The 57671-nt window shown below is 72.0% G+C and carries 40 protein-coding genes and 1 pseudogene (1 of these 41 running past the window's edge); 14 read left to right on the top strand and 27 right to left on the bottom strand.

From position 1 onward, the window contains the following. On the bottom strand, nt 1-72 hold a 72-nt coding region (locus ABZ570_RS16575), incomplete at its 3' end, for a helix-turn-helix domain-containing protein (RefSeq protein WP_358063596.1). Between the two features lie 65 nt (nt 73-137). Here ABZ570_RS16575 and ABZ570_RS16580 point away from each other — a divergent pair. The 4 genes from ABZ570_RS16580 to ABZ570_RS16595 all read left to right on the top strand — a co-directional run bounded on the left by ABZ570_RS16580 (nt 138) and on the right by ABZ570_RS16595 (nt 5146). Further along, nucleotides 138-1514 (top strand): nitric oxide synthase oxygenase, encoded by a 1377-nt coding sequence (locus ABZ570_RS16580; protein WP_358063478.1) that lies wholly within the window; start codon nt 138-140, stop codon nt 1512-1514. A gap of 101 nt (nt 1515-1615) precedes the next feature. After that, nucleotides 1616-3091, top strand: a complete 1476-nt coding sequence (locus ABZ570_RS16585; RefSeq protein ID WP_358063481.1) for an FAD-dependent oxidoreductase — start codon at nt 1616-1618, stop codon at nt 3089-3091. A 5-nt stretch (nt 3092-3096) separates the two neighbouring features. Then, complete coding sequence (locus tag ABZ570_RS16590; RefSeq protein WP_358063484.1) at nt 3097-3468, top strand: VOC family protein; 372 nt, start codon at nt 3097-3099, stop codon at nt 3466-3468. A 25-nt stretch (nt 3469-3493) separates the two neighbouring features. Next, nucleotides 3494-5146 (top strand): alpha/beta fold hydrolase, encoded by a 1653-nt coding sequence (locus ABZ570_RS16595; protein ID WP_358063487.1) that lies wholly within the window; start codon nt 3494-3496, stop codon nt 5144-5146. Between the two features lie 48 nt (nt 5147-5194). Here the strand turns inward: ABZ570_RS16595 and ABZ570_RS16600 are convergent. The 8 genes and pseudogenes from ABZ570_RS16600 to ABZ570_RS16635 form a co-directional block, all read right to left on the bottom strand. Then, a pseudogene (locus ABZ570_RS16600) lies at nt 5195-5504 on the bottom strand (transposase); the annotation flags it as partial. Between the two features lie 92 nt (nt 5505-5596). After that, entirely contained in the window at nt 5597-7102 is a 1506-nt protein-coding gene (locus ABZ570_RS16605; protein WP_358063490.1) for an APC family permease, read from the bottom strand. After that, a complete protein-coding gene (locus ABZ570_RS16610; protein WP_358063493.1) occupies nt 7092-12590 on the bottom strand; it encodes an SDR family NAD(P)-dependent oxidoreductase in 5499 nt (1832 codons plus the stop codon). Before ABZ570_RS16610 ends, ABZ570_RS16605 begins: the two co-directional genes overlap by 11 nt. Continuing rightward, nucleotides 12568-14250, bottom strand: coding sequence for a fatty acyl-AMP ligase (locus tag ABZ570_RS16615; RefSeq protein WP_358063496.1), 1683 nt, complete (start codon nt 14248-14250; stop codon nt 12568-12570). The genes ABZ570_RS16610 and ABZ570_RS16615 overlap by 23 nt, the downstream gene beginning before the upstream one ends. After that, entirely contained in the window at nt 14243-15526 is a 1284-nt protein-coding gene (locus tag ABZ570_RS16620; RefSeq protein ID WP_358063499.1) for an LLM class flavin-dependent oxidoreductase, read from the bottom strand. Before ABZ570_RS16620 ends, ABZ570_RS16615 begins: the two co-directional genes overlap by 8 nt. Nucleotides 15527-15536: 10 nt before the next feature. After that, on the bottom strand, nt 15537-18923 hold the full coding sequence (locus ABZ570_RS16625) for an amino acid adenylation domain-containing protein (protein ID WP_358063502.1): 3387 nt from the start codon (nt 18921-18923) through the stop codon (nt 15537-15539). A gap of 47 nt (nt 18924-18970) precedes the next feature. Then, nucleotides 18971-19183, bottom strand: a complete 213-nt coding sequence (locus tag ABZ570_RS16630; RefSeq protein WP_358063505.1) for an MbtH family NRPS accessory protein — start codon at nt 19181-19183, stop codon at nt 18971-18973. A gap of 102 nt (nt 19184-19285) precedes the next feature. Further along, entirely contained in the window at nt 19286-23764 is a 4479-nt protein-coding gene (locus ABZ570_RS16635; protein ID WP_358063508.1) for an amino acid adenylation domain-containing protein, read from the bottom strand. A gap of 456 nt (nt 23765-24220) precedes the next feature. Here ABZ570_RS16635 and ABZ570_RS16640 point away from each other — a divergent pair, with 456 nt between their 5' ends. The 3 genes from ABZ570_RS16640 (at nt 24221) to ABZ570_RS16650 (ending at nt 27138) form a co-directional block, all read left to right on the top strand. Then, nucleotides 24221-25393: a cytochrome P450 gene (locus tag ABZ570_RS16640; protein WP_358063511.1), complete on the top strand. Its 1173-nt coding sequence runs from the start codon at nt 24221-24223 to the stop codon at nt 25391-25393. After that, a complete protein-coding gene (locus tag ABZ570_RS16645; protein ID WP_358063514.1) occupies nt 25393-26454 on the top strand; it encodes a hypothetical protein in 1062 nt (353 codons plus the stop codon). The genes ABZ570_RS16640 and ABZ570_RS16645 overlap by 1 nt, the downstream gene beginning before the upstream one ends. A 126-nt stretch (nt 26455-26580) precedes the next feature. Further along, a complete protein-coding gene (locus tag ABZ570_RS16650; RefSeq protein ID WP_358063517.1) occupies nt 26581-27138 on the top strand; it encodes a flavin reductase family protein in 558 nt (185 codons plus the stop codon). A 94-nt stretch (nt 27139-27232) separates the two neighbouring features. Here the strand turns inward: ABZ570_RS16650 and ABZ570_RS16655 are convergent, their stop codons facing one another. From ABZ570_RS16655 to ABZ570_RS16725, 15 genes are all read right to left on the bottom strand, one after another. Further along, entirely contained in the window at nt 27233-28759 is a 1527-nt protein-coding gene (locus ABZ570_RS16655; RefSeq protein WP_358063520.1) for an MFS transporter, read from the bottom strand. Beyond that, nucleotides 28756-29661 (bottom strand): SDR family oxidoreductase, encoded by a 906-nt coding sequence (locus ABZ570_RS16660; RefSeq protein WP_358063523.1) that lies wholly within the window; start codon nt 29659-29661, stop codon nt 28756-28758. The genes ABZ570_RS16655 and ABZ570_RS16660 overlap by 4 nt, the downstream gene beginning before the upstream one ends. 208 nt (nt 29662-29869) lie before the next feature. Next, nucleotides 29870-30526, bottom strand: coding sequence for a winged helix-turn-helix transcriptional regulator (locus ABZ570_RS16665; RefSeq protein ID WP_358063526.1), 657 nt, complete (start codon nt 30524-30526; stop codon nt 29870-29872). Nucleotides 30527-30597: 71 nt separating this feature from the next. Beyond that, nucleotides 30598-31050: an acyl-CoA thioesterase gene (locus tag ABZ570_RS16670; RefSeq protein WP_358063529.1), complete on the bottom strand. Its 453-nt coding sequence runs from the start codon at nt 31048-31050 to the stop codon at nt 30598-30600. Nucleotide 31051: 1 nt separating this feature from the next. After that, nucleotides 31052-36613 (bottom strand): SDR family NAD(P)-dependent oxidoreductase, encoded by a 5562-nt coding sequence (locus ABZ570_RS16675; protein WP_358063532.1) that lies wholly within the window; start codon nt 36611-36613, stop codon nt 31052-31054. Further along, complete coding sequence (locus tag ABZ570_RS16680; RefSeq protein ID WP_358063535.1) at nt 36610-37578, bottom strand: enediyne biosynthesis protein UnbU; 969 nt, start codon at nt 37576-37578, stop codon at nt 36610-36612. Before ABZ570_RS16680 ends, ABZ570_RS16675 begins: the two co-directional genes overlap by 4 nt. Then, nucleotides 37575-39458, bottom strand: a complete 1884-nt coding sequence (locus tag ABZ570_RS16685; RefSeq protein WP_358063538.1) for a VCBS repeat-containing protein — start codon at nt 39456-39458, stop codon at nt 37575-37577. Before ABZ570_RS16685 ends, ABZ570_RS16680 begins: the two co-directional genes overlap by 4 nt. A gap of 37 nt (nt 39459-39495) precedes the next feature. After that, nucleotides 39496-40383, bottom strand: a complete 888-nt coding sequence (locus tag ABZ570_RS16690) for a DUF1702 family protein (protein ID WP_358063541.1) — start codon at nt 40381-40383, stop codon at nt 39496-39498. A gap of 251 nt (nt 40384-40634) precedes the next feature. Next, nucleotides 40635-41990 carry an aminotransferase class V-fold PLP-dependent enzyme gene (locus ABZ570_RS16695; protein ID WP_358063544.1) on the bottom strand — a complete coding sequence of 452 codons (1356 nt, stop codon included), beginning with the start codon at nt 41988-41990 and terminating at the stop codon, nt 40635-40637. Continuing rightward, nucleotides 41968-42945 (bottom strand): homocysteine S-methyltransferase family protein, encoded by a 978-nt coding sequence (locus ABZ570_RS16700; RefSeq protein WP_358063547.1) that lies wholly within the window; start codon nt 42943-42945, stop codon nt 41968-41970. Before ABZ570_RS16700 ends, ABZ570_RS16695 begins: the two co-directional genes overlap by 23 nt. A 15-nt stretch (nt 42946-42960) precedes the next feature. Further along, nucleotides 42961-44094, bottom strand: a complete 1134-nt coding sequence (locus tag ABZ570_RS16705; protein WP_358063550.1) for a PLP-dependent aspartate aminotransferase family protein — start codon at nt 44092-44094, stop codon at nt 42961-42963. Further along, on the bottom strand, nt 44091-44957 hold the full coding sequence (locus ABZ570_RS16710; RefSeq protein WP_358063553.1) for a methyltransferase domain-containing protein: 867 nt from the start codon (nt 44955-44957) through the stop codon (nt 44091-44093). Before ABZ570_RS16710 ends, ABZ570_RS16705 begins: the two co-directional genes overlap by 4 nt. Before the next feature lie 25 nt (nt 44958-44982). Next, nucleotides 44983-46269 carry a cysteine desulfurase gene (locus ABZ570_RS16715; protein ID WP_358063556.1) on the bottom strand — a complete coding sequence of 429 codons (1287 nt, stop codon included), beginning with the start codon at nt 46267-46269 and terminating at the stop codon, nt 44983-44985. Further along, complete coding sequence (locus ABZ570_RS16720) at nt 46266-47036, bottom strand: hypothetical protein (protein WP_358063559.1); 771 nt, start codon at nt 47034-47036, stop codon at nt 46266-46268. Before ABZ570_RS16720 ends, ABZ570_RS16715 begins: the two co-directional genes overlap by 4 nt. A gap of 44 nt (nt 47037-47080) precedes the next feature. Further along, nucleotides 47081-47617 (bottom strand): DoxX family protein, encoded by a 537-nt coding sequence (locus ABZ570_RS16725; RefSeq protein WP_358063562.1) that lies wholly within the window; start codon nt 47615-47617, stop codon nt 47081-47083. Between the two features lie 199 nt (nt 47618-47816). Between ABZ570_RS16725 and ABZ570_RS16730 the strand changes: the two genes are divergently transcribed. Next, complete coding sequence (locus tag ABZ570_RS16730; RefSeq protein ID WP_358063565.1) at nt 47817-48617, top strand: alpha/beta fold hydrolase; 801 nt, start codon at nt 47817-47819, stop codon at nt 48615-48617. A 26-nt stretch (nt 48618-48643) separates the two neighbouring features. Continuing rightward, entirely contained in the window at nt 48644-49162 is a 519-nt protein-coding gene (locus ABZ570_RS16735) for a class I SAM-dependent methyltransferase (RefSeq protein WP_358063567.1), read from the top strand. Nucleotides 49163-49198: 36 nt separating this feature from the next. Here ABZ570_RS16735 and ABZ570_RS16740 read toward each other — a convergent pair whose 3' ends face one another. Both ABZ570_RS16740 and ABZ570_RS16745 read right to left on the bottom strand, forming a co-directional pair. Beyond that, nucleotides 49199-50695 carry an MFS transporter gene (locus tag ABZ570_RS16740; protein WP_358063569.1) on the bottom strand — a complete coding sequence of 499 codons (1497 nt, stop codon included), beginning with the start codon at nt 50693-50695 and terminating at the stop codon, nt 49199-49201. 71 nt (nt 50696-50766) lie between these two features. Beyond that, nucleotides 50767-52041: a cytochrome P450 gene (locus tag ABZ570_RS16745; RefSeq protein WP_358063572.1), complete on the bottom strand. Its 1275-nt coding sequence runs from the start codon at nt 52039-52041 to the stop codon at nt 50767-50769. A gap of 233 nt (nt 52042-52274) precedes the next feature. Here ABZ570_RS16745 and ABZ570_RS16750 point away from each other — a divergent pair, with 233 nt between their 5' ends. Further along, nucleotides 52275-53384 (top strand): serine hydrolase domain-containing protein, encoded by a 1110-nt coding sequence (locus ABZ570_RS16750; RefSeq protein ID WP_358063575.1) that lies wholly within the window; start codon nt 52275-52277, stop codon nt 53382-53384. A gap of 89 nt (nt 53385-53473) precedes the next feature. On the opposite strand, the gene ABZ570_RS16755 is transcribed toward ABZ570_RS16750, so the two are convergent. Then, nucleotides 53474-54169, bottom strand: a complete 696-nt coding sequence (locus ABZ570_RS16755) for a class I SAM-dependent methyltransferase (RefSeq protein WP_358063578.1) — start codon at nt 54167-54169, stop codon at nt 53474-53476. A 183-nt stretch (nt 54170-54352) separates the two neighbouring features. On the opposite strand from ABZ570_RS16755, the gene ABZ570_RS16760 reads away from it, so the two are divergent. The 4 genes in view from ABZ570_RS16760 to ABZ570_RS16775 are tightly spaced (at most 30 nt apart) and all read left to right on the top strand, a layout consistent with a single transcriptional unit that may run on beyond the window. After that, entirely contained in the window at nt 54353-56224 is a 1872-nt protein-coding gene (locus tag ABZ570_RS16760) for a hypothetical protein (protein ID WP_358063581.1), read from the top strand. Nucleotides 56225-56245: 21 nt separating this feature from the next. Further along, on the top strand, nt 56246-56797 hold the full coding sequence (locus tag ABZ570_RS16765; protein WP_358063584.1) for a hypothetical protein: 552 nt from the start codon (nt 56246-56248) through the stop codon (nt 56795-56797). After that, nucleotides 56797-57411 (top strand): DUF6239 family natural product biosynthesis protein, encoded by a 615-nt coding sequence (locus ABZ570_RS16770; RefSeq protein WP_358063587.1) that lies wholly within the window; start codon nt 56797-56799, stop codon nt 57409-57411. The genes ABZ570_RS16765 and ABZ570_RS16770 overlap by 1 nt, the downstream gene beginning before the upstream one ends. A 30-nt stretch (nt 57412-57441) precedes the next feature. After that, nucleotides 57442-57671: the beginning of a multicopper oxidase family protein gene (locus ABZ570_RS16775; protein ID WP_358063590.1), read on the top strand. 1249 nt of this gene lie beyond the right edge of the window; only the first 230 of its 1479 coding nucleotides appear in the window; its start codon is at nt 57442-57444; its stop codon lies beyond the right edge, outside the window.

Consider the following 57671-nt stretch of genomic DNA (forward strand, 5'->3'; position numbering starts at 1 on the left):
GGCAAGCTCGGCTGCCTGCTCCCGGCTCGGGTAGAAGCGGTACTTGAACCCCCGCTTCACAGCCCTGGACACGCCTCACATGATAGCGGCGTAACAAGTGAACCTTGCGGTGGGGTACGGGTAGACGCCAATCCGCCTTGGCAGCGGATCGGCTTTACCTGCCCTGCTCCGCAGGGATTCCGTTTCCTCCCCGGCCTGAAGGCCGGAGTATCCACGGAAGGAATCTGATGACCGCTGCACGCCACTCGATCTGGGTGGTGCCGTCACCGGCACGTCAGGCCCGGCTCGCCGCCGTGCCCGTCACCGCTGAGCCGGGCCTGGACCTGGCCGAGGTGGAGGACTTCATCCGCCAGCACCACCGGGAGCAGCCTCAGCCGATGTCCGTGCAGCAGCGCCTTATGGAGGTACGGGCGCAGATCGGGGCTACCGGCACATACGTGCACACTGCCGCGGAACTGGCCTTCGGCGCCCGCGTCGCCTGGCGCAACAGCGCGGCCTGCATCGGCCGGCTGTACTGGCGCAGTCTCACCGTGATCGACGCCCGCCACCTCGAGGACGCGGACGAGGTGGCCGCCGCCTGCGTCGCGCACGTGCGGGCTGCCACCAACGGTGGCCGGATCCGCCCGACGATCACCATTTTCGCCCCCGACCGTCCCGGTCGCCGCGGCCCGCGCATCCACAACAGCCAGCTGATCCGGTACGCCGGCTACCGGCTGGGCGACGGACGGGTACTGGGCGATCCGCAGAACACGGAGCTGACCGATGCCGCTCTGGCACGCGGTTGGCAGCCGCCGCGGCCGCGCGGCCGCTTCGACGTGCTGCCGCTCATCGTGACCGGAGGCGGCGGCGACACGCTGGTGGAGCTGCCACCGGACGCCGTCCTGGAGGTGCCGCTGCGCCACCCCGACATCCCCGGGCTGGTCGATCTCGGCCTGCGCTGGCACGCGTTGCCGGTGATCAGCAACATGCGCCTGCGCATCGGCGGGATAGAGTACGGCGCGGCGCCGTTCAACGGCTGGTACATGGGCACCGAGATCGGCGCCCGCAACCTCGCCGACCGCGACCGCTATGACATGCTGCCGCAGATCGCGCGCCTGCTCGACCTGGACATGTCCGACGAGGCGACGCTCTGGCGGGACCGGGCCCTGGTCGAGCTCAACCGGGCGGTGCTGTGGTCCTTCCGCCGTGATGGGGTCACCATCACCGACCACCACACCGAGTCCCAACGTTTCCTGACCCACCTCAAGCGGGAGGAAAAGGCTGGTCGCAGCTGCCCGGCGGATTGGAGCTGGATAGTCCCGCCGATGTCCGGCGCATTAACGCCGGTCTTTCACCGCTATTACGACACCGCCAATCAGCTGCCCAACTTCCTACCGCCGCAGGGCCCGATGCGCTGCCCGTTCACGACCACTAAGGACAGCTTTTCGGCCCGCCCCGAGCAGGCGACGTTGGCGCCCGCGGTCAGCCTTTCGGCGCACCGGCGAGCCAGCCGGAACGCCCCGAAAGATGGCTGACAGAAACCGACCATCGGTACGCCGGACACCGTAGTTTCTCCTCCATCGGATCGGGGCCGTCTCCGACAGCCGCGGCCCATTTCCTGTCGAGGAGACGAATCATGGGCGTTGGACAAGAATTCGACGTGGTCATCGTCGGCAATGGCGTCATCGGCTTGTCGATCGCGTATCAACTGGCCAAACGGGCGCCGGATCAGCGGATCGCGGTGATCGGTCCGCAGCAGCGCGCCGGAGCCGCGTCCATGGCCGCCGGAGCCATGCTGAACACGTTCGGTGAGATCACCAAGTACACCCTGCTCTCGCCAGCGAGCCAGGCCAAGTTCCAGCTGTGCCGGGAGGCGCTCGACGCCTGGCCCGCCTGGCTGGCGGAGCTCAAGGACGATTCCGGGCACCAGCGGGTCGACGCGTCGCTCAGCTCCGGGACCACCGTGCTGCTCAACGCCAAGTCGGGCCACCTCGACGACGAGAACTTCGCGGCCCTGGTCGCCGCGGTGGACAAGTTCGGCGAACCGCACGAGGAGATCGGCGCCGAGGACGTACCCGGCCTCGACCCGCTCGCCGAGGCCCGGCCACTGCGCGCCCTGCACCTGCCCCGCGAGGGCGCCATCGACTCGCGCGCCGTGGTGGCGGCGCTGGCGGACGCCGCCGCCCGGTTCGGGGTGCGGTTCATCGACGCCGAGATCGACGGCGTGCAGGTCACGGCGGGCCGGGTGACCGGGGTCCGGCTGGGCGACGGCGGCAGCCTCACGGGCGGGACGATCCTGCTGGCCGCCGGCGCGTTCACCGGCCGCCTCCTCGACTGCCTGGAGCCGGGCAGCGTACCGGCCATGTTCGCCGGCAAGGGCATCGCGGTGCAGACAGTCCGCCGCGCGGGGCCGGGCTTCCAGCACGTCGTACGCACGCCGAACCGCTCCGGCTCGTGCGGCCTGCACCTGATCCCCCTCGGCGACGGCGTCGAGTACCTGGGGGCCACGAACCTGCTGTTCGACGACCCCGCGACGGTTCCGGACGTCGGCATGAGCGAGTTCCTGGTGCAGGTGGCGCGCGAGCAACTCGACCACAAGATCTTCTACGCGGACGTCCAGCAGTGGCTAGTCGGCAACCGGCCGGTGGCGCTGGACGGCTTCCCCCTGATCGGCCGTACCTCCGTCGACGGGCTCCTGGTGGTCACCGGCACCTACCGCGACGGCTTCCACTGCTCACCGGTCATCGCCCGGCTGGTCGTCGACGACCTGCTGGGAGCCGGGTCGCTGGCCGAGGCGCTGCCGCACTTCGCGCCGGAGCGTGCGCCGATCGAGTCGATGACCCCGGAAGAGGCGATCAAGGAATTCGCCTTCCACGGCGTCTCCGCCTCGATCGAGGCCGGCCTGCGGCTACCGTCGCACACCGACACCTCCGTGCTGGAGGTGTTCTACCGCCAGGCCGCGCAGCGCTTCTACGACATCGTCCCGCACCCGATCGGGCTCAGCCCCGAGGTCCTGCTCGGCACGGTGTTCAGTGAGAACCTGCCCGAGCACCGCATCGTCCGTTACCTGGACGCCGCGTACCGGCACCACGCCGGCGCCGGCCGGAGGTGAGCGGGATGCCAGCACACGGCAGCGTCAACTGGTTCAACATCCGCACGCCCGACCGGGCCGCCACCCTGGCCTTCTGCGGCGCCCTGTTCGGCTGGCGCTTCGAGGAGTTCACACCGTCCGAGGCGGTGGCCGGGGCGACGGTGTGGCGGGACGGCGAGGAGATCGGCCTGATCACCGATGCGCCCGAGCCGGGCGGCTCCCCCACCACCGTGCTCTACGTACAGGTCGACGACCTGCGGGGCACCGTGGAGCGGGCCCGGGACCTGGGCGCCAAGGTCCTCGTCGAACCGGTCTTCGTGGACGACGAGACCGGCGCATTCGCCGACCTGGCGGATCCGGCCGGCGTGACCATCGGGGTCTGGAGCATCGGCCTCTGAGCCAGGAACAGGACTGGAGGTTCTGGTGCAGACCCTGACGAGCGACGAACCGGTCCTGACCAATCCGGCGTCGGTACCCCGATGCCGGCGGTGGCGGGTCATCGCCGCCGCGGCGGCCGCGCTGGCCCTGGCCGGCGCGGCCGTTCTCGCGACGGCACTCGGCGCGCAGCAGCGTGGCGGTGTCCCGCACCGCGAGGTGGTGCTGGACGGGCGGATCCCGGCCACCGTCTACGTGCCCGGCCGGGTACCGGGCCTGACCGCCAGCGCGGTCGACCTGCCGCCACCGGTTGCCGACCGCCTACCGCCGGCGGTCGTGCTGGCGCACGGACATTCCGCCGACCGCTCGACGATGAGCTGGCTGGCGCGGCGGATCGCACGGGCCGGGTACGTCGTTGTCACGTTCGACTTCCGCGGCCACGGCGGCAACCGTACGCCACACGAGCCGCACGGCTTCGACGGCCGGCGCGACGACCTGCGCACCGTGTACGACTGGACGGCGGCCCTGCCGTACGTCGACTCCCAGCGGATCGTCGTGGCCGGGCACTCGATGGGCGCGGCGGCCGTCGTCGACTTCGCCACCCAGGACGCACGGCCGGCGGCTACGGTGGCGCTGGGTGGCTCGGTCGCCACGGTGGTCGGTTCGGTGCGTCCTCGCAATCCTCTCTTCCTGGTGGCGGCCTGGGACGGGCAGGTGGTGCGGGACGAGGCGGCCGCGACAGCCGGCGAGTTCCTCGGCCGCACGGTCCCGTTCGGCGGCCGGTACGGCAACCACGCCGACGGCTCAGCGGTGGGACTGCTCGAGGTGGCCGGTGCCGACCACGTGACCATGCTGTACGCCGACGACAGCGCCCGGTTGATCGTCGACTGGCTGCGCGCCTCGGTCGGGCCAGGCACCACCGTGGCCACCCCCACCGATCACCGGCTGGCGCTGGCGGGGGGCTATCTGCTGTGCGTGGCCGTGCTGCTGGTGCTGCTGGGCGCCTGGGCCGGCCGGCTCGCCGGACCGGCCGAAGCGCCCGAACCCGCCGGCCGGTGGGCGTTCGCACTGGTCGCGGCCGCCACGGTGGCGCCGCTGCCGCTGCTGAGCTGGGGTGATCCCGGGCAGTTGCTGGGGCTGGAGGCCGGCGGCGCCCTGGTGGTCCTGCTGGCGGCGGCGGGGCTGCTGCTCCTCGCGCTGCGCCGCAGTCCGGCCGCACGCCGTCGGCTCCGGCTGCCGCAACCGCGCCCGGTCGGGCCGGCCGGCGTGGCCCGCCTGCTCGTGCCGGGCGCGGTCGCGGTGGGCGGTGTCCTGCTGCTGCTCGGCCCGCTCGGGCCGGTGGCACACACCTTCGTGCCGACGCCGCCGCGGATCGTGGCCGCCCTCGCCTCGGCCCTGCTGCTGCTGCCCTTCTTCGCGGGGTTGGAGGAGCTGCTGCGGCACGGTTCCCCGGCGGCCGCCGCGGCGCGTTCCCTGGCGGCCCGGCTGGTGGTCCTCGCGGTGGTGATGGCCGGCGTCGTCCTCGGTGTCCTCCCCGGCATGCTGGGCATCTACCTGCTCGTGCTGGTACCGCTGTTCGTGCTGCTGGAACTGGTGGCGGCGGGCGTCTACGCGACCAGCCGGGACCACCGGTTGTCCGCGCTCGCGCAGTCCGCGGTGATCGGCTGGATGCTCGCTCTGCTGTCGCCCACCTTCTGGTGAGATCTCAAGAGCGCCTGGTTAGGCCCTGTCCTGCCGATCATGTGAATGCACGCTGATCGTCCACTGCACCGGTGTCCCGTCGTCGTGAACCTGCGCCGCGGCGAAGATCTGATCCCAGGTGCCGTCCGGCGGTCCAGCGGCGCAACCGCTCGTGGCAGGTCTTCCACGGCCCGTACCGTTCCGGCAGGTCACGCCACGGCGCACCCGTGCGCAGCTTCCACAAGATCCCATTGATGACCTGACGGTGATCCCGCCACCGCCCCCACGTACCACCCGGCTCAGGAAGCAGCGGCGCGATCACCGCCCACGCCTCGTCGGTCAGTTCACCACGACGTACCACCGGCACATCGTCAACGATCAACCACTACAAGATCGGCAGGACACGCCCTAGCCGCACGGGCCGCCCCCGCACTTTCGGGGGCGGCCCGTTGCCGCGCGACCGCGGTACCGTCAGCGGAGATCGGACGTCGAGGGTGTGCCGCGGGTCGAGGCCATGGCCAATCCATCCCGCTCGGCGTCGAAGAGCCGGATTCCCTCGCCCCGGCGGCGCATCCGGACGGCGCGCGCGGCACCGGCGGCGAAACCAGCCGCCAGCGGCGCCAGTACCAGTGTGTTGCCGAGTGGGCCGAGGCCGGTCAGCACGTCCATCTGCGTGACGATCAGCGCCAACACCGCGCTGAGCAGGACCGCCGCAGCGGCCGGCGCCACGGTGCGCTGCCAGCGGGTCTCGCCGGTGCCAGACCGGCCCAGGAAGCGGATCACCGCGATGCTGGTGAGCACCTCCAGGGCGATCACGCCCACCAGCGTCGGGGTGTTCGTCCACACGATGATCTGCGTGTACGGGTCCAGTGAGGTGAACCCGAACACCACCAGGATGCCGAGTACCAGGGTGGTGTGCACCACCCCGGCGACGCTGGGCGTACGGGTCGCCGGGTGGACCCGGGCGAACGCCGCCGGCAGCACCTTTTCCCGGCCCAGCGAGAACAGGTAGCGCGTACCCACGTTGTGTGGTGCCAGCACGCCGGCGATGAAGCTGGTCACCACCAGGATCCGCATCATCGCGGTGAGCGCCTCGCCCAGGTAGTCGGTGGACAGCGTGAACATCAGCTCGGCCGGATCGCCCGACAGCAGGCTGTCCAGCCGGGACGGCCCGGCCGCCATCAGGATGATCCACGAGATGAACGAGAACACCAGGGTAAGTACCGCCAGCGCGGCATAGGTGGCGCGCGGCACCGTGCGCCGCGGATCGCGGGCCTCCTCGCCGTACACCGCGGTCTGCTCGAAGCCGGTGTACATGACGAAGGTGAACACGAACAGCACACCGACCGTCGGGGTGAGCAGGTTCCACGGGTTGAAGCTGTGGAAGGAGAGCCCCTCGTGTCCGCCGGTGAACAGTACCGCGATCGCGAGCACGAACAGCACCCCGAGTTCGAGGACCAGCAGCAGGCCCAACACCCGGGCGCCGACGGTCACCTTGAAGAACGCGAGCACGGCGACCAGCACACCGACGGCCAGCGCGGACACCTGCCACGGCACCCGCACCCCGGCGATCTCCTGCAGCATCAGCGAGCTGAAGACGCCGGACGCGGCGACGAACCCGACCTGGCCGAGCGCGTACGCCACGTAGGCCATGACCGCGGCGCCGACCCCGGCGACCGGTCCGAGTCCCGCGTTGACGTACGCGTAGAACGCGCCGCTGTTGCGCACATGCCGGCTCATCGCGGTGAAACCGACCGCGAACAACGCGTAGACGGCCCCGGCGATCAGGTAGCCGGCCGGAACGACGATGCCGCTGAACAGGAAGGCGAGCGCCACGAAACCGGCCATGCCGGTCAGCGGCGCGGCAGCCGAAACGACGAAGAAGACCAGATGTTTGGCACCCACCGCGTTCGGACGTAGCCCGGGGCCGGCGCTCGCGGCCGGCTGCTGCGTTACGGGCCGGACGTCAGATGTCATGGTTGTCTCCCCTCTCGGACTGTGCCAGCAGCCGTGCCGCCTCTTCGTCGCTGAGGTCGTCCAGGCGGGCGAGAACCTCCGCCTCGGCGAGGGCGGCGAGGTTGGCCACGGTCAGGGCGGCGAATCCGTCCTCGGGCCGGATCTGGACGCCCAGGACGCGGTTGACCTCGACGAGGATCTGGTTGGCCATCACCGAGTCGCCACCGATTTCGAAGAACGGGTCGTGCACGCCGATCTGCTCGATGCCGGTGGAATTCTGGATGATAACGGCGATGCGTTCCTCGACGTCGGTGCGTGGGGCCACGTACGGCACGGCCAGGTCCGGGCGCGTGGACCGTGGCGTGCCCACCGTGCGCAGCGTCTCGCCTTGCTCGGTGGTCACCTCGGCGAGGAAGCCACGGCCGTGGTCCGAGGGGTAGAACGAGGTCAGGTCCGCGATGTCGAACGGGAGCAGGACCGGCTGCACGGCAGGCCCGGCGGCCAGCGACTCGAACGCGGCCAGGCCGTCCACCGGCTCGATGACGCTGGCCGCCGTCCGCAACTCGTGGTCGAGGCCGGCGTCCCGGTCCACGGCCATGCCGGCTTGGCCCCACGGCCCCCAGTCGATCGCCACGGCGTGGCGGCCGAGTGCCCGCCGGTGGTGGGCCAGCGCGTCGAGGCAGGCGTTGGCCGCGGCGTAGTTGGCCTGGCCGGGCGAGCCGAGCACGCCGGCGGCGCTGGCGAACAGCACGAACCAGTCGAGCGGGTCTGCGCTGGTCAGCTCATGCAGGTACCAGGCGCCGTCCACCTTCGGCGCCAGCACCGTACGCACCGCCGCACCGCCCATGTCCAGGAGCGCGGCGTTGTCGAGCACACCGGCCGCATGCACCACGCCGCGCAGCGGCCTGCCCGCGGCCCGCGCCCGGTCGAGTGCGGCGGCCAGGGCGGCGCGGTCGGCCACGTCGGCCGCGACCACCTGCACGTCGGGGCAGCGTTCGCGCAGCTCCGGCGGCACCGCGGCGGCGCGGCGGGCGACCAGGACGATCCGTCCGGCACCCCGCTGCGCCAGGCGCACGGCGACCTGTCGGCCCAGCGCGCCGGTACCCCCGGTGATCACGTATGTGCCGTTCGGGTCGACCGGCACCGTCGCGGGCAACGGCACGGGGGTCTGCGCAAGCCGCCGCACGTAGCGGGTCGTGCCCCGGTAGCCGGCGTCGGCGTCGCTGCCGGCGGTACGCAACTCGGCGCGGATCGCGGTGACGGGATCGCCAGCCGGGTCGACGTCGAGGCAACCGGCCTCGAGCCGCGGATGCTCCAGCGGGAGGGTCTTGACCAGCCCCCACACCGCGGCGGCGGCCGGATCGGTCACCGTCCGGCCGGCAACCGGCTGGGCGCCGGCGGTGACGAACAGCAGGCGGGGCTGGGCCACGTCGAAGGTGGCGGCGTGCACCAGGTGCAGCGCCGACTCCACGGCGCCGGCGGCGTCGGCGCTGCCCGCCCCGAGCAGGTGCACCACGGCCGACAGGGTCGGGCCCAGCTGCCGGAGAAGCAGCCGGTACTGCGCGGCGTCGAGCGGGTCGATCCGCAGCTGCCCGCCGCCGGTGAGGACCGGGGCGCCGGGCGCCGCGGTGCACACCGTGGCACCGGCGTCGGCGAGGCGCCGGGCCAGCGCGGCGCCCAGGCCGTCCGGGGGCGCGAGGACCAGCCACGGACCGGGCGGTTCGGGCCGGGCGGCCTCGGGGGCCTGCTGCCGCCAGGGCAGGTCGTAGGCGTAGAGGCGCCGCGGCGGTGGGGTGCCCGGGCCCAGCGGCCGCAGCCGCAGGCCGCGGATCCGGGCGACCGGGTCACCGTCGTCGGTGAGCAGGGCGAAATCGGCGAGCAGGCCGTCGGGGCCAGCTTGTCGGACCTCGACGTGCGCCCACCGGGCGTCCCGGGGTGGCCCCCACCAGGCGAGCTCGTCGGCGCCGGTGGGGACGATCGGGCCGCCGGTCGTGTCCGCGGCCGTGCCGGTCGCCGCGATCGCGTGGAAAGCGGCATCCCACAGGCGGATCCGGTCGGCGTGCTCGTCGCCATCCGGCAGCGCCAGCTGAGCCAGCGCCGCATGATCACCGGCCCGCACCTCGCGGACGGCGCGCAGGGACGGGCCGTACCGCAGACCGCGGTCGGCCAGGGCGGCGTACAGCGCCGGGCCGGCGACCACGTTCGGGCAACGGGCGGCCACCTCGGTCAGGTCGGTCCGTGCCGGCGGGTCGGCTGCGGGCGCCAGCCGGGCGCGGGCGTGCACCTGCCAGTCGGTGCCGGCGGTACGGGCGTGCACGACCGCCTCCCGCCGGTCGCCGTTCTCGGTCACCGTGCACTGGAGGCGTACGCCCACGTCGTCCACCGGCAGGGGCCGCACGATGGTGACCGCGGCCGGGGCCAGGCCGCGGGGGGACAGGCTCTCTGCGGCGGCGGCGAACACCTCGAGGTAGCCGGCCGCCGGCAGGATTACGGCGTCGTTCACCCGGTGGTCGGCGAGCCACGACCGTCCGGTCACGCGCAGGTCGTTCTGCCAGACCCGGTGACCGGCGTCGGCCAGGTCGATCGGGGCGCCGAGCAGGCCCGCGGCGGCCGGTGCGGCGGCCGCGGCCGGTGCGGCCTGGGCCCAGTACCGCTGGTGGTCCCAGGCGTGGGTAGGCGCCCACGTCACTCGGCGGGGTCCGCGGTACACGTGCCGCCAGTTGACGGGCGCGCCGAGGCGCCACAGCTCACCCGCGGTCCGGAGCAACGCGGCGTGCTGGGCTGTCTCACCTCTGATGGTGCTGAGTGCGGTGACATTGGTGCCCTCGATGATCCGCCGCAGCGAGCCCTGCAAGACCGCCCGCGGCCCGATCTCGACCAGCACGGTCACGCCGACGGCCAGCATCGACGACACCGCGTCGGCGAACCGCACCGGACCGCGCACGCCGCGGCCCCAGTAGCCCGCGTCGAGTTTGTCGCCGGCGACCGGCCCGCCGGTGACCGTGGAGTGGAAGCTCACCTCGCCGGCGGCCGGGCGCAGATCGCCGATGTCGGCGGTGAACCGGTCCGCCGCCTCGTCCATCAGTCGACTGTGGAATCCGTAGCGGACCGGCAGCACGGTGACCGGCACGGACTGCTCGCGCAGCTCGGCGGCGGTGGCCTCGAGATCGGCGACCGGCCCGGAGAGCACGGTGACGGCGGGGGCGTTGACCGCGGCCGTGTCCAGCCGGTCGCCGTATCGCCGGACCGCGTCCGCCTCGGTGAGGCCGACGGCGGCCATCGCGCCGGGCGGGGCGCTGGCCATCGCGGCGCCGCGCCGGGCGGCCAGCCGCAGCGCGTCAGCCTCGGTGATGATGCCGGCGACCGCGGCGGCGGTCAGTTCGCCGACGCTGTGCCCGACAACGGCCACCGGCCGGACGCCGAGCGAGCGCCAGACCCGGGCCAGGGCGAGCTGGACGGCCACGATGAGCACCTGCGCGACCGCCGTGTCGTCGACGTCCACGTCGCAGCGGCCGCTGAGCACCTCCTCGATGCGGAAGCCGGGCAGCTGCCCGACCATCTCGTCGCAGCGGCGCACCGCCGACCTGAAGAGCGGGTCGGCGTGGTACAGCTCGGTGCCCATCCCGGCCCACTGGCTGCCCTGGCCGGCGAAGACGAAGCCCACCGCCGGTGCGGCGGGCGGCGTCTTCGCCGGAGCCGACGTCTGCAGCGTGACGGCCAACTGCCGGGCCTGTTCGCCGATCGCCTCTGGGCGGTCGGCGAGGAGCACGGCCCGGTACGGGCGATGCGCCGTGCGGGCCAGCGCCATGGTGGCGGCGACGGCTGTGGCGTCGGCGGGGTCCGCACCGGCCAGCCGGTCGGCGAGGTTGGCGGCCAGCCGCTGGAGCCCGTCGCGGCTGCGCGCGCTCAACGGCACCGGCAGCGGCCCGTCCTCTGGGCGTACCTGAGCACCGGTTGCCCGCCCAGGTGCCCCGGCGGGCACCGCGGTGGCCGAGGCCGGTGGCGCGGCGAGCACCACGTGCGCGTTGGTGCCGCCGAACCCGAAGGCGCTGACCCCGGCGCAGCGTCCAAGATCGGGCCACGGTTCCGGCCGGGTCACCACGTTCAGGCGAAGATCCTCTAACGCTATGGTGCCGTTCGGCTGCGTGAAGTGCAGGCTCGGTGGGATCACCCCGTGGTGGACGGCCAGCACCGTCTTGATCAGCCCCGCGATGCCGGCTGCGGCTTCCAGATGGCCGATGTTGCTCTTCACCGAGCCGATCAGGCACGGTTCGATCGGGCCTTCGCCGACGGACCGGACGGCGGCCAGCGACCGGGCCTCGATCGGATCACCGAGCGGGGTGCCGGTGCCGTGGCACTCGACGTAACGGGCCTCACGCGGGGTGCGACCGGCATCGGCGTACGCCCGGGCGAGCACCGCCCGTTGTGCGCCGGGATTCGGGGCGGTGAGGCCGTTGGAGGCGCCGTCGGAGTTGATCGCGGAGCCCTCGATGACCGCATAGATCCGGTCGCCGGCGGCCTGGGCGTCGGCGAGCCGTTTGAGCACCAGCACACCGCAGCCCTCGCCGCGGCCGTACCCATCGGCGGAAGCGGCGAAGGGTTTGCACCTCCCGTCGGCGGCCAGCATTCCGGCGTGGTCGAGGCCGCCGGACAACCGGGGGTCGAGCAGCAGGTTGACGCCGCCGGCCACGGCCCGGTCGCAGTCGCCGGAGCGCAGCGCGCGCACCGCGAGGTGGACGGCGACCAGGGAGGACGAGCAGGCCGTGTCGACGGCCAGGCTGGGGCCGCGCCAATCGAAGGCGTAGGAGATGCGGTTGGCGGCGACGGCGGTGGAGTTGCCGGTGGCCGCGAACCGGCCCAGCTCACCAGCGAGCACCTGGCGGGAGTAGTCCGCGGTGGAGATACCGACGAACACACCGGTCGCCGAGGCCCGCAGTTTCCTGGGCAGTTCGCCGGCGTCCTCGAGTGCCTCCCAGGTGACCTCCAGCAGCATCCGCTGCTGGGGGTCCATCTGTTCCGCCTCTTCGGCGGAGATCCGGAAGAACGGCGCGTCGAAGCGGGTCACGTCCGGCAGGAAGCCGCCCGGCCGCGGCCACCGGCCGCGGCCGTCGGGCGCGGGCCCGACCGCGTCCAGCCCGTCGAGCAACAGCCGCCAGAAGGCACGGGCGTCCGGGGCACCGGGCATCCGACAGGCCAGACCGACCACCGCCACCGCGGTGCCAGGGGTGGCGGCGGTGGTGGTGGGTTCGGTAGCCGGGACGCGCTCCAGGTGGGCGGCGAGGGCGCGCAGCGTGGGGTGCTCGAACAGCACGGCTACGTCGACCGGGTGGCCCAGTTCCTCGCGCAGGCCGTCGGCCAGCGCGGCGACCCGGACCGAGTCCAGTCCGTTGCCGGCGAACGTCTCGTCCGGATCGATCTCGCCGGGCTCTCGGCCGGTCAGATCGGCGATCGCCCGGATCATCCGGCCGAGCAGGCCGTCCGGAGGGTCAGCGGGCCGGGGCGGGAACATCGATCGCCTCCGTCTCGTCGGCGTTGCTGCGGAACAGGACCTCCAACTCGCCGGCGAGCAGGGCGTCGCGGGTGGCGGAGCGGCGCAGCTTGCCGCTGGAGGTCTTGCGGATGCTGCGGGGTGGCACCAGGACCACGTCGGCGGGCACCTGGTGGTGGGTCAGCAGCGCGCTCTGCACGGCGAGGGCCAGCCGGCGCAGCGTGGCGGGGTCGAGGGTGGCGGCCTCCTGGATCACGGTGACTCGCTCACCGTCGGGTCCGTCCAGCGCCACGGCCACCCCGCCGCTGGCGCGCAACCGCTTGTCGACGTCCTGCACGGTCCGCTCCAGGTCGTGCGGGTGGACGTTGCGGCCACGCACCACGAGCAGGTCGGTGAGCCGGCCGGTGACGAACAGCCGACCGTCGATGACCACGCCCTGGTCGCCGGTGCGTAAAAAGCCGCCACCGTGGCCGGCCAGGGTGGCACCGAAGGCAGCGGCGGTCGCCTCTGGCTGACCCCAGTAGCCGTCGCTGAGGCTCGGCCCGCGGAACCAGACCTCACCGGGCGTACCATCCGGAACCGGCTGCCCGTCCGGGCCCACGATGTGCACGTCGTGGCCGGGCGGGAAGCCGCCCGAGGTCACTCGCCCGCCGTCCAGGCGCTCGTCCGCCGCGGTGGCGGGCCGGTCGCCGCGTCGGTCGCCGGAGATCAGCAGGGTGGCCTCGGCCATGCCGTAGCAGCCACGGAGCGTGCCCGGCCGCAACCCGGCGGGCGCGAACGAGCGCTCGAACTCGCTCATCACCGCGGCGCTGATCGGCTCGGCCCCGTTGAACGCGACCTCCCAGCTGCTCAGGTCCAGCCCGGTGGCCGCGGCCGCCCGCCGGACGCAGACCTGGTAGCCGAAGCTGGGTGCGCCGCTGATCGTGGCGCCGACCCGGGTGATCAGTTCCAGCCAGCGCAGCGGCCGGTGCAGGAAATGCAGCGGGGACATCAAATAGGCGGGCATCCGCCGGTACAGCGGGTAGAGCAGGGTGCCGATCAGGCCCATGTCGTGGTACATCGGCAGCCACGACACGACGGTGCCGGTGGCGGGTCGGCAGACGAACCAGTCCAGCGACTCCAGGTTGGCCAGCAGGTGCGCGTGGCGCAGCACCACGCCCTTCGGGATGCCGGTCGAGCCGGAGGTGTACTGCAACAGGGCCAGATCGTGGGGGCGTACGTCGGTAGCCGTCAGGTCGTCGGGATCCTCGGCGGTGGCCGCGGCGATCGACAGCCACGGCGGGCCCGGCGCCGGTGCGTCCACCGCGCCGAACCCGACCGTGGCGGGACCGGCCAGAATCAGCTCCGCGCCGCAGTCGGCGGCGACCCGATGGAGGTTCGCCAGTCCCGGGGCCGGCCGGGCCGGTGCGGGTGGATAGACCGGGACGGCGGCCACCCCGGCCAGTTGGCAGCCGAAGAACGCGGTCACGAAGTCCAGACCCGCCTCGAACACCAGCAACACCCGGCCGCCGGGCGCGACAACCCGGCCGACCAGCGCCGCGACGCGCGCAGCAGCACGTTCCAGCTCACCCCAGGTCAACGTACGCAGGTCGGTCTCGCCGTCGGCGAGGAAGCCGTAGCCGACGGCGTCCGGATCCCGCTCGGCTGCCACGCGCAGCAGGCCGGCGACGGTGTCAGCCACGGCTGTCTCCGCTGGCACCGCCGACGTGCAGGCGCCAGAGCGAGGCAGCGTCGAGGGCGCGCTGCCCGCCCACCTGGGTGCCGGTCACCCCCTCGCGTTCCCACAGCCGTGGGTAGGCCTCGACGACCGGTGGCTCAATCTCCTCCGGGGGCACCACGTTGGCCATCGCGGCCTCGATGTACGGAGCCAGTCGCGCCTGCTTTTTGGCCTGCCGGACCGCGTGCCGTTCGGCGAACTCGGGCAGCACCTCGCGGCCGAAGAGATCGAGCGACTCGCAGATGTGTTCGTGCTCGTACCGGCCGCCCTGCTGCAGCAGGATGACCTGGTCGACACCGGCGTCCTCCAGTTCGCGAAAGTGTTCGCGGGCGCCGGCCGGGTCGTTCACCGCGCCCAGGCCCGCCATCGGCTCTGGCCGCGTTCGCTGGAACTCCTCCCACAGCGACGTCCGGCCGGGTACGTGCGCACCGAACCGGTAGTAGTGGGCCAGCGCCCACTTGAAGAACTGCTGCCCCTCCAGTCCGCGTTCGCGGGCCACGTCGGCATCGCGGTGCAGCATGAGACCGGCGAGCATGGCGACGTTGGGGTTGACGGTCTGCCCGATGGGCCGGCATTCCCGTTCGAACGTCTCGTAGTACTCGTTGACCCAGAATCGGGCCTCGCCGGCGTCCATGAAGGAGAAGGTCAGGGCGCCGAGGCCGAGCCGGGCGGCCATCTTCAGCGTCTCCCGGTTGGTGCACGCGACCCACAGCGGGGGATGCGGGCCTTGCACCGGCTTGGGCACGACGTTGCGCGGGGGCATGGAGAAGTAGCGGCCGCGGTGGCCGGGGTACGGCTCGGACGCCATCATCAGCGTGGCCTGCCGTAGGCCCTCCGCCCACATCGCCCGCTTCTCGATGTAGTTGGCGCGAAAGCCCTCCAGCTCCAGCCGGGAGCTGGACTCGCCGGTGCCCCATTCGACCCTGCCGCCGCTGACCAGGTCCAACATGCCGATGCGTTCGGCCACGCGGGCCGGATGGTTGTAGGCCGGGGCCATCAGCGTGATGCCGTGGCCGAGTCTCATCCGGGTGGTGCGTTGGCTGACCGCAGCGAGGAACACCTCGGGTGCGGTGGAGTGCGAGTACTCCTCGAGGAAGTGGTGCTCCTGGGCCCAGGCGTACTCGATGCCGGCCCGCTCTCCTGCCTCCGCCCAGTGCAGGGCGTTGCGGACCAGTTCTTGCTCGCTGTCCGGCCGCCACGGCCTGGGCAGCTGGAGCTCGAAGAACATTCCGAACTGCATCAGCGGCTCCTCAGTGTGCGGGTGCCTGCGGGTCGTGAGCCCGCTCGGCGATGAGCTGGGACAGCAGTTGATCGACCTGGTCGCCGGGCAGCGCGTCGACGATCCGCCGCAGCGCGACCTGACGGTCGGCGAGCTGGGCCCGGCGGTCGATGCCGGCCTCGATGAGCTTCGCCAGGTGCTCGACCGTCGGGGTGTCGAACAGCTTCTGCAGCACGATCTCGACGTCGTACCGCTCCTGCAAGCGCACCACGAGCTGGGCGGCGCGGATGGAGTGCCCGCCGAGTTCGAAGAAGTCGTCGGTGACGCCGACGCGATCCAGCTGCAGCAGTTCCCCGACGCACTCGGCGATCTCGCGTTCGAGCTGGGTGCGCGGCGCCACGTACGGGTGCTCGGCCCGGCGGACGTTGCCCGCTGGCCGGGGCAGCGCCACGCGGTCGACCTTGCCGGTGCCGGTGCGGGGCAGCTCCGGCAGGACCACCAAGCGGTCCGGCACCAGGTACGACGGCAGCAGCTGACGCAGGTGCCGGCGCACGGTCGGCACCAGGTCGCTGTCCGGGTCACCGGGCCGACCACGGCGTACTAGGTATCCGACGAGCAGCTGGCTGTCGGGATCGGCCGGATCCTGGTGTACCGCCGCGGCGCACTCGGCGATCGCGGGGTGCCGTTCGGCGGCGGACTCCACGGCGCCCAGTTCCACCCGGTGGCCGCGGACCTTGACCTGCCCGTCGCGGCGGCCGGCGAACTGCAGGGTGCCGTCGCCGCGCCGGCGGGCGTAGTCACCGGTGCGGTACAGCCGGCCGCCCGGCTGCGCGCTGAACGGGTCGGGCACGAACCGGTCCGCGGTGAGTGCGGGCTGGCCGAGGTAGCCGCGGCCGACCGCGGCGCCGCCGAGGCAGATCTCACCCACCGCGCCGGCGGGGACCGGCCGCAGGTCCTCGTCGAGCAGGTGACAGGTGGTGTTGCGGATGGGGTCGCCAAGGGGTACGGGCTGTCCGGGACGCAACCGGGCGACCAGGGACCAGATGCTCGCCTCGGTCGGCCCGTACTGGGTGAAGGCGGCTTCCTGGGTCGTTGCGAGGTAGTGGGCCAGCACTTCGCTGACGGGCTCGCCGCCGACCATGGCGCGCACGCGTACCTGCTGCGGCGACCGGCGCAGCAGGTGCCACACGGTGGCGGTGGCCGAGAGCGCGGTCACGCCGCCGCGGTGCAGGGCGGCCGCCAGGGCGGAGCCGTCGGCGGTATCCTCGGCGGCGATGAGATGGACGGTCCCGCCGGCGGCGAGCGGGCCGAACAGCTCGACGATCGAGGCGTCGAAGGCCGGCGAGGCGATCGCGCCGAGCACCGTGTGCTCGTCGAAGCCGTGCTCGTCAACCAGGGAGAAGGCGTGGTTGACCGCCGATCGGTGGCTGATGACGACGCCTTTCGGTTCTCCGGTGGAGCCGGAGGTGAAGACCAGATAGGCGGCGCTGTCGGGGTCCACGGCGGGCAGGCGATTCTCGAGCCCGGCGGTGCCGGACGCGGGATCGCCGGACGCAGGATCGCCACCGGCGCGCAGTAGGTGCGCGACGGTGACGTTGTCGGCTGCCAGCCGGTCGGCGAGGTCGTCGCCGCAGATGAGCACTCGGGCGCCGCTGCGCTGGAGCACCTCGGCGAGCCGGTCCGGCCCATGTGCCGGATCGACCGGGGTGTAGCAGGCGCCGGCGCGCATGACGGCGAGGGCGGTGACGACCAGGTCGGTGCAGCGCGGCAGAGCGGCGATCACTGGTTCCTCGGGGCCGACGCCGAGCGCACGCAGGCGGGCGGCGATCCGGGCCGAACGGGCGGCGAGGGCGGCGTACGTCAGGACGGTTCCCTCGGCGGTGACGGCGGGTGCCTCGGGCCGGCGCGCGGCGCTGCGCAGGACCAGGCCGGGCAGCGTCTCCTCGGGTGTGGTCCGGTGCGGGCCGGCCGACCAGCGGGCCAGCAGGGCGCGTTCCCGGGGTCCGGCGGCCGCAACCTCGACCAGCGGGGCGTCCGGTGCGGTGAGCACGGCACGCAGAGTGCTGGTGATCCGCTCGGCGATGTGTCGGGCGGTGCCGCTGTCGAACAGGTCGGTGCGGAACACCAGCCCGCCGTGCAGTGCCGGAGCCTCCGACAGGTGCAGTTCCAGGTCGGCGCGAGCGGTGCGCCAGCCAAGCGGAACGGCCTCGGCGGTCGTGCCGCCGAAGGTGACGGCCGGGACTGGGGGTTGCAGGACGAACAGGACGTTCAGCGGGCCGGAGTGGGCGGCGGAGCGGGACAGGTGCAACTCCTCGACAACCCGGTCGAACGGTGCGCGCTGGTGGGCCAGTGCCCCCAGCACGGTCTCGCGGACGGCGCCGAGCAACCCGCGGAACGTGCTCCCGGAGGGTGCCGGGGTGCGCAGCGCCACGGTGTTGGTGAAGTTGCCGATGAGGTCGTGGACCTCGGGCCGCTGCCGGCCGGCGACCGCCCCGCCCACGGCAATGTCGGGGTCACCGGTGATGGCGTGCAGGACGGCGGTGAAGGCCGCCTGCAGGACCATGTACACGGTGACGTTCTCGGCGCGTGCGAACCGCCGGATCGCCTCGTCGTCGGCGGCGGTGAGGCCGAGCTCGCACCAGTCGCCTGCGCCGGTGGGCTCGGCCGCGTGGGGCCGATCCGTCGGGAGGGCCAGCGGTCGCAGCCCGGCCAGCCGCTGACGCCAGTAGGCAAGGTCCTCGCCGTGGTCCCGGCTCTGCTCCCAGGTGGCCACGTCGGCGTAGCGGACGGGCAGGGCCGGTAGCGCGGCCGGGACCCCGGCGAGGCGGGCGGTGTAGCAGGTGGACAGCTCACGCAGCGCGACGGCGAGGGCCCAGCCGTCAGCAATGAGGTGGTGCACGACCAGGACGAGCACGTCGCGGCGGCTGGTGCGACAGAGCACCAACCGGGCGAGCGGGCCGGCGGCCACGTCCATCGGGGTGTCGGCGACCGTACGGGCGTACGCCACCGCGGCGGCGAGGTCGTCACCGCCTTCCCGGTCGCGGTGGTCGACCAGTTCCAGCGTCGGCGCCGCCCCGTCCCGCAGCACCTGCACCGGTTCGCCGTCGACCGTGTGCACCACCGTACGCAGGATGTCGTGCCGGGCGACCAGGTCGGCCAGCGCGGCCCGCAGCACCTCGGCGTCCAGGCGTCCGTTCAGCGCGAGGCAGTGCGCGAGGTTATTGGCGGCGGTGCCCGGCATGAGCTGCTCGGCGAACCAGAGGCGCCGCTGGGCTGCCGAGAGCGGGGCCGGTCCCGGTCCGGCCGGCGGGATCGCGGAGTCGACGGGCGGCAACCCGGCGGCCGCAGCGCCGGAACGCCACCGCCTCAGCAGCGCGGCCTTCGCCGCAGACAAGTCGGCCCGCTGGTCCGGGGACATGGCTCCTCCGTGGGTCGTGCGGACAGGGTGGCGGTCGGGGACCGCGGTCAGGAGGCCATGCGGCGCCGCAGCGACAGCGGTCGCATGTCGGTCCAGATCGACTCGATGTGGGCGAGGCAGTCCGCGCGCGGTCCCTGGAATCCCGTGGTACGCCACCCGGCGGGCGGGGTGCGGTCGGCGCGCCAGACGGAGTACTGCTCCTCGTCGTTGACGACGACGGCGTACCCGGCGATGTCGCTGTGGTCGGTGTTCTGGGTCATGACGTCCTCTCGGGCACTCGCGTCTCGGGTCGTTGCTTGGAGTTCCGCCGCCGCGGCGGCGTGCTTGCGCGACGCGGCGGCGGAAATCTGGGGCTGGGCCGGTCAGCGCCGGCGGGGGAAGCGGTCCGGCGGGTCGAGCTGGCCGTGGCGGACGAGGAAGTCGAGGCAGTCGTGCATGTACTTCTCGTCAAGCGGGGCCGGCTGGTACCCGGTGCCCTTGATGCCGTCGAGCAAGTTGATGCACTCGCTGCGGTTGTCGATCGCGTCCTCGGTCTCCATCGACATCTCCACCCCCGCGTCGCCGCTGGTGTAGAGCAGCAGCACCGGCACCATCGGGTAGACCGGGTGGTCGGGCCCCGCGTTGATGGCCAGTTGCACGGCCTCGTCGAAGGGCACCTCCTCGAACGGGTAGCCGTACGACCGGATCCAGGGGAACAGGGCGTTGTGTGGGATCGCCTCGGTGTTCCAGAGGTGATAGATGTTGCCCAGCGACTTCTCCTGGCGGGACACGTGCACCATGGCCGCGCTGGCGTAGTCGAGCGTGATCGCGTTCATCGACTCGCTGTAGTCGGGCAGCACGCCGAACTCCAGGAAGCCGCGCAGGGCGGTCAGCACATAGTTCTGGGCGTGGCAGGCGCCGGTCTTCGGATGGCCCATCATGATCGACGGTCGGTAGATGGTCACCGGCAGCCCGCGATCGCGCGCGTGCATGATGATCTTCTCGCTGACCCATTTGCTCTGCGGGTAGCTGAACGGCACCTGCGGCGGCCGGCTGGGCAGGGGCTGCTCGAGGAACGGGCGGGTCATGTGGGCGGCGATGAAGACATCGATGGTGGACACGAAGTGCACCTGCTTGACCTTGTACCGCGAGGCCAGGCGCAGCATCTCCACGGTGCCGTCCACGTTGGGCGCCTTGAGGGCCGAGTACGGCATCGAGAAGTTCACCAGCGCGCCGTTGTGGTAGATCGTGTCGATGATCCGGGCCATGTCCTCGAAGTCCGACGGCGAGAGACCGAGCAGCGGCTTGGCGAGATCACCGCAGACGGCGTGGACCCGCCGCTCGAACCGGTCGTCCCAGGGCACCTCGTAGTGCGCGCAGGCGTCGCGTAGCCGCTTCTTGCCGGCCGCCGGATCCTTCGCCCGTACCAGGCAGTAGATGTCGGCGGTGGTTTGCTCGACCAGTTGGTCGAGCAGGAACGCCCCGAAGTAGCCCGTGGCGCCGGTGAGGAACACCGCCTTGGGTGCGAAGAAGTCGGCGTGCGGCAGGTGCAGGCCGGTGATGATGGGATCGAGTTCGGCCTCGCGGTCCAGGTCGTCGGCCGCGTCGCGGGTGGCGCGCAGGCCTTCGAAGCCTTCTCGCTCGTACAGCTCGACTCGGGCGGCGACGCCGGCCACGGTGGGCGTGCTGAACATGGCGTGCAGCGGCAGTTCCAGGCCGTAGGCCTTGGACAGCCGGGCGCCGACCCGGGACAGTTGCAGCGAACTGCCGCCGTAGGAGAAGAAGTCGTCGTGCAGCCCGACGCGGGCGACGCCGAGCGCCTCGGCGAACACCTCGGCGATCTCCCGCTCCACCCGGCGGCGGGGCACCGCACCGGTGGGCAGGGCGGCCGGTGTGGGCACCGGATCGGGTAGGGCGGAGCGCAGCACCTTGCCGTGGGCGTTCACCGGGAACTCGGCGAGGGGCATGAAGTCGGCCGGCACCATGTAGTGCGGCAGCTGCCGTTCCAGGTGGGCGACGAGCTCGGTGTCGGCGGGCGTCTGGGCCGGATTGGCCGGCAGGTACCAGGCGACGAGGCGGTCCTCGCCGCTGGGGTGACGACGCACCCCCGCGACGGCACTGGTGACGCCCGGGTGGCGCTGCAGGGTGTTCTCGATCTCGCCGAGTTCGATACGGAAGCCACGGATCTTGACCTGGGTGTCGATCCGGCCGAGGAACTCCAGGGTGCCGTCGCTGTGGTAGCGGGCCAGGTCGCCGGTGCGGTAGAGCCGCCCGCCCGGGGTCGCGGAGAAGGCGTCGGGAATGAACCGGTCGGCGGTCGTGCCGGGCTGGCCGAGGTAGCCGCGGGCGAGGCCGTCCCCGGCCACGTAGATCTCGCCGGGCACTCCGATCGGCACCGGGTTGAGCTCGTCGTCGAGCAGATGGATGCGGGTGTTCTGGATCGGCCGACCGATCGGCACGCTTGCCCCGTCTTCGTCCGGGGTGGCCAGCTGGGCGGTCGCCCACACGGTGATCTCGGTCGGGCCGTAGTCGTTGTAGAGCTGCGTCCACGGCAGGGTGCGGTAGTGCTCGACGGCCAGTTCGGCGGGGAACACGTCGCCGCCGGCGGAGACGTCCTTGAGCGAGATCAGCTGCCGGCCGCCGGCGGTGAGCAGCAGCTGGTAGTACGAGGGCATGTGGGTGATGTGGGTGATCCGCTCGGCCTGCACCAGCCGGGCCAGCAGGGCCGGGTTGGCGACCTGCTCGTCGCTGGGCAGGACGATCCGGCCCCCGCTGATCAGCGTCCAGTAGAGACCGGCGGCGGAGGCGTCGAAGGACAGTGCGACCGGGATGGCGTACGACTCGGGGGCCTCGCGGCCGAAGGCGCTGCGGGCGAGGGTCGAGTTGACGATCTGCCGGTGCGGGACCACGACCCCCTTGGGCCGTCCGGTGGAGCCGGAGGTGTAGATGACGTAGGCGATGTTCTGCGGGTCGACCGGCACGGCAGGGTCGGTGTCCGGTTCGGCGAGCACCTCGTCGGCGTCGGCGCGGATCCATGGGTCGCAGGCCACCGGTTGCCGCACCATGTCCGCCTCGCTGGCGGCGACCACCACGGTGATCCCGGCGTCGGCCAGCACCGTACGGAGGCGTTCAGCGGGCTGTTCCGGGTCGATCGGCACGTAACCGCCGCCGGCCTTGAGCGCGGCGAGGAACGCGACCACCGTGCCGATCCGCCGGGTGGCGATGACGCCGACCAGCGACTCTGGCCCGACGCCCCGGCGGCGCAGGTGGTTGGCCAGCCGGTTGGCCCATCGGTCCAGCTCGGCGTACGTGAGCCGGTCGGTGCCGGACATCACCGCCAGCGCGTCGGGGGTACGGGCGACCTGCTCGGCGATGAGCTGGTGCAGGGTGGCCTCGCGCGGGAAGTCGGCCTCGGTGCGGTTCCACTCGGCGAGCCGGGCGAGCTCGCGGTCGGTGAGCATGCCCAGACCGGCGTGCCGTCGGTCCGGATCGGCGACGGCCTCGCCGAGCAGCGCGATCAGGTGGTCGAGCAGCAGGTCGATGGTCTCGGCGTCGAACAGTTCGGCGTTGTACACGCCGTGCAGCCGCAGCAAGCCATCGGCGCCCTCGCGCAAGTGAATGCTGAGGTCGAAGGCGGAGAGCCCGTCGTCAACGTCGGCCAACCGCCAGGTGGTGCCGCCGACGGTGCGGGTCTCGAACCGCGGCTCGCGGGCGACGAAACGCACCTGGTGCAGCGGCGAGCGGCTGAAGTCCGCCTCCGGGGTCAGCCGGGCCACGAGTTCCTCGAACGGCAGGTGCTGGTGGGCCGTGGCCTGGGACCAGCCGGCCTGCACCCGGCGGACCAGGGCCCGGAAGGTTTCGTCCGGCTTCAGCTCGGTACGCAGCACGACCGTGTTCTCCAGCGGGGCCAGCACGTCGGCCAGGCGGCTCTCGAATCGGCCGTCCACGGGCAGGCCGATGGCGATGTCGCGCTCCCGGGTGTACCGGTTGAGGGTGACGATCAGCCCGGCCAGCACGACGGCGGCCAGCGTGGCGTCCTCCTGCTCGGCGACGGCGCGGGCCGGCGCGGCCAGAGCCGGGTCGATTGGCCGGCTGCGGCGAGAGCCGCGCAGCGACGGCATCCGGTCGACGGGGCGGGCGTGGTCGGTGGGCAGGTCGAGGACGGGCACCCCGGCCAGCCGCTTGGTCCAGAACTCGATCTCGCGGCGGGCGGCCGGAGACTTCAGGAACGCCCGGCGCCGGTCGGTGACCTCGGCGAGGCCGATGGAGGCGCGGGGGAAGCTGGGGGCAGCTCCGGCGGTGAACGCCTCGTACGCGCTGACCAACTGGTCGAGCAGGCGGTCGGCGGCCACCTCGTCGCCGACCATCTGGTGGACGGTGAGCACGAGCTCGTGGTGATCGGGCGCCCGGCGGATCGCGGCGACGCGCAGCAGCGGCGCCTTCGCCAGGTCGAAGGGGCGGCCGGCCTCGCGGATCCGGGCGCGGGCGACGCCCTCCTCCGGTGGCTCGCCCGCGGCGGGCTCCACCAACAGCACTTCAGGTTGCACGGCATCGGGATCCGCGACGGCGGCGACCGGCCGCCCCTCGACCGACACGTAGCCGGTGCGCAGCTCGTCGTGGGCGGCGACCAGCGCCGCGGCGGCCTGCTCGAGCCGATCCAGGTCGAGCGGCCCGGTCACGTCGACGATCCGGACCACGTGCGTGGGGATCTGCGTGGACACCTGGTTGAGGACCCAGAACCGGCGCTGTGACTGCAGGAGGCGCTCACGGTCGCGATCACCGTCACTGCCCAGCAACTGTGCCAGCAGGCTGCGCTTCTCCTCGTCCGATAGTTGTCCTACCTGTTCGGGGGCAATGGACACCGCTTACCTACCTTCCCCGCCCGGCGGCATTGAATTCAGCACGGCGATCAATATTGCCTCACCGTAGCGCCCGTTTCGATGAATCGATGAATTCTTGCAGCCCGCGAACAGGGCTCTTTCTGAGCGCTGCGACGTAACGCAATTCTTTTATTCCACTGAAAGATCTTTCACCGCGCTTGCCGGCAATTCCTGCGATAGCGAGACTCGGTGCAGGGGTAGGGAGCGTCGGAATGTAACCACCGGTCTCGCCAGCGCTTCGTGCTCAGCCGGCCGGTTCCGGGCTTTCCGCACCTGTAAGAAGCCAGAGCAGAAAGGGGAACCGCCATGCGTTACCTGCACTGAGATCGCTGAGCACGCGGGCCGAGATCGCGCGACTGGTGTCGGCGGCTTGGCCCGCCTGCCCGCGTCGCCGGACCGGCGACGCCAAATCGGATCACATCGGAAAGGCAGGTCGCGGTGGCCGACGAACTCTTCAACCCGCTCGACCCGGAGGTCATCCGGGACCCCTACCCCATCTACCGGGCGCTGCGTGAATCCGACCCGGTGCACTGGCACGAACAACTCGGCGCGTGGATTCTGACCCGGCACGCCGACTGCACGCAGGTGCTGAAGAACCCGGACATCTTCGCGGCGGACTTCCGCAAGGTAGGCATCCCCACCCCCGGGCCGCTGCTGAGCCTGCAGACGCTGGACCCGCCGGACCAGACCCCGCTGCGGCATTTCGCAGTGGATGCGCTGCGTCGTCAAGACCTGCGGGCGCTGGAGCAGGAGGCGGCAGCCCGAGCCGAGTCGCTGCTCGACGGGCTCGCCGATCGGGACACCATCGACTTCGTCACGGACTTCGCGACACCGTTCACGCTGGGCACCATCTCGCACTTGGTCGGCATGCCGCCGCCGGAGGCTGACGAGGAATGGCGCCGGCACAACGACCGGCTGCACCGCAGCATGGACGCCGGCCTGGACCCGGACAGCGAGGAGGCTGGGCTCGCGGCTCGGCAGCACTTCAGCGACTACGTCGCCCGCTGGCTGGCCCGCCGCCCGGAGACCGGGATCAGCGGCTACGTCGCCGCCAACCGAGAAGGGCTGGACTACGCCGACGAGGTCCTGTTCAACTCGCTACGTGCGTTCTGGCACGCCGGGTTCGAGGTGCCCGCCCGGTTCCTCGGCAACGCGCTGATGACCTTGCAGCAGTACCCGGAGGTGGTCAACGAGCTGTCGGGGGCCCACGTCGACACCGCGGTCGAGGAGCTGGTGCGCTTCAGCGGGCCGGTGCACGTGGTCAGCCGCGCGGCGACCGAGGATGTCACGATCGCCGGACGGACGGTGCACCGCGGCGACATGGTGGTGGTCGTGCTGGCCGCCGCCAACCGGGACCCGGAGCGGTTCACCGATCCGGAGACGCTGGATCTGACGCGCGACCCGAACCCGCACCTGGGCTTCGGCCGCGGCACGCACTCCTGCCTGGGCAACGTGGTGGCTCGGATCGAGGCCAGGGTGGCGCTGCGGGCCCTGCTGACCCGGTATCCGCGGCTGGCGGTGCTCGGGTCCGAGCGGTTCCTCAACGCGACCCTACACGGTCACTCCCGGATCGAAGTGCGCCTGAGCGGCGCCCCGGCGCTGGCGCACTGATGTCCGCCGTCCCGTACGTGGTGCTCGCCTGGCCGATCCGCTCTGCCGCACCCAGGTTCGGTCCCTCGGCCTGCCAGTTGTGGGCCGAGGCCGAGGAGGGATTGGCGGCGTTGCGCGACACTCTGGCGACCACCGGAGACGGTGAGCGGGTGAGCAAGGGATTCCTGCACGCCACGGAGCGGCTGGGTTCGCTGAGCCGGCGGCTGCAGGCCGTCGCCGGCGTCGCGGACGTCGCGGCGCTGCCTCCGCCGGTTCGGGTGCACTCCGACTACTTCCGCATCCGGCACGCGGAGCTCACCCCCGAACAGCATGCCGCCCAGGTCGCGGCGGTGCTCCACCGCACCGTCGCGGACCTGCGCTTCGGCATGCTCGACATCAACGATGTGCGGGCGGAGCTGGCGGGCGCCCTGCTGATCCTGGCCGCGCTACGCCCGGCACCCACCGCAACGGACGACCGGCCTCGGATGGAGCCCGAGTGGTTCGACCCGGACGGCGACTGGATGGACCGCTGGCTGCTGGTCCATCACTGCTACTTCCTGTTCAACCTGCACGCCGCCGCCGAGCTGGACCGGGCGGCACGGGCCGTACGGGACGAGCCGGCGGTCGCGGTTGAGGCCCTGAACCGCGCCGCGGTCCTGGTCCACGCGTTCACCGCAGCGATGCTGCACTCGGCCGCCATGCCCTCGGAATACTACGAGGAGATGGTCCGACCGACCATGGCGCCACCGCGGGTTGCGATCAACCTGACCGGCGCCATGCAGCCTGAGCACCGCATCTACCGGTCGGCGCTGAGGCGCCTGCTGGCCGTGCTGGACGCTCCGTATCCGGACCTGGCTTCGGCGAATCCGGCCCTTGCCGCTGCTCGCGACGGCCTGCTCGGCGCCGACCTGCTGGATCTGGAGCGTCACGTCAGCGTTGCGGCGGTGCTGGTGGGCAGCGGCCAGTCGCTTATGCAGAGAAGCGCCGCGGGCAATGCGATCGGCACGCTGCGCGAGATGCGCCACATCCGCGCCCTCGCCTATCGGGATCTGCTGGAGTTCGGGGAGTGCTGGCTCACCTGACCCGTCGTTCCATTCCAGACATCTGACGAAATGGAGATGAGTGTGACGACAACTACGCCCCCGATCGCCGGCCGTGACGCGCGGTCAGGTTTGGAGATCGACCCCGCAGCCTGGGGAAAGCCGGCGGTGTACCAGCTCATCACCTCGCTGGTGGTGCCCCGACCGATCGCCTGGATATCCACGGTAGACCTCGCGGGAAGGCGCAACCTTGCACCGTACTCGTACTTCACGCTGGTTGCCGACCATCCGCCACACGTGGCGTTCAGTTCGATCGGCGAGAAGGACACGCTTCGCAACATCCGGGCCACGGGTGAGTTCGTGGTCAACGTGGCGGATCAGCGGCTGCTGAAGCAGCTGGACCGCTCGGCCGAACACTTCGGGCCGGGTCAGGACGAGTTCCTCGAGGCGGGCGTCACGGCGGTGCCCGCGCTGCGGGTACGCCCCAACCGGGTGGCCGAGGCACCGGCCCATCTCGAGTGCGAACTGGTCGACGTGTACCCGGTGGGCAACGGCAACCTGGTGGTGGGCCGGGTGGTGCACGTGCAGGTCGACCCGCGGGTGTGGCGTGATGGCCGGGCGGACAGCCGGCTGCTGGACCCGGTCCTGCGGCTGTCGCGGTGCTACGGGCGGCTCAGCCCGGAGGTCACGCCTGAGGAGGAACCGGCACCACACGTCTTCGAATGACGGCCCCGGCGCCTGGCATTCGCCGGACGCCTCCCATATTGGATGACGAGGGGCGGCTCCGCAAAGGCGGAGCCGCCCTTCGCTGGTGACCGGCTTACGGGGCGGACTGCTCAGCCGGCGCCATCGGCGCCGCCGGGGTGCGGCGCAAGGCGAGCACCGCGACCGCCACGATCGCGGGCAGGACCAGGGCGGCCAGGAAGCCGGCCCGGAACCCGTCGGTCAACGCCTCGGCGGAATCGGGACCGCCGGAGGCGGTGGTGACCCGTACCGCGATCAGATTGATGACGGCCAGGGCGATCACGCCGCCGATCTGCTGGGACGTGGACAGCAGCCCGGAGGCCAGGCCCTGCCGGGCGGGCTCGACGCCGGTGCTGGCCACGAACATCGCGGGTGCGAAGCCGAGGCCGCCGCCGATACCGAAGACCACCAGCGCCGGGGCGACGTGCAGCAGGTAGTTGCCGTCGGCCGGGGCCAGCGCCAGCATGACCAGGCCGATCGCGTTGAGGCCGCCGGAGATCAGCAGCACGGTGTGCACCCCGAACTTGCTGACGAGCGCGCCGGACCTCAGCGCGGCCACGGTGATCAGCGCGGAGACCGGGGCGAACGTCAGGCCGGCAGCCAGCGACCCGGCGCCCATCACGCGCTGCATGAGCAGGGCAGCGAAGAAGATCGTCGCGAGCGTGACACCCGAGGCGGCGAAGCAGATCACGTTACCGAGGCTGACGTTGCGGTTGCGGAACAGCTCCAGTGGCACGATCGGCTCGCTCACCTTCCGTTCGACCAGCCAGAAGACGGCCAGCATGAGCAGGGCGGCCACGCCGATCAGCAGGACGCCCGCGGTGTAGCCGCCCGCGGCTGCCTGGGACGCGGTAAGGACCAGCAGGATCATGCCGCCGGTCAGCAATGCGGCGCCGGCGAGGTCGGCGCGGCCGGCGGCCCGGCGTGGCCGCTCGGTCACGTGACGTAGCACAGCCCAGACGACGACAACGGCGAAGGGAACGTTGACGAGGAAGATCAGCCGCCACGAGCCGAGTCCGGTGAACAGGCCGCCGAGCAGCTGGCCGACGGCGCCGCCGCCGGCCGAGACGGCACCCCACACGCCCAGCGCACGAGCCTTGGCGGCACCCTCGGAGAACGTGACCATGAGGATGGACAGGGCGGCCGGGGAAACCATCGCGGCGCCGAGGCCCTGCACGCCGCGCGCGACGAACAGCACCCAACCGGTGTCGGTGAGGCCGCAGGCCAGCGAGCCGACCGCGAAGACAAGCACGCCGGTCAGCAGCATCACCTTGGAGCCGAGCAGGTCGGCCAGGCGGCCGGCGACGACCAGGAATCCGCCGAAGCCGATGGAGTAGGCAGTGCCGATCCACAGCAGGTACGCGGCCGAGATGTCCAGGTCACGTTGCATGGTCGGCAGCGCGACTGCGACCACCGCGACATCCAGGATCAGCATGAACTGCGCCAGGCACAGGACGGCCAGCAGGGCTCGGCTGCCCCGGCTTCGTCCGCTCACGCCGGCGGCGGTGTCCGGCGGGCTGGCGGCGGTGTCCGGCGGGCCAGCGGGTGCCTCGCCGTCGGCATCGGACGGGCTGGCCGAATGCTTTGGCGCCTCAATGCTCATCGGTAGTCCTCCGGGTCGAATTCCGTGGCGTTGTCGGCAAGCACGGTGGCGCGGAACGCACCCCAGTCGGGACGGGATCCGTCCACATCGGTGAAGTCGTACTCGTGAGCCAGTTGCCACGAGGACAGCGTCTTGCCGTTCCAGCGGTGCACGTCGGGGTCGGCGGCCAGGGCGGCGACGGCGCGCCCGACGTAGTGCGGAGTCTCCGAGATGCCGAAGTGTGGGTCCTTGGCCGCGGCGTCGCGCCAGTTCTGCTCGGTGACGCCGAAGCCTTCGAGCATCGCCTCGGAGCGCAGGAAGCCGGGGGTGAGCGCGAGCGCGGTCACGCCGTGCTTACCGAGATCCTCGCCGAGCACCCGGCCGAGCCGGCGGATGCCGGCCTTGACCACGTCGTAGAAGAGTGATCCGTAGTAGTCGTCACGGTCGCCGTCGGTGATCTCGATGATGAGGCCCTGCGCCGCGATGACCAGTGGAGTCAGCCGATGCAGGGCGATCAGATGGCTGCGCATGCCGTTGTCCCAGGCGGTGAGCGACCGCTCCAGGTCGTGCTCCCAGAACGGCTTACCCCACTCGACGAAGGGGTCGCCGCCCCACACGTCGTTCACCAGCACGTCGATGCGACCGGCCGCGTCGGCCTCGAGTCGCTCGCGCAGCGATTCCACATCGGATTGAGAGGTGAAGTCGCAGCGGATCGCGATCCCTTCACCGCCTGCCTTAGTGACCAGGTCGGCGGTCTCCTCGATGGTCTCTGGTCGACCCATCGGCGAAGCCGTGTCGCGGCTGGTGCGTCCGCAGGCGAACACCGTGGTGCCACGCGCGCCGAGCTCCACTGCGATGCCGCGCCCCGCACCCCTGGTGGCCCCGGCGACGACGGCGACCTTTCCGGCAAGGGAGTTGCCCACCCAACCCTCCTGAGTTGTCTGTGGCAGCGCCCGGCGACGTGCGGCAGCGCGCCGAGAGGCACGGACACCACCCCGACCGGACCCAACGCATGGTTAAGATTCGTATACGCAGTCAACCACAGAGAGCCAGCGAGGTGAAGCAGGACTGTCACTCGCCGAAAGGATGACGCAGCGGACGGTCAGGAACGGCCAGGCCGGGCCGGGTGGTTCAGACGTCGAGACCGATGAGCTCGATGCATCGGACGATCGCGTCGGGATCGCCGTCGAGTTTGATGCGGCCGGTGACGACGGCCTGGAACGGTGTCAGCATTCGGCTACCGATCTGTACGAACGTGGCGGCGTCGCTGGTCACCGTGATGGCCGGATCGTCGGCCGGACCACGCCGGGCAGTCGAGGCCCCATCGTCCACCTCGATGTGGAACACCTCCGCGTCCACCCGGAACTCGTAGCGCTCGGTGACGTCGGGCACTGGACGCCCGACCAGCATCGCCTGGACCGCGAGGAACCCCCAGGAGGCGCGACTCACGCCGAACTCGGCCTGGTCGGCGGTCAGGAACTGCAGGCCCCAGCGGGCGAGGTCGAGAACAGGTCCGCGCAGCGACTCACCTGTCGGAGTCAGCTGATACAGACGCCCACGGCCGTCGCCGGGAACCGGGCAGTGCTCGACCACGCCACGCATGCCGAGTGCGCGCAGGCGCTCGGAGAGCAGATTGGGGCCCATGCCCGGCAGGTTCTCCAGCAACTCGTTGAACCGAGCGGGGCCGATCAGTAGTTCGCGCACGATCAACAGGGTCCAGCGCTCGCCTATCACGTCGAGCGCCGCGGCAAGGCCGCAAAGCTGTCCGTACTGCCGCCTTTCAGTCATGTTGACGTCCTCAGGACAGGTGGGTGACCACTGCGGGTGGGGCACCACAACAATGCCACTCTCGCTTACCTTTACGCCAGCGACCGGTCAGGTGACCGGCGCCCCTCGGCCGACCAGCCGTACTCGTCGAGCGCCGCGGCGAGCTCCGCCGGGACGGGGGTGGCCACCAGGCGCTCGCCGGAGCGCGCCATGCACGCCACCGTCTGCCGCCCGGCGCCCACGATCGCGTCGCCCCGCCGGAACCGGAAGTCCATCTCGATCCGGTTGCCGCCCCGCCCGGCGAGGGTCATCTCGACCTCGACGTGGTCCATCGCGTAGCACTCGGCGAAGTAGTCCATCGCGCAGGACACGGTCACCAGGGCGAGCTCGCCGGTGGCCACGGCCGCGAGCACGCCGGGCGCGTGATCGGCGAGGAACCGTTCTCGGCAGTGCCCCTGCCAGTGCAGGTAATGGGCGAAGTAGACGTTGCCCACCAGATTGGTCTCGTCGAAGGTGACCAGGTGGCGGTACAGGTAGACGCGCATGTCAGCCCACCCCGTGCCCGACGGCGACCGCGACGGTGATCGGCTCCGGCAGCCTGTCGACCGGCACCCGCGCGGTCAGGACCTGGGTGCCGTTGCGGCGCAGCACGACGACGCCGTGGTCGGCGACCTGCTCGATACGCAACGGGAGACCAGCACCGGGCAGGGCGGCCTCGGCCACCCGGACCCGGTCGAGCGCGTGCTCCACCGCCTCGCCGGTCTTGCTGCCCAGTTCCTCGGCGAGGTCCATGATCGTGTGGTCGGCCGGCGGGAGGGGCGCCGAGCCGTCGATCCAGGCCAGTCCCACCGGCCTCGGGGACAGCGCGGTGAGCGTCAGCCGGTCGCTGCGCCGCTCGGTGACCGTGACGCCACGGACTCCCGGGCGGGCAGCCAGGGCGGTCCTGCCGGGCGGCCCGGAGGCCAGATCGACGTCGTCGGTGAGGCCGCACTCGATGAGTCGCCGGGTGAGGAACGGCCCCAGCGCGGACAGCGGCAGCGCGGCCACTCCGGATGGCCCGACGGCGCGCAGGCGCAGTCCGGTCCAGCACGCGGCAGGCTTCCCGTCGGAGTCGGACACGAGGACGTCGAACACGTACTCGTCGCTGGTGTGCTCTCGTTCCACGGCGTCGACGCGTACCAGGCCCTCCGGCCGGCGCCAGACAGTGAACCGCTCCACCGCCACCGGCAGGGCGCGGCGGTGCGGCACACAGGCCAGCAACGCGTGGATGCTCGCGTCGTGCATCCCCGGATCACCGAGCAGCAGCGTGTCCCCGTGGAAGGCGGAGAACCAGTCCGACGCGGGCCGCGCGTCGACCGTGGCGCTCACCTCGAAGGCCGACAGCCATCGGTAGTCCAGCACCCGGCAGAACCGTCCCCGATGGAACAGCAGCGATCCGTAGAAGGGGTGCAGGTGGCCGTCGGGGTACGAGGAGTCTGATTCAGCCCCCCTCTGCTGCTCCACCGCCGGTGGCACGGTCTGGTCGACGACACCTCGGAACCTGACTGTGGCATGGCCGTCGCTGTCGTCGCGCACACACACCTCGATGTCGCCGCCGGTGGTGGCGAGGGCGGCGGTGCGGATCGTGCGGGTCGACCGTTCGGGCACGGTGATCGGAGCGTGGAACGCGACGTCGCGCACCGACCACTGGTCGCGTTGCCCGCGCAGGGTGGTGGCGGCCTGCACCATGGCCTCGAGACCGAGCACGGCGGGCAGGACGGGTGTGCCGTCGATCCGGTGGTCGTCGAGGTACGGGTCGGCGCCGATGGACAGCGAACTGTCCAGGGCTGTTTCCACCGCGGGCAGCAGGTCGTGCCGGTTCTCGGTGAAGCGCAGCCCGGGCACCGGCTCCGGATCGTCGGTCACGAACGCCGGTACCCGCGGGAAGCGGCCGGTGACGAGTACGGCCAGCGGGGTCTGCGGGTCGCCGAGCAGGTCCTGCAGGGCGGCGTTGCCGGCGTCCGGGTCGATCGGGGTGACGCCGGCGTGGCGCAGCGACTCCAGCGCGCCCAGGCGTACGCCCATCCCGTGGCCGTCCCAGACCGACCACTCCAGGACGTGGGTGCGGCAGCGCGGATGGTCCACGGCCCACTGTTCCAGCTCGGCGCGCATCCAGTCGTTGGCCACGCAGTACTCGGACTGGCCGGCGAGGCCGGTACGGCCGATGATCGACCCGTAGGCGACGACCACCTTCAGCCGGTCACCGGCCGCGGCGAGCACGTTGCGCAGCCCGTCGACCTTCGGGGCGAGGGTGCGGGCCAGGCCGGCCGCGTCGGTCTCGGCCATCGGGCGCGGAGCGTTGGCCGCGGCGCCGTGGATCACGCCCGCCACGGTGCCCCAGGCGCTGGCCGCCTCGACTGCGGCGGTCACCGCGCGCGGGTCGGTGACGTCGCAGCTGAGATAGTGGGCTGGGACCCGGGTACGCAGCTCGGCGAGGGCGTCGCGCACGGCCGGTTCGGTGGCGGCGGTGCGGCCCAGGATGACCAGGGTGCATCCGGTGCTGGCCGCCACGGCGGCGGCGGAACTGGCCGTGATGCCGCGCAGGCCGCCAGTGACGAGCAGCACGTCGGCGGCGGTGAGGAGCGCCGGGGCAGCCGGAGACGGTGTCCAGGGCCTGGTCCGGACGCGTTCGGCGGTGCCGTCCTCGGCGACCCGCACCTCCCGGTAGCCGCCGGGAGCGCACAGCCGCAGGTCGGCCAGCGGTCGGCCGGACGGGGTCCGGACGACGGTGACGGCGCAGCCGGGGATCTCGGCGACCGCGCTGCGGGCCAGGGCCTCGGCGGCCGGGTGCCCGTGGTGCACGACCAGCAGTCGGTCAGGACCGTGTTCGGCGATCAGGCGCAATACGTCGGCGACCTCGTCCGGGGTGGCCGCCGCGTTCGCCAGCGCGATCGCGAGCCCGCGTACGGCGGCGCCGGGCGCTGGCCGGCAGAGGGCGGCGAGCCAGTGCCCGTCCGGGGCGCGTACCTGCCAGTCGACGCCGGTGGGCTCGGTGCCGGGTGCCAGGGACACCCACTCGTGGACGAAGGCGCGGACCTCGGGCCGGACGCCGTGCACCCGCTCCCCCGCACCGTCTTCGGCGGGCAGGTCGAGGAGCAGCTCGGCGGTCTCGGCGACAGTCGCGGTGGTGAAGTAGGCGCTGCCGGACGGGGTGGCGCGGCCGAGCAGCCGGGCGGCGTCGGCGACTATCTGGACCACCTGCAGGGAACTGAGGTGCAGGTCGGCCAGCAGCCGGGCGTCCGGGCGGATGGCGCCGACCGGCAGCTCCAGCAGCCCGGCGAGGCGGGCCCTGAGGAGGTCGAGTGGGTCGGTGTCGGCGGCCGCGGCGGGTGGCTCGTCGACGCGGACCGGTGCCGCGGCGGGTGCCGGGCGGAGCAGCTCGTTGTCGGTGTCGGGCAGCGCCTCGCAGGGGTTCTCCAGCAAGGTGACCGGAGCACCGGCGGCGAGCCACCGATGGCCCCTGCCGGCGAAGAACGGCGCCGGGTCGGCGGCGCCGGCCGCGGTGAGCGCGGCGGTGGCGAAGGCGTGCCGGCGTGGGTCGCCGCCGCAGTCCATGCTCACCACCGGCAACTGCGCCGCACCGGCCGCGACCAGCCCGCTGAGGATGACGCCCGGCCCGGCCTCGACGAGCAGGTCGCAGCGGGTGGCGAGCTCGGCTACAGCGGCGTGGAAGCGCACCGGCGCGGTCAGCTGTTCCACCAGGAGCCCGGGCAGATCGTCGGCGGTGGTGAGCGGCCGGCCGGTCGTGGTGGAGACCACCGTGCCGGTGGGGGCCCGGAACTCGACGGCAGCGAGGACCTGTCGGAACGCCCGAGCCGCGGGTGCCATGGCGGGACTGTGGAAGCCGTGCGACACGGCCAGTTCGACGCCGGTGATCCCCGCCTGTCGGGCCCGGGCCAGCACGGCCCGCACGTCGGTGACGGGGCCGGAGATCGTGGTCTGCTGGGGGGCGTTCCAGCCCGAGACCACGGCTCCGGTGCCGCGCAGCAACTCCTCGGCTCGCTCGCTGTTGGTGGCCAGTCCGGCCATCGTGGTGTCCGGCCTGCCGTGCTCGTCCATGACGCGGCCGCGGTCCACGGCTAGGGCGAGGCCCTGCGCGGGGGTGAGCGCACCGGACCACACCAGAGCGCTGATCTCGCCGAGGCTGTGCCCGGTCGCGGCGCTCGGGTGGCAGCCGATGGCATCCAGCCAGGCCAGCGCGGCCAGGCTCTGCCGTACGACGGCGGGCTGTGCGGACCGGGTGCGGGTGTCGCCGTCGGTGATCCCGGCGTCGGCCGGAAGCGGCGGGACCGGCAGGTCGTCCGCCCACCAGGGCAGCCGGGTACGCACCGGTGCGGCCTGGCCGGGCAGCAGCAGGCCGACGCGGGCGGGCGGCCCGGAGGCGACCGCAGCGCCCCGCGCTTCGTCCAGTGCCAGCCGGCCCGGCAGGTCGAGCAGTTCGCGCGCCCGGACGGCGGCGTCGGCCAGCCCGTCCGGGGTGGCGGCGACCAGCGCCGCGCGGACCGCACCGGTGGCGCCGGCGTGGTACTGGGTGCACGCCAGGTCGTGCAGTTCAGCCATGCTGAGCTGCGGCGCCTGCTCGGCCAGGGCGCCGAGCCGCGCGGCGAGTTCGGTCTTGTCGGAACCGACGAGCAGCACGATCTCGTGCCGCGGCGCAGGGACCGACCAGCGGGCCGGCACGACGGCCGGCCGGGCGTCGCCGCCGGTGAGCACGACGTGGGTGTTGATGCCGCCGAAGCCCATCGACGACAGTGCCGCGTTGCGCCGGCCGGTGGCCCATCCCTCGGGCTCGTCGAGCAGACGCAGCGGAGCGCCGTGAAGCAGGTCGTGGGGCTGTTCGCAGCCGGTGGTGGGCGGCAGGACACCGTGGTGCACGGCGAGGGCGGCCTTGATGAAACCGGCCACGCCGGCGGCGGCCTTGGTATGACCGATGTTGGCCTTCACCGTGCCCAACGCGGCGGCCGGGGCGTTGCCTCGGGCTTCGCGCAGCGCCGCCAGCTCGACGGCGTCGCCGACGGCGGTGCCAGTGCCGTGCCCCTCGATCAGGCCGATGTCCGCAGGCGTGATCCCGGCCATCCGGTAGGCGCGGTGCATGGCCAGCACCTGCCCGGCGACGGCCGGCCGGGTGAGGCCACCCGAGCCGTCGGAGGACGTTCCCCAGCCGAGGATTTCGGCGTACACCCGCAGTCCCAGCTGCCGGGCTCGGTCGGCCCGCATCAGCGCGACGACCCCGCAACCCTCGCCGGGCAGAAAGCCGGTGGGGTGAGCGTCGTACACCCGCATCTCGTCGGTGGCCAGGGCACCCAGTCGGGCGAAGCCGACCAGTTCCAGCGGGTCGAGGCTGAGGTCAACGCCGCCGGCCAACGCCAGGTCCAGTTCGCCGTCGCGCAACGCCCGACAGGCCGTCATGATCGCCAGCAGACTGGAGGAGCAGGCGCCGTCGACGGTGTAGCCGGTGCCGTGGAAGTCGAAGTGGTTGCAGATGCGCCCGGCGATGGTGTTGGACAGCGACCCGGCCAGCGTCTCGTCGTTCGCTTCGGGGAAGACGCCGCGGACCAGGTCGTCGAGTTCGGCGAGCACGGCCTGTGCCAGCTGGTCGTCGGCGCCGGCGCGGCCCAGGGCGGCGCCGCAGGCCTGACGCAGAAACGGTAGCCGGGCCCGGACCGTCCAAGCCCGGCTGAACTCGCCAGTCAGGGAGTTGCCCAGCACCACGCCGACCTGGTCGCGGTCGATCCCCAGCGCGTCCAGGCCACCGTCAGCGAGGCCGGCGTCGGCGAGCGTGTCGGCGGCGACCTCCAGGGCGAGCCAGTGGCTCAGGTCGGCGGAGCGGAACAGCCGGCCCGGGATGCCGAAGCGCTCCCGGTCGAAATGCCAGTCGCGCAGCAGGCCCGCATGGGTGACGTAGGTGGCGTCCGGTTCCTGCGGCCCGCCGCGGTAGCCGGGGCCCAGTCGGCCCGGCGGCAGCAGGCGAAACCCGCGCCGCCGCCCGAGGACCGTCTGCCACAGCTCGCCCGGCCCGGTGGCGTCGGGATAGCGGCACCCCATCCCGACGACGGCGATGCTGGTCACGGCGACACCGCCGCGGCGGGCGCGGCGGTGGAGCGCCGCTCGCGCAGGGCCACGCCCAGCAGCACCAGACCGCGGACGGCGCAGGTGATGACCAGGGCGAAGAACAGGCCGAACGAGATACCGGACAGCACCAGAACGCCGTAGACGGCGGCGGCGGTGAAGCCGAAGACGATCTGGTTCCGCCGCCGGAAGGGGGTGGTGCCCGGGTCGGTGATCATGTAATTGGTGAACAGGATGAACGCCAGCCCGGTCATCGGCAGCAGGGCGCCGACCAGCGCGTGGTCGAAGACCAGCCACCGGATCAGCGCCTGGGCGACGAAGCCGCCGACCCAGGCGAGGATCAGCGGCATCCGGCCGGTGAGCTTGGCGTTGAGCATCGACCCGAGCATGAGTACACCGAGCGGGATCAGCCAGTCCACCCCGCCGCTGACGTTGTTGGTGAAGTGGTACGGCGGCGCGATACCCACCCAGGGGAACAGCACAAGGGTCGCCGCGATGCCGAAGTTGGACGGGTTGAGCACGTGCCGCAGCCGCCCGTTTAACCGGACCCGGATCAGGTACTTGCCGACGTTGGCAACCACCACGGCGAACAGGTACGGCCACAGCGACTGGTTGCCCCACAGCAGCATGGCGCAGGCCAGGCCGGCGATGTGTGCCGGGAGCAGGAACGTGACCAGGTTGTCGAAGCCACCGGCGTACTCGGGTTTCCGTTCGTGGTTCCAGCTGTCGAGCCGCTCCATGAGCAGGGCGACGGCGTAGCTGACCAGGGTGGTGACGACCGGGGTGATCGGCGCCTGCTCGAAGCCCAGGACCAGGTGACCGACGATGTTGAAAGCAGTGATCGACACGGCGAACCGGCGCAGCGCCTTCACCCGTGTCGGTACCGGTGGCCTCGCGGGTGCGGCGACGGCCGGCGCGGCCGGTTCCGCAGTCGTGGTGAGGGTGGGCACCGCTGTTGTTGTCATCGCCGTACCGCCGTTCCGTCGGAGTTGAGCTGAATGGTGTGCCGGCCCGGGGGCAGCGTCAGGGTGGCGCGCTTCACCTCGCCGCCGTGTCGCCAGGAGACGGTGACGGCCACGTCGCCGCCGGGGTGCGCGGTGTGCACCTCGCCCGCCGAGACACCGGCGTGGCCGTTGGCCGGGTAGAGCTGCGTACGCCGGACGCCCTCTGGATCCCCGACCTCGACGTGGGCGCCGACGGCGGGCCGGAAACCGGAGCCGGCCGGCTGTAGCAGACGCAGTCCCAGCGACTGGGTGGAGGGGCCCTGGTTGAGCAGCAGTCGGGAGTTCTCCCACTGGTTGGCGACCAGCGCGTCCAGCCGGCCGTCGCCGTTGACGTCGCCTAGGGCGAGGCCGCGGGAGACGTCGGGGGCGTCGATGCCGAGCGCTGCGGACATGTCGTGGTAGCGGCCGTCGCCGGTGCGAACCCAGAAGGGGTTGGGCTCGTGACCGGACAGGTCGTCGCCGGCCTGGAAGTCGGGCCAGGCCCAGGGGTGCCGCAGCAGGTCGTCGTTGCCCATGGCCAGTTCCTGCAGCAGTGGCCAGCGATTCCGCTCGCCCTTGAGGAATCCGGTGGCCTGGAGGAGTTCGTCCCTGCCGTCGTTGTCGAAGTCACCGGCCTTGACGTCCCAGCTCCAGCCGGATCGGGACAGCCCGAGCGGCTCGCTGCGATCCACGAACGGCGCCCGCCCGCGCAGCAGCTCGGCGCCGTCGCCGACCGGCGCGAACACGAAGTTGCTCTCGTGCAGCGCGTATTCACTGGTGATGTTGCTGACCACCATCATCGGCAGGCGTTGGCCGCGCTCGTACGTGAAGGCAATCCCCATACCCTTGAACGAGTCGCGGCCGAGCACCTTCGACTTGGGCATGGTGGCCGTGCGGTCGCCGAGGACGGCCTTCAGCCGGACGTCGCCGGGGCGGGAGTGGTTGACCAGCAGGTGGTCGGGACCGAAGTCGTTGCCGAGGTAGATCTCCGGCAGCAGGTCGCCGGTGAGGTCCTGCATGCCGACGGCCAGCGTCCAGGAGGTGGCGGCCCGGTCCGGGATGCGCTCACTGGCGTCAACGAGGGCGGGCATGGTATCCGCACCGGCCGGCCTGGCCAGCAGCAGCCGATTGCGCCCGGCGTTGGCGGCCAGCGCCATGGAGTGCTGCATCTGCAGGCGGGCGTCGGCGGGTGCGTCCGGATCGAGCACCCGTGCCTCGTCGGGGAAGTAGTTGGCGACGAAGACGTCGAGGTGCCCGTCGCCGTCGACGTCGGCCACGTTGAGGCCGGTCGAGTTCCACACCTGCATCGGCTGGACGAGCTCGGCAGCGCGGAAGGCGCCGGGCCGCGGGCCGGTGGGGCCGGCGGTGTTGAAGAACACGACCGGCGAACGGCCCCAGTAGTAGACGATGATGTCCTGGTCGCCGTCCTCGTCTAGGTCGGCGGGTACGCAGCCCATGGGGGCCATGGTGTGGTCGTAGCGCAGGCCGGTCGGGTGCAGCACGAGGGGCGGGTACGGGGTGCCGCCGCTGTGCGGGACCGGGGCGACCCGCACCGAGTCGTCGCGCGGGTCGACCAGGCACACGTCCGCGGGCCGGCCGAGGCCGCGCAGGTCGGCCAACCCCACGGCGGCGCCGACCGCCGAGATCCAGGACCGGATGCCGCCGTACGAGGCGGCGACCTGTCGGACGCTGCGGGCGCCCGGGGGCGCGGTGTTGAGGTCGTGCACCGCGAAGGCGAAACGGTCGGTAACGTCGTCGACGGCACCGCGCGTCGGCGTCGGTCGCATGGTCAGCAGCCCGACGACAAGGCAGACCGTCAGCCCGACAGCGGTGACAGCTGCGGACCGGAGCGTGCGCCCCATTCCTGTCCTCCCCACGTGGTTGGGATGTGCGGATCGGTCAACGCTCGGTGAAGCGACGGCGCAGCCGGTCCCGCCATTCGAGATAGGCGTCCAGGTCGAGGGCCTCGGTGAGGCCCTCCGCGGCGATGTCGGTCCAGCCCGCGGCGGTCCCGGCGTCCACCCCGAGCAGGCGGCGGCAGGCCCGCTCGGTGTGCTCCGGCGCGGCGCCGGCCCGGATGCGGGCGCCGGCCGCGAAGGTCACGCCCTGGCGCAGATGGTCGAGGTAGCCGGCGGCGGCGGTGAGCAGCCGGGCCAGTTCGTCGTCGCTGGCGGCGCCGGCGTATCCGGCGGCCAGCCCGATCCCGCTCCACAGGTGTGGCCGCGCCGCGGCCGGCTGTTCGGCGATGACGGCGGCGATGGCCGGCACGTCGGCGCATTCGACGAACCACAGGGCCCGGCCTACACCGGCGAGGGTGGCGATCCAGCGTCCCCGCGGGTGGCCGGCGGCGGGGCGGGCCGCGCAGCGCCGCCGCGCAGCGGCCAGGCCGCCGAAGTACGTGGCGCCGAAGCCTTCCCCGTCAAGGGCCAGCCAGCGCAGCAGCGGGGTCCGCGGGATCCTGCGCAGCGGCAACCGGACCGGGGTCAGCGGCCAACCCGCCCCGACGTGGATGAGGTGAACGTAGTTCGCGCCGGGTCCGTCGAGCAGGCCGCGCAGCGCGCCGGCCCGGTCCGCGGTGGTCAGGTCGCGCAGGGCGGCGTACATGCCCGCGCCCTCGTAGGCGAATCCGCGTTCGGCGACGGGCACCTCGGCCAGCACGTCGTGGCGATCTCTCCAGTGCCGCGCGGCGAGATTGAAACCAATCAGGAAACTGCGCGCGTGGGTTTCCAACAGCAGCCGTGGCTCCGGGCGGTTGAGATTGAATCCGCGGCGGGCGAAGTCGGCCATCCGCATCGGCAGTGGAAGGGAAGTGCCGAGTTTCCGCTTCGCGGCCCGGTTATTCGACCCAGTTCTGGCATGGACTGATTCAGCTGGCACGGCAACACCTCCGGCCATGTGCATCGGCCCGTTATTGGTATCAACCGCTATTGACGTCGGTCAAGAGATGCCGTCATTTCTGAAAGACATCTTTCAGCCGTCTGAAATGGACCTACCGGCCTGCGAGCCCGCTGGTTATGTTGGCCCATCCCTGCGTCGCGCTATTCCGCTGCGGGACTGGCGAGCTCTTCGCCCAGCAGTACCATGGCGTCCAGGGCCTGGTCGATCTCCCCCCGCGTGTTGTACAGGTGCGGCGCGAGCCGGATCGCGAACCGGGGGTTGGGCACGCCCTGGACCGGTACGGCCGTCACCTGAACGGTGACACCGTGATCGGCGGCCAGGCGGTCCCGGAAGGCCAGATACCTGCCGGGGCCAGCGGATTCGTGCCGGCCGTGGAACGGCTCGAACGCGACGATGCCAGAATGCAGCCGGTCGTCGTCGGCCGGGGTGAGCAGCGCGCCGCGTCCCCAGATCTCGGCGATGCGTTGCTTCAGATACGCGCTGAGCCCGAAAACGTACCATTGCACGTTCTCCCAGCCGATCCGTTCCCACATCCGCACGCAATGCATCAACGCGGCGGAACGGGACAGGTCGGCGACGTCGCTCTGTTGGAGCATCAGGCCGAGGTCGTACGCCGGTTCGGCGCCTTGGGCGCGGGGAGGCAGTTGACCCTCGACCGGGTAGGCCAGCGACACGACCGGCCAGAACGGTGGCAGCGGCGTCGGGTTGTAGTCGGGCAGCACCCGGTTGCGGGCGTAGAGCAGGCCGGTGCCCATCGGCCCGCACTGGTATTTGGACAGTGCGCCGCCGACGAAGTCGACGCCCAACTCGTGCAGGTTCAATGGCATCTGCCCGGCTAGCAACGACCCGTCGACGACGGTGATCAGGCCGTGCGCGTGGGCGAGTTCGGCGAGCAGCCGGGTAGGGAAGGTGACCCCTGTGGTCAGCGAGACGCCGGCCCACTGCAGCACCCGGGTGCGGGGGGTGATGGCGTGCTCCACGGTCGCCACGATCTCCTCGGCGTCCAGGCCTGGGCCGCTGCGCGGGGTGACGGCGCGCAGGACGACTCCGCGCCGGCTGGCCAGCAGGTTGAGCGGGGAACGGACGGTGTAGCACTCGTGCGTGGTGGTGACGATCTCGTCGCCGGGCTCGAGGTCGAGGCCGCCCAGGATCCGGCTCATCGCGTCGGTGCCACCGTTGACCAGGGCGATCTCGTCCACGGCGCAGCCGTAGTTGCGGGCCAGTGCGGCCCGGACCTCCGGCAGCGCGGTCCGCTCGTAGGGGTCGGCCGGGCGTGCCGCGTAGTCGCGGTCGGCGCGGCCGAATTCCTCGAGCGCGGGCACCGGCACCGAGCCGAGCGTGGCGGTGTCGAAGTGCACCAGATCCGACCGCAGCGGAAAGAGATCACGGACCAGTTGCCACCGGATCGGGTCATCCAGGGTGCCCGGGGTGACCTGTTCGGCCCACGCCGGGACGGCGGAACCGGCGGAGACCTCACCCGGGTTGGCTCTGCTCATCGAAGTCATCCTTTCGCGGGCGCGCGACAGCCTCGTCCGCGCGCCGGGACCGGGCCGGTCCCGCTTGTCCCAGCCGGCGCCGGAGCGCCGACAGATGCTCCGGTGAGGTGCCGCAGCAGCCGCCCAGCACGTCGAGGCCGTACCGGGTGCGCCAGGTCGCGAGACGCCGGGCGAACGCGGCAGGGCCGATGCCGGCCGGGATGAACTGATTGACATCGCTCCTTTTTGGTATAGCGAAACGATTCTCGATATTAGGGTACGCGCCGAATGGCCTCCAGGCTGCCCGGCTCATCACTTCCAAACAGGACTCGGTGTCGTCCAGGGTCGTGCAGTTGACCAGCACTGCGCTGGCCCCGTGCTCCCACAGGACGCGCACGGCGGCGCCCAGCGGTTCACCCGACAACAGCCGGGGCCCGCCGGCGCAGACCAGGCTGACCCAGACCGGACGGCCGGTGGCCAGCGCCGCCTCCACGGCGATCACCGCCTCCCGGACGCTGTTCATGGTCTCGGCCAGCACAAGGTCGCTGCCCGCCGCGGCGAGCTCGCGAGCCGTCCATCCGTGTTCGCGCCGCAGGTCGTCGTCGCCGGGCACCAGGTCGGGCCGGTAGCAGTCGGCGGCCGGGGCGAGTGACGCGGCGACCAGGGCCCGCTCCCCCACCGCCGCACGGGCCAGGCCGACGGCCGCCCGAATCAGCCGGCGCAGGTGTTCCGGGGTGACGTCGGCGGCGCGCATCGCCCGCGGGTTGCAGCGGAAGGTGTTGGCGGTCACCACGTCTGCGCCGGCGGCCACGTACCGCTCATGGATGCGCCGCACCGCCCGGCGCCCGCCTTCGGTACGCAGCGCGTCGCTGGTCCACCAGGGCGCCGCCATCGGCCAGCCGGCGCGCTGCAACTCGGTGGCCAACCCTCCGTCAAGAAGCAGTCCGCCGTCGGGAATCCGCAGTGCTGGAGTCATCGTGCGCCCGGCCGGTCAGCCGCTACGCACCGCGGCGAGGAGATCGTCGATGAGGTCAGCGGGATCCTCGATGCCCGCCGACACGCGGATGAGGTTGTCTGTGATGCCCAGGCGCAGGCGTGTGACCCGGGGGACGGGGCGATGCGTCATCAACGCCGGGCACTCGATGAGTGAGCGGACCCCGCCGAGGCTGACCGCAGGCGCGAACAGCTGGACCCGGCGCATCAGCTTCTCCGGGTCAGCTCGGTAGGTGAAACTGAGCAGCGATCCGGGCCGCTGCATCTGGCGCGCGGCCAGCTCGTGCTCGGGGTGCGCCGGCAGGCCGGGGTAGATCACCCGCTCGACGGCGGGTTCGGCCTGCAGGGCGCGGGCGAGCTCGGCCGCGTTGTCGCACTGCCGGGCGACCCGCAGCGCCAGCGTCTTGACCCCACGGTGGGCGAGGTGGCAGTCGAACGGGCCGGGCACGTTGCCGAACACGGTGCGGTATGCGCGCAGCCTGTCGTGCAGTGCGGAGTCGGAGTACACCAGGGCGCCGCCGATGACATCGAGATGTCCGGCGAGGGACTTGCTGGTGCTGTAGAGCACGATGTCGGCGCCGGCCGCCAGGGGCTGTTGCAGGGCCGGCCCGGCGAGGGTGTTGTCGACTACGACCAGCGCTCCGCGCTCGTGTGCCGCCCGGCCGACGGCCGCCAGGTCGGTGATCTTCAGCAGGGGATTGGTCGGCGACTCGATCCACACCATGGCCGGGTCGACCGGCAGGTCGCGGATCGCGGCGGCCCCGCCCGGCCCGCTGAGGTCGAGCGGGTCGACCCGGACGCCGGCGCGCGCGGTCTCGGCGAACAGCGCGTGGGTCCCGCCGTACACGTCGTCGGAGCACGCCAGATACTGGCCGGGCGCCAGCAGCGCGAGGACAGCGGCCGCCGCGGCCTGGCCCGACGCGAAGGCGGTGGCGTGCCGGCCGCCGTCGAGGGCGGCCAGGCAGTCCTCGAAGGCCTCCCGGGTGGGGTTCTCGCCGCGGCCGTAGAAGTAACGCCGTTCGTCCTGGCCGAACCGGTCGTAGGTGGTGGCGACGTGGATCGGAGGAATCAGGTCCGCGGACCCGGCGGTCGGGGGCTGCCCGGCGTGCACCAGCCGGGTGTCGAACCTCATGCCGGGCCGTCCGTGAAACCGCGTACGCACAGGGCCCGGGACGGTAGGACGACCTCCGCCCCGTCCCGGGCGTAGGGCCGCACCGCCTGCCGGACGGCGGTCCACAGCGCCGGATCGTCGAGTGTCCCCCGGTGCTCGACGATGGTGCGGCGCATCATCGGGGGCAGCACATCCCGGGAGTACGCGACGAACTCGTCCACCGACGCGAGCCGGAACGGCACGGTCACCTCCTCGACGATGACGTCAGTGAACCCGGCGGCGGCGACCTCGGCGCGCAGCGCCCCCGGGTCGGCCATCACGAACGGGCCGGGTTGGCCGGGCGGCGGAGGCGGCAACCGCAGCTCGTCGGCGATCGTCCGGAAGGCGAGGCTGATCATCGGCACCTGCGGGGGCGGGCCCCACACCGCGGCGGCCAGCACGCCGCCGGGACGCAGCAGAGTGGCCAGGCGGGCCAGGGCGACCTGCCGGTCCGGCACGAACATCAGACCCCACCGGCTCAACGCCACGTCCAGGCTCGCGGGCGGCCGGTCAAGGTCTTCCAGGTCTCCGGTGACGAACGACAGCGGTCCCCCGGCGTGCCGGCAGGCTATCGCGGTCATCTCCGGGGACAGGTCGAGACCGATCACCTCGCCGTCCGGGCCGACGCGCCCGGCGGCACTCACCGCGGGCTCGCCGACGCCGCTACCGAGGTCGAGCACGCGCAGGCCCGGCCCGACCCCGGCGAGGTCGAGCAGCCGCTCGGTGACCACGCGCGCGCCCTGTTCGAAGACGGGCTGCCAGCGCAGCCAGGCGGGCGCGACGGCGTCCCAGGTGGCGCGCTGTGCGTCGCGGACGGCGGCGGCGCCGACGGCGGTCTGTGACATCAGTCCTCCTCGTCGATGGGCGCTGCTACAGGAATCGGACCGTCGGGTGCTCCCGGGTCCACATGCCGGGCTTGACCGTCTCCAGGCACTGGCAGAGTCGTTCGATCTCGGCCACCGTGTTGTAGACGGCGAAGGAGATCCGGACCGTGCCCAGGAGGCCGAGGCTGTCAAGGAAGGCGCTGGCGCAGTGCACCCCGCAGCGCACGGCGATCCCGTTGCCGTCCAGGTGGCCGCCCACGTCGTACGGGTGGATGCCCGCCACGTCGATCGACACGATGCCGGCGGGATCGCGGGCCGGGTCGCCGACGACCCGGACCCGCTCCAGGGTGGACAGCAGCTCCAGAGCGGTGTGCACCAGCCGGGCGTCGTGCGCCTGGATCGCGTCCCAGCCCAGGTCGTCTAGGTAGGTGATGGCCGCGGCGAGGCCGATCGCCCCGGCGACGTCCGGGGTGCCCGCTTCGAACCGGGCCGGGGCGGGCAGGTACGCGACCGGTTCGTTGAGAGCGACGCCCTTCACGGTGCCGCCGCCCACCTGGTACGGCGGCAGCTCGGCGAGCACATCCTGCCGGCCGTACAGGACCCCGATGCCCATCGGGCCGTAGGCCTTGTGGGCGGAGAAGCAGTAGAAGTCGACGCCCAGCTCGGTGACGTCGACCGGGCGGTGCGGCGCGGCCTGCGCGCCGTCCACCAGGACCAGCGCGCCGTGCCGGCGTGCCTGAGCGGCCATCTCCCGCACCGGATTCACCGTGCCGAGCACGTTCGACACGTGCGCGAACGCGGCGATCTTCGTACGTGGGCCGAGGGCTGCGGCGAAGTCGGCCAGCTCGACGCTGCCGTGCGGGCCGACGGGAACGACGATCAGACGGGCGCCCGTCCGCTCGCACAGCGCCCGCCATGGTAGGAGGTTGCTGTTGTGCTCCATCTCGGTCACCACCACCTCGTCTCCGCGGCCGAGCACCGATCGGCCGATCGCGTCGGCGACGAGGTTCACCGAGTGGGTGGTGCCGCTGGTGAAGATCACCTCTTGGACCGAGCGGGCACCGATGAACGCGCGGACCATCTCGCGGGCCTGTTCGAGGCGCTCGGTGGCTGCCAGCCCGAGCCGGTGGTAGCCGCGGCCCACGTTGCTGTTGGTGGTGCTGTAGAAGTCGGTGACCGCGTCCAGCACCGCCCGCGGTTTCTGCGCGGTGGCGGCGTTGTCGAAGTACACCAGCGGCAGGTCACCGAAACGGGTGCGCATGATCGGAAAATCGTCGCGAACCCCCTCGCACGCGCCGCTGCTGTCCAAACGGGTGTCTGGCGTCATGGTCATGCGGGCTCCCTGGTGGTGAACATGCGGCCAAAGCGAGCAATGAGGTCGGTGCCGAACGGGAACACCTTCTGCGGTGGGTACGGGCGATCGTGCGGCGGCCGGTGCCCCGGCTCGCCCGGCCGCGGTATCCCCCCGGCCGCGTCGCGCAGGTGCCGGCCATAGAAGAACCAGCAGATCTGCGCGACGTGCTCGGCGAACAGCACGCGGTGCAGCCGCGGCGGGTAGAGCGTCAGGTGGCAGTGGGCCGCACGCAGCTCGCCGGCCGGGCCGAAGCCGCTGCGCCCGAGCAGGTGCCCGAACACGTCGTGCGCCGCGCGGAACAGGTCGTTGTGCGTCAGCGGCGTGCCGTCGACGATCACACCGGACGGCTCGCGTAGCGGGTGCCATCCGGTGGCCGCGAACGGCCCGTGCCCGGCCACGGTGAGGTGCACGTGGAGCACCCGGCTGGTCCGCACCTGATCGAACAGTTCGGCCGAGCCGAGGTACGGCTGCCCCGACCGCAGCCACGGCCGGACCTCGATGCCCGCCGCCCGGATCGCCTCGTACTGGGCGCGGCACTCCCCGGCGAACAGTTGGTAGTCGTCGAGCAGGTCCGGGTCGGTGCTGAGCACCGGCGCCCGATCGAACCGGTCGGCCACCTCCCGGCAGTAGTCCGCGTCGAGGTCGAGGCGCGCGGTGGCGGCCCGCTCGGCCGCTCCGGCCGGGCCCAGGTCCGACCGGGAGCCCAGGTAGTCCCGAGCCACCGCGAGGACATCGAAGTCCGCCACCGCGTCCGACCCCCTTCCGTACGCCTCAGGCTGCCGGTCTCCGGTCAGCGGAAGATGAGAACGGAGATCAGCAGCATCGCCGCGGCCAGGCCCAGCCCGATCCGGGTCAATCGGACGGTGGCCGCCGCGCCGAGGACCTTGTGGTCGAGCGCGTAGCGGCCGGGGCCGGCGAGCAGCACCACCAGGCCGCCGGCGAGCACGGCCAGCTCCCACTCGAACCCGGTGGGCATGAAGAAGCCGTGGCTGAGCTTGATGAACGCCGCGTTGAGCATGACGCCGGCGGTGAGCGCTGCGGCGATCGGCGTGACCAGGCCGAGCAGCAGCAGAACGCCGCTGGTCAGTTCGATGGTCATCGTGGTCCAGGAGAGCAGGGTGGTCTGGCCGTATCCCTTCGAGCCGAGGTATCCGGCGAACCGGAACACGTCCCACCCGAACATGCCGACCAGGTTCTGGATGCCGTGCGCCAGGAATGTGAATCCGATGACGAACCGGACGAGCAGAAGGCCGTACTGCGCCCAGGGGTAGGACGTTGTCCGGGCGGCCTGCATACCCTCCGTCGCTGTGCTGTCGATGGTGGTCATAGCGCGAACTCCCTCACACGGGTGGCAATAGCCCTCGGGCGGATCTCACCGTCCGTTCCCGTACGCTAGGAGCACGGACACGGCGAGTTGGCCGGATCCGTTAATGCAAGGAAAGACCTGTCGCATTGCTTGCCGACGCCTGACAGGTTCGGCGCGCCGGCAGCGCGTGGCTGCCGGCGCAGCCCTAGTATGGAAACCCATGCAGAGCTTTCCGATCCCCGGTTCCCGGGCCCGGATGCGCTTTCACGATTTGCCCGGCGACGATCCGGTGCACGTTTATCTGCCGGGCCTGGCGTGCGCTTCCTCGGCGGATTTCCCGGAGACCACCCGGCATCCGGGCGCCGCCGGATTCCGAGCGATTCTTGTCGATCTGCTCGGTGCCGGGTTCAGCGACCGGCCGGAGTGGTTTTCCTATTCGCTGGAGGACCACGCCGAGACGGTGGCAGCACTGCTGGACGGGCTCGGGGTGCGGGACTGCGTGCTGGTCGGGCACAGCATGGGGGGCTCGATCGCGGTACTGCTCGCCGGCAGCCGGCCGGACCTGGTGGCCCAACTGATCCTGGCCGAGCCGAATCTGGGGCCGGTGCGTGGCATGCTCAGCCCGTACATCGTGGATCTGGACGAGGACGAGTTCGTGCGCACCGGACACGCGGCCCTGCTCGGCAAGCTCGACGAGGTGGCGGAGCAGGATGTGGCCGCGGCCAACTTCGCGGCGCTGGTGCGGGTGTGCTCTCCGCTGGCCCTGCACCGCAGTTCCCGGTCCCTGGCGCGGGTGCGCGAGCCTGGGCTGCGGGCCCGGCTGGACGGCCTGCCGATGCCTCGCGCGGTGCTGATCGGAGAACTGTCCGGCTACCGGCATGGCGGGTTCGCCGCGCACGGCATCATGACCGTCACCGTTGCGGGGGCCGGCCACGCGATGAACGAGGAGCAACCGGCCGCGTTCGCCGCCGCGATCGGCGTTGCACGCCGCACCACAACGCTCGTCGAGCGCGGCCGGTGAGCCGCCACACCGATCGGAGTCCCGCTATGCCACAGTCCGTCGCGGACCGCTTCACCTGGGCCCTGGAGGTGATGCCGGTCCGTCCGGCGGACCGGATTCTGGAGGTGGGCTGCGGACACGGAATCGCCGCGACGCTCGTCTGCGAGCGGCTCGACTCGGGTCGGCTGCTCGGCCTGGACCGGTCGGCCAAGATGGTGGAGGCGGCGAACCGGCGCAACGAGGAGGCGGTCGGGGCCGGGCTGGCCGAGTTCCGCACCACCACCCTGGCGAAGGCGTCGCTGGAGCCGTCGTCGTTCGACCTGATCTTCGCCATCAACGTGAGCCTCTTCTGGCAACGGCCGGCGCGGGAGCTGTCCGTCGTCGAGACGGCGCTGGCCGACGGCGGCCGGCTGTACGTCTTCCACCAACCGCCCTTCCCAGAGAAGAACCAGCAGATGGTCGAGGACAGTACGGCGATCCTCGAAGCGGCCGGGTGGACGCTGCACGACGTGGTCTACGGCGACACCGCGCCGGTGGAGTCGGTGTGTGTAATCGCCGGGCGATGACGTGAACGAGGGGCGGCTTGGCGTCGCGGAGCGGGATCAAGGGTCGCGGCGCAGCACGGCCCATGTGACGGCGGCCATGACGAGCAGCAGAGCCACGCTGACGTAGGCGGCCGACGCCATCCCCCGGGCGAAGGCGTCGTGGGCGGCGGCCAGCAACGGTTCGGCGCTGCCGGCCGGAAGGGCGCGGGCGCTGCTCACGGCGCCGCCGACGGTCTCGGCCGCCGGGCCGGTCACTGCGGCGTCGGCCATGGCCGCGGCGTAGACGCTGGCGGCGATGGTGCCCAGCACGGCGATGCCGAGAGCGGAGCCGAGCTCGGTGGCGGTCTCGGACAGCGCGGAGGCGGCACCGGCCTGCTCGGCCGGGGCCGTGGCAACGACCCGGTCGGTCGCCAGAATGTAGACGGGGGCGAGGCCGAGAAAGAAGATCACGGAGCCGCCCACCACCGCAGCCAGGCCACGGCCGGGTCCGGCCCAGGCCAGCAGCGCGAACCCGACAGCGGCGACGAGCAGACCCCCCGCCAGCACCGTGGCCGGGCGGGCGCGGCCGGCCAGGGCGGGACCGATGCCGCAGCCGAGGACGAAGCCGATCGCGGACGGCACCGTCCACGCACCGGCCCAGAGCGGTGACAGGCCGAGCACCGACTGCAGGTACTGCGCGAGCAGCAGCAGGGTGCCGAAGGCGGTGAAGAAGGCCAGCAGGTTGGCGGCCAGGGCGATGCCGAAGGCGGGCCGGCGGAACAGGGCGAGGTTGATCAGCGGGTGGGCGACGCGAGCCTGGTGCCGGACGAAGACGCCGCCGACGCCCAGGCCCAGGACGATGGCGGAGGTTGCGACGACACCGGGTCCCTCCGCCGCGGTGGTCTTCACGCCGTAGATCACGGCGAGCACGGCGACCAGCGAGAGCGCCGCGCCGGCCAGGTCGAACGGCCCGGGCCGCGGATTGCGGTACTCCGGGACGAGCATCGGCACCAGGATCAGGACCAGGATCATCACCGGTACGCCTGCCAGGAACACCGAGCCCCACCAGAAGTTCTGCAGCAGCAGGCCACCGATCAACGGACCGGCGACACCGCCGGCGGAGAACGCGGCCGTCCACACCCCGATGGCGAGGGTGCGCTGGCGTTCGTCGGCGAACATGTTGCGGATCAGCGACAGCGTGGACGGCATCAGGGTGGCGCCGGCCAGGCCGAGCAGCGCGCGGGCGGCTATCAGTGCGGCCGCGCTGCCGGCCGCCGCGGCGGTCAACGAGGCGGCGGCGAACGCGCCGGCGCCGATGAGCAGCAGGCGGCGGCGCCCGATGCGGTCACCGAGCGCACCCATCGTCATCAGGGAGCCGGCCAGCAGGAAGCCGTAGACGTCCACGATCCACAGCAGCTGCACGCCGGACGGGGCGAGGGCGGCGCTGAGGCCGGGCACCGCCAGGTTGAGCACCGTCAAATCCATCGAGACGAGCAGGCTGGGCAGGGCCAGCACCGCCAGCCCCGCCCATTCCCGACCTCCCGCTACCCGTCGCAAGGTCTGGCTGGAATTCATCCACTCACTCTTTCACCGTCGCGATCGCGGAACGAAAGCAGCCTAATAGTGAAGTGACCGCCGAGGGGTGCTCAACGCGGCGGGTATTCCGACACCGGGGTGAACGTGACCGGCAGGTCGACGAGGCTGCGGAACATCGAGCTGCGCTGGTACCGCAGGTCGGCAGGGTCGCAGTCCAGGCGGAGGTTGTCCAACCGGATCAGGCGTGCCAGGGCGGCGCGCAGTTCCAGCCGGGCCAGGACGGCACCTAGGCAGTACCGCATGCCGGCGCCGAACGACATCGGCTGCACTCCCTGACGGGTGACGTCGAAGCGGTCCGGGTCCTGGAACACCTCCGGGTCGCGGTTGGCGGCACCCATCAGCGCGACGATGAAGTCGCCCTTCTTCAGCTGCCTACCGCCGATCACCGCATCCTCGTCCACGCGGCGGCTGTTGGACTGCACCGAGGAGTCGTACCGCAGGGACTCCTCGACGGCGCTCTCGATCAGGCCGGGATCCCGGCGCAGCAGTTCGTGCTGGTCGGGGTGCTCGATGAGGGCGAGCATGGTGTTGCTGACCTGGTTGGTGACCGTGTCGTGGCCGGCGAACACCACCGAGATCACCGTGCTGACGATCATGTTCATGATCAGCGGGCGCTCGTAGCCGCTCTGGTCCTTTTCGGCCTCTTCGAGCATCACGCTGATCATGTCGTCGCGCCGGTCGCCGCGCCGCTGCTCGACCAGCCAGACGAGGTAGTCGGTGAACTCCTGCATCGCCTGGTTGCCCCGGGCGATCTCCTCCTTGGTCGGCACCAGGTCCAGGGTCGGCGCGATGTCGATCGACCAGCGGCGCACGCCGTCGAAGCCCTCGGGCGGAATGCCGATCAGTTCGCACACGAAATGCAGAGCCAGCGGCGCGGCGAAATCGCTGACCACGTCCATGTGGCCGCGGCGTGCCAGCGGTTCGAGCAGTTCGTCGACCACGTGGGCGATCCTCGGTTCCATGGCGCGCATGCGGCGGGGCGAGAACACCGGCATGATGAGCTTGCGCAGGCGCATGTGGTGCGGGTTGTCCTCGAAGAACATGGTGTCGCGCATGATCGTCTGGAGCGCGCCCGGGCCGACCATCTCCTCCCAGTAGTCGCGTACGCTCGCGCAGCCGAACCGCTCGTCGGACATGACGAGCCGCACGTCGGCGTAGCGGGTCACGTACCAGGTGCCCTCGCTCCCGCAGTGCACCGGGTCGTGGCGCAGCAGCCAGCGGTAGAAGGGATACGGATTCTGCTGGAATTGTGGATCCAGCGGATCCAGGCCGGTTTCGGGGATCGGACTGGTCAGGGAAACGGGGCTCTCCGCCGTCGTGGTCATCGTCGCCTCCGGCTGTTGCGTCGCACCGCCAACGGTTAGCTATCATATAGCGAACTGTTCTCAAGGTACATGTCGAAGCCGCGCTGCCAGCAAATCTTTTGAATGCCAGAAATCCTTCCGTTGAGTGACAGAAGTTGCCACAGGAATGAGGTGCATTTGCGATGCCCGAGGTGCTCCGCAGATCGACCGGCCGCATCGCGTCGAACGGGCTCGCGGCCCGAATCGACCGAGTCGTGGATTCCGCTGTCGAAGCTGGACGAATCGTCGGCTGCTCGGTGGTCGTGGCCCGGGACGGCCAGATCGTGCACGAGCGCCTGGCCGGCTGGGCCGATCGGCAGTCCGGCACGCCCGTCACCGCGGAGCATCGGTTCCGTCTGGCCAGCATGACCAAGCCGGTGGTCGTCGCCGCCGCCCTGGCCCTGGCCGACCGTGGCGATCTCGACCTGCGGGCACCGGTCCACACTGTGCTTCCCTGGTTCCGCCCGTCCCTGCCGGATGGCGCGATGCCCGACGTCACCCTGTACCACCTGCTGAGCCACACCGCCGGACTGAGCTACGGGTTCCTGCACGACGAGAACGACGACCCGCACCGGGCGGCGGGGGTCTCGGATGGCGGCGACTACACCGGGGTGAGCCTGCGGGAGAACCTGGAACGGCTTGCCCGGGTGCCGCTGCAGTTTCCACCCGGCGACGGCTGGTGCTATTCGCTCGGCATCGACGTCGCCGGGGCGGTGATCGAAACGGTGACCGGTGAGCCCCTGCCCGCGGCGGTCGCCCGGCTGGTCACCGACCCGCTCGGCATGCGGGACACCGGATTCAGCGCCGCCGCCGACCGGTTGGTCACGGCGTACGCCGACGCCGCCAAGCCGGGCCGCCCGGCGCGGCCGATGGCCGCCGAGGATCGCGTTCAGTTTCCTGGCGCCGGGCCGATCCGGCTGGCCCCTGGGCGGGCCGCGGATCCGGCGGCCTACCCGTCCGGCGGTTTCGGGATGGTCGGCACCGCCGGCGACTACCTGGCGTTCCTTGAGGCCGTACGCCGTTGCGGAGCACCGATCCTGTCGCCGCACGCGGTACGCCTGATGACCCGGGACGCGGTGCCCGGGCGAGACCTTCCGGTCGGGCCGGGCACCGGGTTCGGGCTCGGATTCGCCGTGGTACGGGACGGAGCGTTCGCGGGCACGCCGCGGCCGGCCGGCAGCTTCGGCTGGGGCGGCTTCTACGGCACCACGTGCTTCGTCGATCCGGAGGCGGGCTGGAGCGTGGTGGCGCTGACCAACACCGCGCTGGAGGGCATCTTCGGTGCGTTCCCCGGCGAGATCGAGACGGCGGTGTACGGCAGCTGACCAGCCCGGCCCGCGACGAGCCCGGGCGCCGCCGGCGGGCCGGGCCGGGCGCCGCTCGGCGCCGGGCACGGCTCACGGCCGGCCCCGGCTCACGGCCGCAGAGCCTCGATCGTCCAGGCCGGCAGCAGCGGCCGGTCGTCCTCACCGCGGTCGACGGGGATGTTGTTGGTGCGGAAGAACTCGCCGGCGTACTCGTTGACCTGGTAGCGGTCGCGGCGCACGTCGGTCACCTGCCAGCCCGCGTCGGTGAGCACCGACCGCGCGTCCGCCTCGGTGATCCGGTAGACACCCGGCAGTTCCACCGGCAGGGCGTCGGAGAAGCAGACGATGGTCAGCAGGCAGCCGGGCCGGGCGGCGCGGAACAGCGCCCGGGCGTAGCGGGCCCGCTGCGCGGGGTCGAGCACGTCGAACAGAGCGCTGTCCACAATAGAGTCGAAGCTCGCGTCGTAACCGGGCAGTTCCGTGGCGTCGGCGACCGCGAACTCGACACCTGACTGGTCGCCCGCGCGGCGCCGGGCCCACTCGACCGCGGTGGGGGCGATGTCGACGGCGGTTACCCGGTAGCCGAGGCGAGCCAGGTGAACGGCGTTGTCGCCGAGGCCGCAGCCGGCGTCGAGCACGTGGCCGGTGATCCTTCCGGTGCGCTCCGCGGCTATCAGGACCGGCTGCGGACGACCGGTGTCCCACGGCACCGCGGCGAAGGTCATGCCCTCGACCGGGGAGTCGCCCTGATAGAACGCCTCGAAGTCGACTGTGGACTGGACGGTGGCGTGATCGCTGGTCATGGGACCTCCCGGAACACTCGTCGGATGCTCACACGGTGGCACCGCCGGTGCACGTCGTGGCCGAGTCTGGCCGTCCGCAGCAAGGATTGCCGAGCGTGCCGGTGACGCCGCCTATGGTGAGGTCGCTCAACTGGCCCGCCCGGTCCGGCGGGATTTCCGATGCTTGCCTGAGGGAGGTCCGCCGTGATCCGACGGCGCAGCAGACTGGTCGCCGCGGCGGCGGCGGTGGCAATGGTGCTCGCCTCGACAACTCTGCCGTCCGCCGCGTCGGCGGCACGGCCCGCACCGGCCGCCGCGCCGGCGCAGGACGCCGGGGCGTGGCTGACCCTCGGCACGGGCGACCGGGTGCAGGTGCGCCCCGGCGCGAAACCGGGCCGGGACCTGGTGATCCGCCCGGCCTCTGGCCGCGAACGGGTCCGGTTCACCCGGGTGCACCGGCAGGGCCGGGTGCTGTTGCTGCCCGCCGACCAGGCCACCGCGGTCTGGTCGGGCCGCAGCGATCCGGCGGCGTTCGACATCACCGCGCTGCTGGGCACCCCCGCGCCGGCCGCCGCCGTCACGCCCCCAGCCGTGGCTGACCTGGTGCCGCTGACCATCAAGGTCCTCGACCACGACGGACGGCCGACATCGGCCTGGATGTCCACCCTGGATGACGTCGCCCGGGAAGGCTCGTTCGCGCCGTACGACGCCTCCGGCACGGCTGTGGTGCAGGTCCCCCGCGGTGCCTACTTCCTCAACGCCCAGATCGACACGGCCCGCCCGGGTGGCAGCTTGCGCACCCTGATCAGTGAGCCGGCGCTGGTGGTGGACGGCCCGACGACGGTGACATTGGACGCCCGCGACGGCCGGCAGACCGGCATGACCGTGGACAACCCGACCGCCGTTCCAGGTGAGATCGCCGTGATCTTCGAGCGCACCACAGACGACGGCCGGACGCTGGGATACAGCGCGCACGCCCGCGACTTCACCGGCCTGCTGGTACGTCCGTCGCGGACCACCGCCGTGCCGGGTGCCTTCAGCTATTCGGTGGCTGGCCGGCTGGCCCGCCCCGACGGCTCCGGCGGGTTTGCCGGCAGCCCGTACCTCTACCACCTGCAGTGGATCGAGCCGGACCGAGTGCCGGCCGTGCCGATCCGGCACATCCCCGACGACAACCTCGCCGTGATCCGCGCCGAGCTGGCGTCGACCGGGCCCGGCCGGGTGGGCCGCAAAGATTACCTGGTCTCCGGCACGCTCCCGTTCAGCATCACCGAGCTGTACATCCCCGACACCCCCTGGCTGAGCGCGATCGAGGAGTTCGGCGGGCCGGTGACCGGGGAGCCGGAGTCGACGATCTACAGCGGCGAACGGTTCTTCGCCCCCCGGGCAACGGGCGTCGAGCGGTGGAACGTCGGGGTGTTCGGCCCCTCGTTCCCTCGCCCCTGGCCGTGGTCGTGGACCCGCGCGGTACGTACTGGCGACACCATCGACGTCGAGCTCCCCCTGCACACCGACCAGGGACTGCGCCGGGAGGGACGGTCGGCGACCGCCTGGGCGGCGACGGAGCTGTACCGCAACGGCCGGCGGATCGGCACCAGCAGCGAGGCCGGGACGGGAGCGTTCCAGGTCCCGGCCGGCGATGCGGAGTACCGCCTGGTGGCTCGCGCGACTCGCAGTTCGGTCGCGGTGTCCACCGACGTGACCGTGCAGTGGCGGTTCCGGTCCCGGCGCACCGGGGACACGCCGGTACGGCTGCCGCTGGCCGCGGTCCGCTTCACGCCGGCACTGGACCTGCACAACCGGGCGCCCGCGAAGCGCTGGTTCGACGTCCCGGTGCAGGTGCAGTGGCAGGACGGCGCGACCCACGAGCGGCTCCGGTTCCTCTGGGTGGAGGCGTCCTTCGATGGCGGCCGGCGCTGGCAGCCGGTGCGGCTCACCGGTAGCGGCGAGCAGCGCATCGCCTCGATCCGGCACCCGGCCGGGGCGGAGCACGTCTCCCTGCGCGCCACCGCTGTCGATGCGGCCGGTAACCGCGTCGAGCAGACGGTGCTGCGCGCGTACCTCCTGGACCGCTGACCTCATCGATCGGAGGCAATCATGCTGGGCCGCGTAAACACCGCGTTGAACACGAACCGGCACCGCCTGGCTCTCGGACTGTTCATGGCCGTCGTGATCGGCCACTGGGCTGAGCACATCAGCCAGGCGATCCAGGTGTACGCGCTCGGTTGGCCGCTGCCCAAGGCCAACGGCCTGCTGGGCCTGGCGTTCCCCTGGCTCGTCACCTCGGAGTGGCTGCACTACGGCTATGCCGTCCTCATGCTGGCCGGGCTGGTGATGCTCCGGCATGGGTTCGTCGGCCGGGCCCGCACCTGGTGGAGCGCCGCCCTGTGGATCCAGGCCTGGCACCACATCGAGCACCTGCTGCTGTTGGTGCAGGCGCTGACCGGTGCGTACCTGCTGGGGGCGGCCAAGCCGACGAGCATCGCCCAGTTGGTGGTGCCCCGGCTGGAGCTGCACCTGTTCTACAACGCGGTGGTGTTCGCCCCGATGGTGGTGGCGATGATCCTGCACCTGCGCGCGAACGAGGCGGAGCGCACCTTGATGAGCTGCGATTGCCTCCGCATCCGGCAGCCGCAACTGGTGGGCTGATGGGACACCAGCACGGCACCCTGGAGCTGGGTGCGCCCGCCGGTTCCCTTGGGGTGCAACTCCTCGCCGTGGCGGCGACGCTGCTGGTCGCGCTGCTCGCGCTCCGGCGCGCGCTGCGCGCCCACACCGAGCAGGCCACGGCTGGGCACGGCGCGGCTGGGCACGCCAGGCCCGGGCACGGCGCGGACGTGGCGGCGACCGCCGCCGCGGCCGCGGCCGTACCGGCCTATCTCCTGTTGGCGGACGGCCTCTCGATCCCGCACCAGACGGTGCCGCTGCTGCTGGCCGCGACCGCCCTGCCGGTGCTCGCCGTGGCGGGGCGCGGTCGGGTGCCGATGCGCCTGAGGGCGGTGCTCGGCCGCGTCGCGCCGTACACGGTGACCGGCGCCGTGGCGGCGGCTCTGCTGCTGTTCGCCACGGCCTGGCTTGGCCCCGACTCCCCGGAAGCGCTGTACACCGGCCTGTTGGCCGCGCTGATCGCGTCGTCCTGGTTGGTGCTGTGCCGCCCGCGCTCGGCTCTGGGGAGAGCGTGGGTCGGCTCGATCACCGTTCTGGTGGCCGGGCCGATGTTGGCCGCAACGGTGCACGCCGATGTGCTCGCCACCGCGGCCTGAGCACGCTTGTCGAGTTATGGAGGAGGGCAGATGATATCCCGGCGAAGCCTGCTAGCACTCGGCGTCGCGGCCGGCACGTCGGCCGCAGTGCCGCTGATCCAGCGGGCCGCGGCGAACGGTGGCCCGGCCGGCGGCGCGGGACCCGCCCCGCACCCGCACCCCGGTCACGGCGTCACCACCGACCCCGGCGCCGTACGCGCCGCCCCCGCCGGCGCCCCGTTCGTCGCGCCGATGCCCGTGCCGCCGGTGCTGCGGCCGGT

Source organism: Micromonospora sp. NPDC007271 (assembly GCF_040634005.1).
Classification (GTDB): Bacteria; Actinomycetota; Actinomycetes; order Mycobacteriales; family Micromonosporaceae; genus Micromonospora.

Excerpts from the sequence above, each read along its gene's own strand:
- ABZ570_RS16745 (WP_358063572.1), bottom strand. The coding sequence starts at position 52,041 with ATGACCACGACGGCGGAGAGCCCCGTTTCCCTGACCAGTCCGATCCCC.
- ABZ570_RS16665 (WP_358063526.1), bottom strand. The coding sequence starts at position 30,526 with ATGACTGAAAGGCGGCAGTACGGACAGCTTTGCGGCCTTGCCGCGGCG.
- ABZ570_RS16670 (WP_358063529.1), bottom strand. The coding sequence starts at position 31,050 with ATGCGCGTCTACCTGTACCGCCACCTGGTCACCTTCGACGAGACCAAT.
- ABZ570_RS16730 (WP_358063565.1), top strand. The coding sequence starts at position 47,817 with ATGCAGAGCTTTCCGATCCCCGGTTCCCGGGCCCGGATGCGCTTTCAC.
- ABZ570_RS16705 (WP_358063550.1), bottom strand. The coding sequence starts at position 44,094 with ATGAGGTTCGACACCCGGCTGGTGCACGCCGGGCAGCCCCCGACCGCC.
- ABZ570_RS16740 (WP_358063569.1), bottom strand. The coding sequence starts at position 50,695 with ATGAATTCCAGCCAGACCTTGCGACGGGTAGCGGGAGGTCGGGAATGG.
- ABZ570_RS16755 (WP_358063578.1), bottom strand. The coding sequence starts at position 54,169 with ATGACCAGCGATCACGCCACCGTCCAGTCCACAGTCGACTTCGAGGCG.
- ABZ570_RS16765 (WP_358063584.1), top strand. The coding sequence starts at position 56,246 with ATGCTGGGCCGCGTAAACACCGCGTTGAACACGAACCGGCACCGCCTG.
- ABZ570_RS16620 (WP_358063499.1), bottom strand. The coding sequence starts at position 15,526 with ATGCAGTTCGGAATGTTCTTCGAGCTCCAGCTGCCCAGGCCGTGGCGG.
- ABZ570_RS16680 (WP_358063535.1), bottom strand. The coding sequence starts at position 37,578 with ATGACAACAACAGCGGTGCCCACCCTCACCACGACTGCGGAACCGGCC.
- ABZ570_RS16605 (WP_358063490.1), bottom strand. The coding sequence starts at position 7,102 with ATGACATCTGACGTCCGGCCCGTAACGCAGCAGCCGGCCGCGAGCGCC.
- ABZ570_RS16610 (WP_358063493.1), bottom strand. The coding sequence starts at position 12,590 with ATGTTCCCGCCCCGGCCCGCTGACCCTCCGGACGGCCTGCTCGGCCGG.
- ABZ570_RS16690 (WP_358063541.1), bottom strand. The coding sequence starts at position 40,383 with ATGGCCGACTTCGCCCGCCGCGGATTCAATCTCAACCGCCCGGAGCCA.
- ABZ570_RS16695 (WP_358063544.1), bottom strand. The coding sequence starts at position 41,990 with ATGAGCAGAGCCAACCCGGGTGAGGTCTCCGCCGGTTCCGCCGTCCCG.
- ABZ570_RS16590 (WP_358063484.1), top strand. The coding sequence starts at position 3,097 with ATGCCAGCACACGGCAGCGTCAACTGGTTCAACATCCGCACGCCCGAC.
- ABZ570_RS16770 (WP_358063587.1), top strand. The coding sequence starts at position 56,797 with ATGGGACACCAGCACGGCACCCTGGAGCTGGGTGCGCCCGCCGGTTCC.
- ABZ570_RS16725 (WP_358063562.1), bottom strand. The coding sequence starts at position 47,617 with ATGACCACCATCGACAGCACAGCGACGGAGGGTATGCAGGCCGCCCGG.
- ABZ570_RS16710 (WP_358063553.1), bottom strand. The coding sequence starts at position 44,957 with ATGTCACAGACCGCCGTCGGCGCCGCCGCCGTCCGCGACGCACAGCGC.
- ABZ570_RS16585 (WP_358063481.1), top strand. The coding sequence starts at position 1,616 with ATGGGCGTTGGACAAGAATTCGACGTGGTCATCGTCGGCAATGGCGTC.
- ABZ570_RS16655 (WP_358063520.1), bottom strand. The coding sequence starts at position 28,759 with ATGAGCATTGAGGCGCCAAAGCATTCGGCCAGCCCGTCCGATGCCGAC.
- ABZ570_RS16715 (WP_358063556.1), bottom strand. The coding sequence starts at position 46,269 with ATGACCATGACGCCAGACACCCGTTTGGACAGCAGCGGCGCGTGCGAG.
- ABZ570_RS16645 (WP_358063514.1), top strand. The coding sequence starts at position 25,393 with ATGTCCGCCGTCCCGTACGTGGTGCTCGCCTGGCCGATCCGCTCTGCC.
- ABZ570_RS16735 (WP_358063567.1), top strand. The coding sequence starts at position 48,644 with ATGCCACAGTCCGTCGCGGACCGCTTCACCTGGGCCCTGGAGGTGATG.
- ABZ570_RS16625 (WP_358063502.1), bottom strand. The coding sequence starts at position 18,923 with ATGTCCCCGGACCAGCGGGCCGACTTGTCTGCGGCGAAGGCCGCGCTG.
- ABZ570_RS16685 (WP_358063538.1), bottom strand. The coding sequence starts at position 39,458 with ATGGGGCGCACGCTCCGGTCCGCAGCTGTCACCGCTGTCGGGCTGACG.
- ABZ570_RS16630 (WP_358063505.1), bottom strand. The coding sequence starts at position 19,183 with ATGACCCAGAACACCGACCACAGCGACATCGCCGGGTACGCCGTCGTC.
- ABZ570_RS16700 (WP_358063547.1), bottom strand. The coding sequence starts at position 42,945 with ATGACTCCAGCACTGCGGATTCCCGACGGCGGACTGCTTCTTGACGGA.